Origin of the sequence: Roseovarius sp. D22-M7, assembly GCF_037083785.1 — a bacterium.
Lineage (GTDB): Bacteria > Pseudomonadota > Alphaproteobacteria > Rhodobacterales > Rhodobacteraceae > Roseovarius.
In genome coordinates this window covers 1-55,467 of the sequence record NZ_JBAPKY010000019.1, presented here as the reverse complement: position 1 = coordinate 55,467, position 55,467 = coordinate 1, and the positions used below count along the sequence as shown (strand labels likewise).

The following is a 55,467-nucleotide window of genomic DNA, read 5'->3' as shown; positions in this document are numbered from 1 at the left end:
CGCGCCGGCCTTCTTCAGCGCCTCGACGACGCGCGCCTCGGAAATCTCGGGATCGCCGAGGCTGACATTGTAGAGGATGCTGTCATGCAGCAGGACCGTCTCTTGCGGGACGTAGCCCACCATGCGCCGCCACGCCTTGACGTCGATCCGGTCGAACGGCACGCCGTCGATGCGGATCTCGCCGCCATCGGGCCGGATCAGGCCGATCACGAGGTCGATGATCGTGGTCTTGCCCGATCCCGACGGCCCGTTGATCGTGCTGATCCGGTGTGCCGGTATTTCAAGATCGAGGCCGGTGAAGACCGGGTTTCCATCGTAGAGGAAATCGACCTTGCGCAAGGATATGCCGGTGTCGAGCGCCGGCATCAGGTGCCCGCCCATGTGTTCGGTCTGCGCTTCGGCCGCCTCGCTCGTCTGCTTGAGAGACCAGTAGGCGCTCTCGTTCTGGGCCAGTTTCTGGTATTGCTTCTGCACCTTGCCGAGGAAGTTGAACGCCCGCCCCAGCGTCACCGCGAGGATCAGCACCGTCGCAAAGTCGATGGAGAGCACGCCGAGGGCCAGGTAAACGCCGAAGGCGATCAGCGTTATGAACATCAGGTCCTGACCGGAATTGAGCGCTGCCCCGGCCAGTACCTGGCGGCGCAGCGCCTTGTTGAGGCGGTGCGTCTCGTTGTTCAGAAGCTCGTCGACCAGGTCCTCGCGCGCCATCGCCTTGAGCGGCTTGACCGATTGCAGCATGTCGGTGAGGTGCGACATCAGAGAGATCATCAGCTGCGTCTGCTTGCGCCCCGCCTTGCGCGTCATGCGCACCAGGAAATGCGACGCCCAGATGATGATGCCGCCGCCGATCAGGCTGAGCAGCGTGGCTTGCCAAGAGACCGCGACCGCCACAGCGCCATAGACCACCGCCTGGATGAAGAAGGTGATTGCTGTCGCGCCCTGCATGTAGGCCGTCGAGGCGCGCTGCGATTCAGTCGCCAGCGCGTTGCTGAGCCGGCCCGCGGGCTGGTGCAGGAAGAATGACCAGCGGCTGCGCATCATGTTGCGCAGCACTTCCAGCCGCAAGTCCGTGGCCACCTGCGCGGCGGTGTAGCCCACCTGGCGCTGTGCGATCAGCAGCAGGACCGCCTTCAGCGCGGCCGACACCACGATCAGCACCAAAAGCGCCCCCAGCGTGACCGGGATCCCCAGCCATTCGAGCACCCCCAGCACCGCCTGTTCAAGCTCTCCGGGGGGCTCTGGCACCGCCTCGGCCTCGCCGGAATTCATCGCGATCTTGAGCATCGGCAGCAGCGCCGACACGCCAAGCCCTTCGGCCAGCCCCGACAGGAACAGCGCGAGGATCATCAGGAAACTGGCCAGCGGGTAGGCACGAAAGAGATGAAGCATCAAACGCATGGGCGGATCTTCCTGGCACCGGGGGCGGGCGCGCGCAGGGCGCCGCTGCCGAGGGGTATCGCCTCTTGGCGCGACAAGGTCAAACCGGCACTGCGGCGCGTTACTTCGCGGCGTGCGCGCGTGCGAGGGTCAGGGTCTCGACTGGCCCGGATCGCATGCCGCCTGCCGCCAGGTATCGCGGCGTCAGGGATATCTCCCATCCGGTCCCGGTCGGCGTGACGCGGTACAGGTTGTAGGCCGCCGCCTCGTGACGCATCGACGAGGCCGAGGGCACCCCGATCACCGGGGCGGGGCCGTCGCGTGTCTGCAGCGTCTGGTGGTGGCTCTTGTGGCTGTGGCCGTGCAGCACCAGCTCGACCCCCTCGCGCGCGAGGATCTCTGTCACCTCGGCCGTGTCGCGCAGGCGTTTGCGGCGGGTCACGGTGCCGTCGAGGGGCGGATGATGGATCAGCACGACCCGGCACAGCCCCTTGCCCCGGCTGTCGCTTAGGATTTCCGCGAGACGCGTGCGCTGCGCCGGCCCCACCGCGCCGACGGCCTGTCCCGGCGGCGAGGGGATGGCGCTCGACATCCCGATCAGCGCCAGCGGGCCGCGCAGTCGCAGAGTCGGAAAAGCCTGCGCAACCGCCGCGCCGGTATCGTCGTCACCCTGCCAATACGGCCGCCATTGCGCCGCGCCGCTGTCCCACGCGCCACGCACGAGGGCCTCGTGATTGCCGGGGATCACCGTCACGCGCGCGGGGTCGCCAAGCGTCTCGAGCCACGCGCGCGCGCCGCGATATTCGATGTCGAGCCCGAGATTGGTAAGATCGCCTGTCACCGCAATCAGGTCCGGTTCGTGGTCCAGCAGGTCTGCCACCAGTTGGTCCAGCCGCGCCTTCAGGTGATCGCGGCTGCGCTTGGTGTGCCATGACAGCAGGCTCAATAGCCGCTTGTTGAACACCGAGAAGGGAGACACGACAGTTGGCAAGGGCAAGTGCACATCCGACAGATGCGCCAGCAGGATGCCCTGCCGCTGCGACGACACGGGGGGCGAGCGCCCTAGCCCGCGCTCGCCGCGTGGGGCCGGGTTGCGTCCGCGCCGCCAAGGGCCGTCTCGAACGCCGCCACGATGCGGTCGATCTGCTCGAAACTGTGTCCGGCGCTCAGGCTGCAGCGCAGCAGCGATTCACCGTCCGGCGCGGCGGGCGGCACAACGAGGTTCACGTAGATCCCGCTGTCGAGCAGTTCGTTCCAGGTCCGGGCAGCATCCTCGTGCGAGGGCACGCGCACCGCGATCACCGGGCTCGGCGGCGAGGCCAGCCTGTAGCCCAGACCGCTCAGGCCGGCATGCAGTCGTTCTGCGTTCGCCCAGAGTTGTTCTTTCAGTTCCGGGCGGTCGCGCACGGCGCGCAGGGCGGCATGGGCGGCGGCGATATTGGCCGGGCTCGACGATGCGCTGAAGATATAGGGGCGGCTGCCATAGCGCAGAAGCTGCATCTCGGGGTGGCGGCTGACGCAGAAGCCCCCCAGCGACGCGAGGCTCTTGGAGAACGTGCCGGTGATGAAATCCACCTGGTCGAGGATGCCCGCCTCTTCGCAGAGGCCGCGCCCGGTCTCGCCATAGATGCCGAAGGAATGCGCCTCGTCGACCATCAGCCACGCGCCGTATTCCTTGGCCACCGCGCAGATATCGGCAAGCGGCGCAGTATCGCCGAGCATGCTGTAAAGCCCTTCGGCGACGACCAGCGCGCCCTTGGCGTCGGGGCCCAGCCGCCGCAGCCGCTTGCGCAGGTCCTCGGCATCGTTGTGCTTGAAGGCGAAGAAATCGGCGCCGCTGATACGGCACCCGTCATAGATGCAGGCATGGCTGTGCGAGTCGAGCACGACCTTGTCGCCGGGCCGCAACAGCCCCATCAGCAGGCCGAGATTGGTCTGGTAGCCGGTGGAGAACAGCATCGCCGAGGGCACGCCGTAGAAATCGGCAAACTCGCGTTCCAGCGCGGCATGGCTGAAAAAACTGCCATTGGCCATGCGCGACCCGGTGGTGCCGCTGCCCTGCTCGGTCATTGCGGTGCAGGCGGCGTCGATCAGGTCCGGGTCGAAGGTCAGCCCGAGGTAATTGTTGGTGCCCACCAGAATCGTCGGCTTGCCGGCGATCATCGCCTCGGTCGGCGACAGGATCTTTTCCATCACCACGCGGCTGGGATCGGCGGCAAGGCTGCCAAGCGAGTCGCGGATATGCGCCAGTTCGGTGAAGCGGTCTGAAATGCTCATGACGTGCTTTCTACGAGGGGTTTGATCTGGTCGACAAGGTCCTGAACCGTGCTGACATTGGCCATCATGTTGAGCGGCAGGCTGATGTCGTACGCGTCCTCTACCTCGACGAGGATCTCCATCATGCTGACCGAATCGAGGCTGAGATCCGCCGACAGATCGGTCTGCGCGGTCAGCGTGCCGCTTTTGGTCGGAAACCGCTCGAGAAACCCGAGGAGGGTTTCGAGGATCTCCTGTTCGCGATTTCCGGGCTCAGATGACATTGGACGGGGTTTCCTCGATTTTGCGGTGTGGGCGGCCCAGGAGGGGCAGCAGACCGTCGTAAAGCTGGTGGGCCGGATGCCATCCGGTGGCATGGCTGATGGCAGTATTGTCGCACACCCAGTCGGGGTGTCGCAGTTCGTTGACCTTTCCGGGCGTCAGCATCGGCTGGTACCGCAAGATGCGCGACGCGACAAGGTTCAGCGATGCCACGCCGCGCAGCGCGGCCCCTGGGATGCGCACCCGCCAGCCGCGCCCGCGGCCTGCGACGCGCTCCACGGTTTCGGCGATCCCGGCCCAGTCATAGCCGCCGGCGTGGCCGTCATGCAGCTCGAAGGTACCTTGCGCGTCGCTTTCCAGGAGCGTGATCGCCGCCGTTGCGAGGTCGTCGACATGCAACAGCGACGCCCGTGCCCCGGGGGCGCCGGGCAAGGGCACAAGGCCGCGCGCCATGAGCCTGAAAAGCGGCAGCAATTCGCGGTCGCCGCGGCCGTAGATCGCGGGCGGGCGCAACACTGCGCAGGACAGCCCCGTGTCGTCTGCGACCGAGGCAAGCCGCGCCTCGCCGGCGTGCTTGCTGGCCGCGTAGGGCGAAAGCTGCGGCTCGCGCGCGGCCAGCGACGAGATCAGAACGACGCGCGGGGTGACACATGCCGTCCGGGCGATGCGCGCGACCCGGGCGACGGCGTCGGCGTTGACGGGCAGAAAGTCCGCTTCGGATCGCCCGCGCACGAGGCCCGCGACATGCACCACGCCCGCGCAGCCCTCCATCAGCCGCGTCAGTGCTGCCTCATCCGCGAGGCCGCCTGTGACGACCTCTAGATCCGGGTGACGGATCGCCAGCGGTGTGCGATGCACCAGTGCGCGCATCCGATGCCCCGCGGCCAGCAACTGCGCCACCAGCGCCTGTCCGACAAACCCCGCCGCCCCGGTGACCGCGACAGGTGGTGTCATGCACTGTAACGCATTGGTACGTCGTCGCGCGGGTCGCGTACATTCTGTACGTTTTCCGGCAGGTTTTGTACGCTCGATCCGTGCTTGCGGGCGAGATGATCGAGGCGGGCGCGCGCCCGCGCCAGCTTGCCCGACGAGGTGCGCGGCAAGGTGCGCGTCGGCACGAGTTCGACGTGGCAGTCGATGCCGAATTCCGACCGGACCATCGCGGTGATGGTCTTGACGAGGCCGGCGCGCTTGATCTCGTTGCGCTCGCGGCATTGCACGACCAGCACCGCGGTTTCCTTGTGGGTGTCCTTCGCGGGCACCGAGAACGCGGCGACGTCATTGTAATGCACGCCGGGCTGGGTCTTGGCGACGTATTCCAGGTCCTGCGGCCAGATGTTGCGGCCGTGGATGATCATCATGTCCTTCTTGCGCCCGGTGACGAACAGGTGCCCGTCCACGAGGTAGCCGATATCGCCGGTGTCGAGCCAGCCATCGTCGCTGAGCGTTTCGCGGGTGGTTTCCGCGTCGTTGAAATAGGCGCTCATCACGCTGGGGCCGCGCAGGTGGATGACGCCGGCCTGACGGTCGGACAGCGGGCGGCCGCTCTCGTCGCGGATCGACACCTCGAAGCTCGGCAGAAGCTTGCCGCAATCGACATAGCGCGTCACGTGACGGTCTTCGCGGCGCGCGGCCTCGGGATCGACGGCTTTTGCGAAGCCCGCGCTCTGCATCTGCTCGGAATCCACGTGATCGACGACCAGCGGCGTGTCCAGCGGCGCGAAGCTGATCGCCAGCGAACATTCGGCCATGCCGTAGCATGGCAGGAACGCGTCGGGGCTGAAGCCAGCGGGGGCCAGCGCCTCGGCGAAGCGGTCCAGAGGTTCGGGGCTGATCATCTCGGCGCCGACGCAGGCGACGCGCAGCGCGCTGAGGTCCAGTTTCTCGGCGTCATGCGGGCGCACCCGCATCACCGACAGCTCGTAGGCGAAGGGCGGGGCCGAGGTGATGGTCGTGCTGTTGTTCGACATCATCTCGAGCCATTTGCGCGGGCGCATGGCGAAATCATGGGTGCCGAGAAAATCGACCGAACGCTGCGTGGCCATCGGCATGATGATGAACGCCACCAGACCCATGTCGTGAAAGAACGGCAGCCACGACCCGAAGCGGTCCTCATTCGTCAGCTTGAGCCCGTTGATCGCCATGTCGCGGACATTGGCCAGAACGGTCTTCTGGTCGATGACGACGCCGCGCGGGAAGCGCGTGCTGCCCGAGGTATACTGGATATAGGCAGTGCTGTCGGGGGTGACCCCGGGCAGCGTTGCCGGGCTTGGATCGAGCCGGTCGAAATCCTCGGGCGCACCGACGAGCGCCAGGTCGAGATCGGTCGTGGCCTCTTTCAGGAAATCCAGCCATTCGACCGGCGCCATCGCCGCGGAGGCCTCGCAATTCTGCAGAAGCTGGCGCAGCTGCGCGACATAGGTCGCGTGGCCGCCGATATGGACCGCGGCCGGCAGTGGCACGGGAACGAGGCCGGCATATTGGCACGCCCAGAAGAAGCGCACGAAATGCGGCGATGTCTCGGCCACCAATGCGACGCGGCCGCCCGGCGCGATGCCGAGACCCACCAGGCGGTGCGCCAGCTCGATCGCCTGCTCGCGAAGGTCGCGGTAGGAGGTCGTCGAATAAAGCGCGCCGCGCGCGTCGAAGAAATTCACCCCCGTCTCGCCCTCGGCCGCATAGTCGAGTGCGTCGCAAAGAGTTGAAAAGTCTGCCTTCCGCAAGGCGACATGGTGCGAACTGCTCGTCGCGTTCATGGGGATTTTCCTTGTTTAGGTTCCGAATTCATTCGGTTGTTTTATCGATCTGCATGTAGCATTTTCCGACAGTTATAGATACATGCGGCGGTTTTGTGTCAAGGTAGCGGCCCCCGCCCGTCGGGCCGTGTTGCTGCAATGACGCGCCGTTTTCCGGTGTCCTGATGCTGCGGTGCGGCGTGGTTTTGGCCGGCTGCGCGTGGCCGGGAATGAGGTTGGTCGCGCGGTGGTGCGGCGTCCGGTGCAACGGTGACATCGACACTGCCCGACCCTCGCCTCCGACGACGAAAGCGCCCCTTGGGCACCGTGCCTGCACCCGCGCGTGTCGAGGGATTAACGGCTGCGTATCCGGGCCGTTTCGGTCTGGATCGCATCATGAATGAATTTAAAATCAATGCCTTGTGGGTGGATGGTTTCGGGTTAAATGATGACGCTTTCTTCGCCTGGCCTTTCCCGCGTCTGCCTGCGCGTCTGTTGCTGATCCCGCAACGTTGCCCCGCGACGGCAGGGGCCGCCGCGCCCTGCGCGGCCGTTTCGGGACCGTCGCCGCGACGCGGATCGGGGCGGGGTGCAGCCGCACGAAACCGCGGTCCGCGAGGCGCCCGAAAGCGCCCTCGAAGACCCCGTACGGCCATCGGCGGCATCCTGCACTCGCTGTCACGAAACGTTTCCAAGCCGTAACACCAAGGGTGACGTCCGACCCTGTCGACGCCCGCCGGGCCGGCGCGCGGTATGGTTTACTTTCGTTAAACCTTTGGGGGTCTGATGGCCATCAAGCGGTCATGAGGCCCACACCGATACGGGATCAAGGAGAGCGAGGCGATGATACTGGATTTTCTCCGGCAAAGTGGCGCAGCACAGGGGAGCGCGGCGGCGCCGTCCATCCCCGAACAGAAGGCGAGCGCCACCGGCCGTGTCATGGCTTGGGGCAGCGCGGGCCGTGTGGCCTGGAGCCCGCGCGACACTGTCAGCCTTGCGCGCACCGGTTTCGCCGGCAACCCTGTAGGCTTTCGCTGCGTCAAGATGATCGCCGAGGCCGCGGCGGCGCTGCCGCTGGTACTGCAGGATTCTGCGCAGCGCTTCAGCGTGCATCCCGTCCTCGATCTTATCCGGACACCCAACCCGGCGCAGGGCCGCGCCGAGCTGTTCGAGGCGCTTTACGGCCAGCTTCTGCTGACCGGCAATGCCTACGTCGAGGCCGTGGGTGCCGGCGCGGGCGTCCCGGTGGAGCTGCACGTGCTGCGCTCTGACCGGATGAGCGTGGTGCCGGGCGCGGATGGCTGGCCGGTGGCCTATGACTATGCCGTCGCGGGGCGCAAGCACCGCTTCGACGTGGCCGAGGGCGTGCCGTGCATCTGCCATATCAAGAGCTTTCACCCGCAGGACGATCATTACGGCCTGTCGCCGCTGCAGGCGGCCGCGCAGGCGGTGGACGTGCACAATTCCGCGAGCCGCTGGTCGAAGGCGCTTCTGGACAATGCAGCCAGGCCCTCGGGTGCGATCGTCTACAAGGGCGCCGAGGGGCAGGGTGCGCTGACCACCGACCAGTATGACCGGCTGGTGGGCGAGATGGAGGCGCATCACCAGGGCGCGCGCAATGCCGGCCGGCCGATGCTGCTGGAAGGCGGGCTCGACTGGAAACCGATGGGGTTCAGCCCGTCGGACATGGAATTCCAGAAGACCAAGGAAAGTGCGGCGCGCGAAATCGCGCTCGCCTTCGGGGTGCCGCCGATGCTGCTGGGGATCCCCGGCGATGCGACCTTCGCCAATTACCAGGAGGCCAACCGCGCGTTCTACCGGCTGACGGTGCTGCCGCTGGCGCTGCGCGTCAGTGCAGCCGTGGCGGCGTGGCTGGCGCGGATGAGCGGCGAGGCGTTCGAGCTGCATCCCGACCTCGACCAGGTGCCGGCGCTGGCCGCCGAGCGCGACGCGCAATGGAGCCGCGTGGCCGGGGCTGATTTCCTGACACCGGCCGAGAAGCGCGACCTGCTGGGGCTGCCGGCGCTGCCCGAGGCGGATCTGGATGGCTGAGCAGGGCCCGCCGCCGCGCTACGGGTTCGAGCCCTTCGATTGCGCGCCTGCCCTGAGGCTCGAGGCGCATGAGCGGGTCTCGGAGCTGCAGATCAAGGCGACGCAGGAGCGGCTCGACCGGCTGGAAGCGGCGATCGAGCGATTGGAGCGGCGGTTGTGGCTGGCGGTCTACGGCGTGGTCGCGGCGATCCTGGTGCAGGCGTTTCAGCCGATCCTGGCAGCGCTGCCCTGAGATGGAAACGGAAAGGACAAGGCGTATGGAAATTGACACGGGACTGGAGCGCAAGTTCGCGCGGCTGGACGGCGCGGCGCTGAGCGTGAGCGAGGCGGGCCGGATCGAGGGCTATGCCAGCCTGTTCGATGCCCCCGACCAGGGCGGCGACGTGGTGGCCAAGGGCGCCTATGCCGCGAGCCTCAAGCGGCTGGCGGCCGAGGATCGCCGCGTCAAGATGCTGTGGCAGCACGACCCGGCGCAGCCCATCGGCATCTGGGACCAGGTGCGCGAGGATGCGCGTGGGCTCTATGTGACGGGGCGTCTGCTCGAAACCGTGGGGCGCGCCCGCGAAGCCTCGGCGCTGATCGCCGCGGGCGCCATCGACGGCCTCAGCATCGGCTACCGGACGCTGCGGGCGACGAAAAACGACAAGGGCCAGAGGCTCTTGCAGGAACTGGAGCTTTGGGAAGTGTCGCTGGTGACCTTCCCGATGCTGCCCAGTGCGCGGGTGGCCGCGAAGGGCGACAGCCCCGAGGCGGACGCTTTGCGCGAATTGGCGGCGGTCTTTGACGCCGCCCGCCGGGAGATAGCGCGGATGTAGCCCGCGCGACCAGACCAACCTGAAGGATGACCAAGATGACAACCCAAGCGCAGGCTCGGGCCGGGGAAGATCTGTCTCCGGCGGCAGAAATGAAAACCGCCGTGACGGGCTTCATGAACGAATTGAAGGACTTTCAGTCCGGGATCGACCGCAGGCTTCAACAGCAGGAAGAGAAGATGACCATGTTTGAACGCAAGACAATCGCCATGGCGCGCCCGCATCTGGCGGCCGCCGCGGACATCCACGCCCCGCACCGCAAGGCGTTCGACGCGTATTTGCGCGGCGGCGACGATGACGGGCTGCGCGGCCTGGAACTTGAGGGCAAGGCGCTCAACACCGCGGTGGCCGGCGATGGCGGCTACCTCGTGGATCCGCAGACCTCGGAGATGATCCACTCGGTCCTGAGCTCGACCGCCTCGATCCGCGCGGTGGCCAATGTGGTCGCAGTCGAGGCGACCAGTTTCGACGTGCTCGTCGATCACGCCGATGTCGGCCATGGCTGGGCCACCGAGACCGGCACGGTGACAGAGACCGATACACCCGTGATCGACCGCATCAGCATCCCGCTGCACGAGCTGAGCGCGCTGCCCAAGGCGTCTCAGCGTCTGCTGGACGACAGCGCGTTCGACGTCGAGGCGTGGCTTGCCGGCCGCATCGCCGACAAGTTCGCCCGTGCCGAGGCCGCGGCCTTTGTCGCCGGCGACGGCGTGGACAAGCCGCGCGGCTTTCTGGACCATCCGACGGTCGACAACGATGTCTGGACCTGGGGCAATATCGGCTACATCCCCACCGGCGCCAACGGCGACATCCCCGGTCCCGATCCGATCATCGACACGGTCTACGCGCTGGGCGCGCAGTACCGCGCCAATGCGACCTTCGTGATGAACTCGAAGACTGCCGGAACGATCCGCAAGATGAAGGATGCCGATGGCCGGTTCCTGTGGTCCGATGGTCTGGCGGCGGGCGAGCCGGCGCGTCTGCTGGGCTACCGCGTGCTGATCGCCGAGGACATGCCCGATATCGCCAGCGGGTCCGATGCCATCGCTTTCGGCGATTTCGGCGCGGGCTACACGGTGGCCGAGCGTCCCGATCTGCGGGTGCTGCGCGATCCCTACAGCGCCAAGCCGCATGTCCTGTTCTACGCGACCAAGCGGGTCGGCGGCGACGTGTCGGATTTCAAGGCGATCAAGCTGGTGCGGTTCGCCGTCGCGTAAGCGCCGGTGAGAGGGGCGGGGGTGTTTGGCCCTCGTCCCGGGGCGCGCGTGCAGCCCGCGAGAGGCGTTGTTCAGTCATCCCCCTCCGTCCGTGCAACGCCGGGTGGCGCGCGCCTCGACCACCGGAGGGGTCCGGGAGATTTGGAGAAGGTCCATGATGTTGATGGAAGAAACCGCGGTGCCCCTGGCCGCGCTGCCGCTGGCGGAATTCAAGGCGCATCTGCGGCTGGGGACGGGGTTTTCGGATGGCGACATCCAGGACCCGGTGCTGGAGAGTTTCCTGCGCGCCGCCCTTGCCGCGATCGAGGGGCGGACAGGAAAGGTCGTGCTGGAGCGCGATTTTTCCTGGGTGCTGAGTCGCTGGCGCGACGCCGAGGGCCAGGCGCTGCCGGTCGCGCCGGTGACCGAGATCCTCGCCCTGATCCTGCGCGACCGCAATGACGAGACCGAGATCGTCCCGCCCGCGCACTACCGTCTGGAGCGTGACGCGCATCGGCCCGTGCTGCGCCCGGCGGGCACCTTCCTGCCGTCGATCGCCTCGGGCGGCGTGGCAGAGATCGTGTTCCGCGCAGGATACGGCCCGGTATGGGGTGACGTGCCGCCGGACCTTGCGCAGGCGGTGCTGATGCTGGCGGCGCATTACTACGAGTACCGTCACGAGATGGGGCTGAGCGGCGGCTGCATGCCGTTCGGCGTCTCCAGCCTGATCGAGCGCTACCGGACGGTGCGGCTGCTCGGCGGGGGGGCGCGCTGATGGCGGCCCCGAGGCTCAACCGGCCGCTGGTGCTGGAGATCGCACAGCGCAGCCCCGACGGGGCCGGCGGGTTCACCGAGACATGGCTCGCGCGTGGCACGCTCTGGGCCGAGGTCGCGGCGCGCACCGGGCGCGAGACCGAAGCCGTGGCCCTCAGCGTCGGCCGCGCCGCGTTCCGGATCACCGTGCGCGCCGCCCCGCAGGGCAGCCCGCGCCGCCCGCAGGCCGGCCAGCGCCTGCGCGACGGGACGCGGATCTTTCGGATCCTGTCGGTGACCGAACAGGATCCGGCCGCGCGCTTCCTGACCTGCTGGGCCGAAGAAGAGGTGGTGACATGACCTACACCGTGGCCGCGAGCCTGCAAGAGGCGGTCTTCACGCGCCTGACATCGGACGTGGCGCTTGGCGCGCTGGTCGGGGCTGCGATCTTCGACGCGCTGCCCGGCGGGGCCGTGCCGCCGCTTTACGTCACGCTTGGTCCCGAAGAGGTGCGCGCGCGTGGCGACGGCAGCGCGGGCGGTGCCTGGCATCGCCTGACCGTGACCGTGGTCAGCGACGGGGCCGGGTTCCTGGAGGCCAAGCGCGTGGCCGCCGCGGTGAGCGATGCGCTGGACGGTGCGCAGATGAGCCTTGGCCACGGCAGCCTTGTGGGCGTGCAGTTCTGGCGTGCCCGCGCCCGACGCGAGACCGGCGGCGACCGTCGCCGGATCGACCTGATCTTTCGTGCGCGCGTCGATGACGGCGCCTAATCCCGACTTCATGGAGTGAGAGCAATGGCAGTGCAGAACGGCAAGGACCTGTTGATCAAGATCGATCTCAACGGCACCGGCAATTTCGAGACGGTGGCGGGGCTGCGCGCCACGCGCGTCAGCTTCAACGCCGAAAGCGTGGATGTCACAAGCCTTGATTCCGCCGGGGGCTGGCGCGAGTTGCTGGCCGGCGCGGGTGTCAAATCCGCCAATATCAGCGGATCCGGAATCTTTCGCGACGCGGCGAGCGACGCGCGCGCGCGGCAGATATTCTTTGACGGCGAGATGCCGGATTTCCAGGTGATTATCCCTGATTTCGGCACCATCGAGGGGCCGTTCCATGTCAGCGCGATCGAATATGGCGGCACGCATGACGGCGAGGCGACCTACGAGTTGTCGCTCGCCTCGGCCGGGCGCCTGATCTTCACGGCGCTGTGACCGGAATGGCCAATCCCTATGCAGGCGAGGTGGCGCTGGTGATCGACGGCGAGCGGCACGTGATGCGGCTGACCCTCGGGGCGCTCGCCGAGCTCGAGGCGACGCTGTCGCAGGGATCGCTGGTCGACCTGGTGGCGCGGTTCGAGGAGGGCGCGTTTTCCACCCGAGACGTGCTGGCGCTGATCGTGGCCGGGCTGCGCGGCGGGGGCTGGCGGGGCACGGCGGGGGATCTGCTGAGCGCCGAGATCGAGGGCGGACCGGTGGCGGCGGCCCGCGCCGCCGCCGAGGTGCTGGCACGGGCCTTTGCCCTGCCCGAGGCGGGCGCATGAGCGACCGCTTCGACTGGCCCGCATTGCTGCGCGCGGGGCTACAGGGCCTCGGGCTGAAACCGGCCGAGTTCTGGGCGCTGACCCCGGTGGAGCTGCGCCTGATGCTGGGCGAGCGCGAGGGCGTGCGGCCGATGGCCCGTGACGGGCTGGAGGCGCTGTTGCGCGCCTTTCCCGACGAACACGGCCCGACGAACATGGAGAGATGAGCGATGGAAGACCTGGAACGCGCCGACGAGCTTGAGGCGCAGATCACCGCACTGGATGACGCCATGGGGCAGGCCACCGGCATGGCCGCGGCCTTCAACGCCGAACTTGGCCGGGTGCGCGGCGGCTTCGCCACGGCCGGGCAGGACGTGCGCAGCCTCGAGCGCGGTCTGAGCCGCGGGCTGCGATCGGCGCTGCGCGGCGCGGTCGTCGAGGGCGACAGCCTGTCCGACAGCCTGCGGCGGATGGCGACGATCATGGTCAACTCGGCGTTCAACGACGCGACGCGCCCCGTGACCGATCAGCTTGGCGGGCTGATCTCGCAGGGGGTCGGTGGCCTTGTGCAGGGGCTGTTTCCCTTCGCCAAGGGCGCGCCGTTCTCGCAAGGCCGCGTTCAGCCCTTCGCCAATGGCGGCGTCGTCAGTGGCCCGGTCACGTTCCCGATGCGCGGCGGTACCGGCCTGATGGGCGAGGCCGGCCCCGAAGCGATCATGCCGCTCAGCCGCGGCCCGGACGGGCGGCTCGGGGTGCGCTCGCAGGGCGGTGGCGGTGTCAGCGTCGTGATGAATGTCAGCACCCCGGATGTCGAGGGCTTTCGCCGCAGCCAGGGCCAGATCGCCGCACAGCTCGGCCGCGTCATCGGACGCGGCGGGCGCAACCGCTGAAAGGAGCCCGGGACATGGGATTTCACGAGGTCAGATTTCCGGCGAGCCTGAGCTTCGGCTCGCTCGGCGGGCCGGAGCGGCTGACGGATATCGTCACGCTCGCCAACTGGTTCGAGGAGCGCAACACGCCCTGGTCGCAGGCGCGGCGGCGCTACGATGCGGGCGTCGCCCTGCGCAGTCTCGACGATATCGAGGCGCTGATCGCCTTCTTCGAGGCGCGGCGCGGCCAGCTTTACGGGTTCCGCTGGAAAGACTGGACCGATTACAAGTCGGGCCGCGCCAAGGCCGACCCCGATTACCGCGACCAGGACATCGCCGTTGGCGACGACGCCACGCTGAGCTTTCAACTGGTCAAGACGTACCGGTCGGGCGAGCAGGTGGCGGTGCGTCCCGTCGTGAAGCCCGTGCGCGGTACGGTGCGGGTCGGGCTGTCGAATGTCGAGATGCAAGAGGGCGTGCATTACAAGGTCGACGAGACCACCGGCCTCGTGACCTTCGTCGAGCCGCCGAACCGGGGTGTGGAGATCACCGCCGGGTACGAGTTCGACGTGCCGGTGCGCTTCGATACCGACCGCATCCAGACCAGCCTCGCCAGTTTCCAGGCCGGCGAGGTGCCCAACGTGCCGGTCGTGGAGATCCGGATATGAGCGGCCTGCTGACGCATCTGGAAACCGGCGCGACCACCACATGCCGGGCCTGGTCGCTGACCCGGCGCGACGGCGTGGTAATGGGGTTCACCGATCATGACCGGCTGTTGCGCTTCGACGGTGTCGATTTTCGCCCCGATACAGGTTTGACGGCGCTTGCCCTGCAGCAGACGACCGGTCTGTCGGTGGACAATACCGAGGCCCTCGGCGCGCTTTGCGACGCCGCGATCACCGAGGAGGATATCGAGGCGGGCCGCTATGACGGGGCGCAGCTGTGCGCCTGGCTGGTGAACTGGCAGGACGTGGACGCGCGCACGGTGCTTTTTCGCGGCACCATCGGCGAGTTGCGGCGGGCCGGTGGCGCGTTCGAGGCAGAACTGCGCGGGCTGACCGACGCACTCAACGTGCCGCTTGGCCGGGTCTACCAGAAGGCGTGCAGCGCGGTCCTGGGCGACCGCGCCTGCTCCTTCGATCTCGATACGCCGGGGTATGTGTCCGAGCGTGCGGCCGAGGAAGTCGTGGAGAACCGCGTCTTTCGGTTCGCCGAGATGGGCGGTTTTGCCGAGGACTGGTTTCGCAACGGCGTGGTCCGGGTGCAAGACGGGGCCGCCTCCGGGCTGGTCGGCCTGATCAAACGCGACCGTATGGATGGCGCGGGCCGGGTGATCGAGCTGTGGCATCCGCTGGGGGCAACGGTCGCGCCCGGCGATAGGCTGCGGATCCAGGCGGGCTGCGACAAGCGGATGGCGACCTGCCAGTTCAAGTTCGACAATCTGGCAAACTTCCAAGGATTTCCCGATATCCCGGGCGATGACTGGACGATCACTGATCCCACGAAATCGCAACGTCTCGATGGCGGGAGCCGCCGGCGATGAGCGCGCAGGGCGACCGCATCGTGACGGCGGCGCGGGGCTGGATCGGCACGCCTTATCGGCATCAGGCGGCCTGCCGGGGCGCAGGCTGCGATTGTCTGGGCCTTGTCCGCGGGGTCTGGCGCGAGGTCAGGGGGTCCGAGCCCGAGCGCCCGCCCGCCTATTCGATGGACTGGGCGGAACCCGCCCGGCAAGAGGTCCTGTGGAAGGCCGCGGCGCGGCATCTGGTCGGAAAGCCTGTGACTGACGAGGCGCGAGGCGACGTGATCCTGTTTCGGATGCGCGCGGGCTCGGTCGCCAAGCACCTGGGCATCGTGTCGGCCGCCGGCGAAGAGCCTACCTTCATTCACGCTTATTCGGGCCACGGCGTTGTCGAATGCGCGCTGAGCGCGCCCTGGCGGCGGCGCATCGTGGCGCGGTTCGCATTTCCCGAGGAGAGCTAAGTCATGGCAACCATTCTGTTATCGGCCGCAGGTGCCGCGGTCGGCGGGGCCGTGGGCGGCTCTGTCCTGGGCCTCTCGTCGGTGGTGATCGGACGCTTTGCCGGCGCCGTCATCGGCCGGTCGATCGACCAGCGCCTGCTGGGGCAGGGGTCCGAAGTGGTCGAGACCGGCCGCGTCAGCCGCCTGCGATTGACTGGCGCGGGCGAGGGCGACGCGATCCTGCAGGTCTACGGGCGCATGCGCGTCGGCGGCCAGGTGATCTGGGCCTCGGAATTCCGCGAGCGGGTGACCGTCACCGAAGGCCGCGGCGGCGGCAAGGGCAGCCCGCGCCCGGCGACACCCGACACGCGGCGGATCAGTTATTCGATCAGCCTCGCGCTTGCGCTTTGCGAGGGCGAGATCACACGCGTGGCGCGGGTCTGGGCGGATGGCACCGAGGTATCGCTTTCGGGGTTGGGCATCCGGGTCTATCCCGGCACGCGGGATCAGTTGCCTGATCCCCTGATCGAGGCCGTCGAGGGGGCGGGAAACGTACCTGCCTATCGTGGCACTGCCTATGTGGTGATCGAGGATCTCGACATCTCGCGCTTTGGAAATCGCGTGCCGCAGTTCAGTTTCGAGGTCTGCCGCCCGTCCCAGGACGATATCCCCGGGGCCGATCTCGATCCGGTTCGCGGCGTACGGGGAGTGGCGATGCTGCCGGGCAGCGGCGAATACGTGTTGGCCACCACGCCGGTCACCATGGATTTCGGCTTTGGCTCTAGCGGCATCTCCAATATCAACACGCCGTCGGAGCAGCCGGATTTCGTCACCTCGCTGGAGGCGCTGACGCAGGAATTGCCCGAATGCCGCGCGACCTCTCTGATCGTCGGCTGGTTCGGGACGGACCTGCGCTGTGCCGACTGCCGCATTCACCCGCGAGTCGAGCAAAAGCGGTTCGATGCCGGCAACATGCCATGGCAGGTCGCCGGTATTTCCCGCGCGCAGGCGGGCGAGGTTCCCAAGGATGCCGAGGGCCGCGAAGTCTATGGCGGCACGCCCGCCGATCAGGCGGTGATCGAGGCTATCCTCGCGCTTCAGGCGGCGGGGCAGGACGTGCTTTACTACCCGTTCATCCTGATGGAGCAGATGCAGGGCAATGACCTGCCCGATCCCTGGAGCGATGCGGCCGATCAGGCCGTTCTCCCGTGGCGCGGGCGCATCACGACCTCGAAGGCGCCGGAACAGCCGGGCAGCCCAGACGGCACGGCGGCGGCCGAGGCCGAGGTCGCGGCCTTCTTCGGCACCGCGAAGGCGTCGGATTTCACCGTCACGCCGATCGCCACGCAGCCCGTGGACCAGCCCGGCACGGGCGCGCTGGACCTGCTGAGTTTCGGCGGCTCGATCAAGCAGAGCCCGGTGGCCTATGACGGCCCGGACGAGTGGTCCTATCGCCGTTTCATCCTGCATCAGGCGGCGCTGTGTGCCGCCGTGGGCGGGGTCGAGGCGTTCTGCATCGGGTCTGAGATGCGCGGTCTCACGCAGATCCGCGGCGCGGGCAACAGCTTTCCGGCGGTCGCGCAGATGATCGACCTCGCGGCAGAGGTGCGCACGATCCTCGGCCTGGACGTCAAGATCAGCTATGCCGCTGACTGGTCGGAATATTTCGGCTATCAGCCCGGCGGCGGCGACCGGTTCTTTCACCTCGATCCGCTCTGGGCGGATGCGAATATCGATTTCATCGGGATCGACAATTACATGCCGCTGAGCGACTGGCGCGACGGGAATGACCATCTCGATTCGGGCCGGGCGCCGTCGATCCACGATCTGGGTTACCTGCAATCCAACATCGAGGGTGGCGAGGGCTATGACTGGTTCTATCCAACGGCGCAGGCGCGCGCGGCGCAACGCCGCGTGCCGATCACCGACGGGGCGCATGGCGAGCCGTGGGTCTTTCGCTACAAGGATCTGCGAAACTGGTGGCGGAACGCGCATTTCGAGCGGGTGGACGGCATGCGGCGCGCCGAGCCGACGGCGTGGGTGCCGCAATCCAAGCCGATCCGCTTTACCGAGTACGGCTGTGCGGCGGTCGACAAGGGCACCAACCAGCCCAACAAGTTCGTCGATCCGAAATCCTCGGAATCCAGCCTGCCGCATTTCTCGACCGGTCAGCGCGACCCGCTGATCCAGATGCAGTATCTGCGTGCCATGGCAGACTATTGGGGCGATCCCGCGCGCAATCCGATGTCGCAGGAATACGCGGGGCGGATGATCGACATGGATCATGCCTATGTCTGGGCGTGGGATGCGCGGCCCTATCCGTATTTTCCGGCCAACACCACGCTCTGGTCGGATGGCGAGAATTACGCGCGCGGGCACTGGATCACCGGCCGCGTGAGCGGGCGCCGGCTGGCCGACGTGATCGCCGAGATCTCTGGGCGCGCCGACTTGCACGACCTCGATACAGATGGCGCGCCGGGTTTCGTGCGCGGCTACCTCGTGGACCGGGTTGGCGAGGCGCGCGCCGCCCTGCAGCCGCTAATGCTGGCGCAGGGCGTGGACGCGATCGAGCGTTCGGGCGTCTTGCAATTCCGGCGCCGCGACGGGCAGGCGGATCAGGCGCTCGATCTGGCGACAGTGGTGCGCGACCCGGAACTGGGCGGCGTGATCGAACAGGCGCGCGGCTCGGACCTGGAGCTTGCGGGCCGCGTGCGGTTGCGGTTTCTCGAGGCCGACGGCGATTTCGAGGCGATCTCCGAAGAGGCGATCCTGCCTGACGAGGCAACGCATGCGGTCGCCATGTCCGAGATGCCGCTGGCGCTGACCCGGGCGGAGGGGCGGCAGCTTGTCGAACGCTGGCTGTCGGAGGCACGCGTCGCCGTCAACACCCTGCGCCTGACGCTGCCGCCGTCGCGGCTGGACATCGGCGCAGGCGATGTGATCGAACTGCCAAGGGATGCGGGCGGCGCGCGGTTCCGCATCGACCGCGTCGAGCAGATGGGCAACGCGCAGCGCGTCGATGCGGTGCGGATCGATCCCGAAAGCTATCGCCCGATCCTCGTGGAGGAGGCGCCCGCTCGGCTGCGTCCCTTCGTGGCGCCGGGTCCGGTGACGCCGCTTTTCCTCGATCTGCCGCTGATGAGCGGTGACGAGGTGCCGCACGCGCCGCATGTCGCGATCACCGCCGATCCCTGGCCGGGGACCGCGGCGATCTACTCCTCGGACGAGGATGCCGACTACCGGCTGAACACGCTGATCGCCGCGCGCAGCACGGTGGGGCTGACCGAGACGCCGCTTTTCCCTGCCCGCAGCGGTCTGGTGGATCGCGGCGACGGGCTGTTCGTGAAGATGCGATTTGGTACGCTGGAAAGCGTGAGCGAGGCCGCATTGCTGGGCGGCGCCAACCTGTGCGCGATCGGTGACGGCACACCCGGCGGGTGGGAGCTTTTTCAGTTCCGCGAGGCAGAGCTGGTGGCCCCCGACACCTACATCCTGCGCCACCGCTTGCGCGGTCAGTTGGGCACCGAGCACGCGGGGGCCACGGCATGGCCGGCCGGATCGATCCTCGTGCGTCTGGATGGCCTGCCGCAGCAGATCGAGCTCTCAGAGGCGCAGCGCGGTCAGGCGAGGCATTACCGGATCGGTCCGGGTGGCCGCGCCGTCGACGACCCTTCTTACCGCCACGCGGTGATCGCCTTCGAGGGTCTCGGACTGCGCCCCTATGCGCCGGTACATCTGCGCCTGGTAGAGACCGGCGGGGATCTGCGGATCACCTGGATCCGGCGCACGCGGATCGGCGGTGATCGCTGGGACACGCCCGAGGTACCGCTTGGCGAGGAACGCGAGAGCTATCTGGTGCGCGTAAGGCGCGGCGCGCAGGTGCTGCGCGAGGTGCTCGTCGACAGCCAAGGCTGGATCTATCCCGCCGCCGCGCGCGCCGCCGACGGGGCGGATGCGGGGAAGCGGATCGAGGTCGCGCAGATCTCGGCCGCGTTCGGGCCGGGCGTTTTCGCCGGGCGGGACCTGTAGGCTTCGTCGAAATCCGGGCCTGCCTGTTAGAAATGTAAAACGCCGTCCGGGGCTTGGTCCCGGACGGCGTTTCCCGTTCTCGATCGGAAGTATGCTCAGGCGGCGAGCGCACCCTTTGCCTGATCAACGATGGCCTCGAAGGCGGCGGGCTCTTGTACGGCCAGATCGGCCAGAACCTTGCGATCGACCTCGACCCCGGCCAGCGACAGACCATTGATGAAGCGCGAGTAGGTCAGCGTTTCATCATGTGCCCGCACGGCTGCGTTGATCCGCTGGATCCACAGGGCGCGGAAATTGCGCTTGCGGTTCTTGCGGTCGCGGGTGGCGTACTGGTTGGCCTTGTCGACGGCCTGCGCGGCCACCTTGAAGGTGTTCTTGCGGCGGCCGTAATAGCCTTTGGCGGCCGTCGTGACTTTCTTGTGCCGGGCGTGGGTGACCACACCCCCTTTGACGCGTGACATGTCTCAACTCCTCCCTGGGCTTAGCGTGCGTAGGGCATCATCGGCTTGATGATACCTTCGTCGGCTTTGCTGAGCGTGCTGGTGCCACGCGCGTTACGGATGAATTTGTTGGTGCGCTTGATCATGCCGTGCTGCTTGCCCGCCTGGGCCGCCACCACGCGGCCCGAGGCCGTCATCTTGAACCGCTTCTTGCAGCTCGACTTGGTCTTCATCTTGGGCATTTCCGGCTCCTTCATGGTCGGTTGGATCGCGGGCCTCGGCATGCCACATCGGGCCGGACCTGCGGAGATTGAGCACGCCTTATACGTCCTGCGCGGCGCGCATGCAAGGGGGCTGGGGCAATTGCGGGCCCGTCAGGTGATGTACCGGGCCATGACCGGGATCAGCACCCCCGGCACGTCCCAAAGGTTGTAGCCACCCGGCTTGATACTGACGGCCCAGACGATCAGCCTACCCGCACATATCGGCACGAATTACGCTGCCCGCGCTTGGCGCGCGTCCGAGAAGCCCGCCAGCAGTGACGGAACCGAGATCGCTGCCAGCACCGTTCCGATTGTCAGGGCGAGATCCGCGTCCATCGCATGCCCCGGATTGTTGCACTATCCAAGCATTACCCCGGATCGGTCGCGTAGATCAAACTTTCCTTGCAGGGGGCGACGCGCAGGATGTTCGTCGTGCCCGGGACGTTGAACGGGACCCCGGCGATCACCACGATCTGATCGGTTTCCTCGGCATAACCCTGCTCTCGCGCGGCTCCGACAGCGTCGATCACCGCCATCTTGAACCGGCTGAGTTCGCCGGTCATCACCGATTGCACGCCCCATGTCAGCGAGAGACGTCGCGCGGTGCCGCGCAGGCTGGTCATGCCGATGATCGGGACGCGCGGCCGCTCGCGCGCGGTGATCAGCGCTGTGGTGCCCGATTCGGTGTAGCAGCAGATCGCCTTGATATCGGTGGTCTCGGCGATCTCGCGAGCGGCGGCGACGATGGCATCGGCCACGCTCTGGCGGTCGGCGCGGCGGCTGGCCTCGATCACCTCGCGATAGGTGGGGTCGCTTTCCACCTCGCGCGCCACGTTGTCCATGGTGGTGACCGCCTCGACCGGGTAATCGCCGGCGGCGGATTCCGCCGACAGCATGATCGCGTCGGACCCCTCGTAGATCGCGGTGGCCACGTCGGACACCTCGGCGCGGGTCGGCATCGGCGATTCGATCATCGATTCGAGCATCTGCGTGGCGACGATAACCGGCTTGGCGACCGAGCGGCACTTGCGCACCAGCCGCTTCTGGATTGGCGGCACGTTCTGCACCGGCAATTCGACACCGAGATCGCCGCGCGCCACCATGATGCCGTCACTGACCGCGAGGATGTCGTCAAAGCAGTTCACCGCCGCGGGCTTCTCGATCTTCGACATGATCGCCGCGCGTCCCCGTGCAAGGGTGCGCCCCTCGTTCACGTCCTCGGGGCGCTGCACAAAGCTGAGTGCAAGCCAATCGACGCCGAGCTCGCAGACGAACTCGAGATCCTCGCGGTCCTTGTCCGAAAGCGCCGCGAACGGCAGCACCACGTCAGGCACGTTCACCCCCTTGTTGTTGGAGATGGTGCCACCGGCGATTACTTCGCAATTCGCGAAATCTTCCCCGCAATCTTGCACCCGTAAGCGGATCTTGCCGTCATTGACGAGCAGATCCGCGCCCGGTTTCAGCGCAGCGAATATTTCGTGGTGCGGCAGGCAGACACGGGACGTATCGCCCTCGGCCGGGTCGAGGTCGAGCCGGAAGGTCGCGCCCTCGACCAGCTCTTCCTCGCCGCGCGCGAAGGCGCCGACCCGCAGCTTGGGACCCTGAAGATCGGCGAGAATCGCGATCGGGCTATCAAGGTCCTCTTCGATCTGACGGATGATCCGGTGCCGCTCGGCAATGTCGGCATGTTTGCCGTGGCTCATGTTCAGGCGAAACACATCCGCGCCGGCCTCGTGCAGGGCGCGGATGGTGTCGTAATCCGAAGAGGCTGGGCCAAGCGTGGCCACGATCTTGACATTGCGGTGGCGTCTCATCTGTGCTCCTTCGTTTCGCGGTATGTGTTGTTAACGCTAACAGTAATCCCGGCCCGCGTATCGTGCAATTCACAATCCCACGCAACTGCCCTAGAGGGAAGACCAAAGGACATACGACCCCGATGATGTATCAGCCTTATGAAATCGAGGGCGCGGAGCGGCCGGCGCGATTTCTCGTGACATGCGATCACGCGGCCAATACCGTGCCGGACTTCGTCAACGGCGGTGGCCTCGGGCTCGCGGCGGCGGACATGGCGCGCCACATCGCCTATGACATCGGCGCGGCGGGGCTGGCGCGGGCCCTGGCCCGGGCGCTTGAGTGTCCGGCGATCCTGACTGATTTCTCGCGCCTGGTGATCGACCCCAATCGCGGCGAGGACGACCCGACGCTGGTGATGAAGCTATACGACGGCACGGTCATTCCCGCCAATCGCCATGTCGACGCCGACGATCTCGCGCGGCGGCTTAACCGGCTTTACCGACCCTATCACAGCGCGCTGGCAGAGCTGGCGGCGCGCCGCGAGGACACGGTGATCGTCTCGGTGCACAGTTTCACGCGGCAATTGCGCGGCCGTCCGCCACGGCCATGGCATATCGGACTGCTTTATGCCGCCGACACAAGGCTGGCCCTGCCATTGCTGGCGCGTCTGCGCCAAGAACCCGATCTCTGCATCGGCGAGAACCAGCCCTATGGCGGGCATCTGCCTAGCGATGCGATCGCGCGGCACGGCATCGCGTACGAGCGGCCCAATGTCCTGATCGAGATGCGCAACGACCTGATCGAGACGCCGCAGGCGCAGGCGGCCTGGGCCGCGCGGCTGGCGCCGATCCTGCAAGAGGTGGCAGACCGGGCCGGCGTCTGACGGGGGCTTGCGCACCGGGGCTCCGCGCCTCATCTTCAGAACAGATAAAGGAAAGAGATCATGGACGAGCACACCAGAACAGAGATCGAGGCGGCCGCGTTTCGTGCCCTGCGCGAACACCTGATGGACAAGCGCCCCGAGGTGCAGAACATCGACTTGATGAACCTCGCCGGCTTTTGCCGCAACTGCCTCAGCCGCTGGTACCAGGAGGCGGCGAACGCGCGCGGTATCGAGATGTCCAAGGACGAGGCGCGCGAAATATTCTACGGCATGCCCTACGACGACTGGAAGGCGCAGCAACAGAAAGCGGCCGACCCCGAGCAGCAGGCGGCCTTCCGCAAATCGTTTGCCGAGAACGTGGGCGAAGCCGACTAGAGCGTTCGCGCGATGCGACCGGCGGTCGCGGCAAGCGGCCGCCCCCGTTTCCCCTTGCGACGGCATCGCCTCGACATAAGGTGACGCCATGAACATCACCCTGCGACAACTTTCATATTTCAAGGCCTTGAGCGAGCAGCGCAATTTTGGCCGCGCGGCGCAAGCGGTGAACATCTCGCAGCCCGCGCTGTCGGTCCAGATCCGCGAGATGGAGGCGGCGCTTGGCGCGCAGCTGGTGGAACGGCGGGCGCGCGACATCGTGCTGACGCCGTTCGGCCGCCGCATCCTGGATCACGCGACGCGGGTGCTGACGGAAATGCAGTCTCTGTCCGAGGCCGCGCGCTGGCAGGATGGGCTGGCCGGTCGGCTGTCGCTGGGGATCATCCCGACGGTGGCGCCCTATATCCTGCCCGGTGTACTCGAGGCGCTGCGCAGCCGCGACATCTCGCTCGACGTGCGCGTCCGCGAGGCGCGCACCGATCAACTCGTGGCGGATGTGCAGGCAGGCCTGCTCGATGCGGCGGTGCTGGCGCTGCCGGTGCCCGGCGCGGGACTGCACGCGCAGGCCCTCTTCGCGGACCGGTTCCTCGTCGCGGGCACCACGACGCGGCTGGCCACGCTGGCCGACCGCGCAGACCGGCTGCGCCCGACCTCGCTGGCGCAGGATTCGCTTCTGCTGCTGGAGGACGGGCATTGCCTGACCGATCAGGCGCTCGAGGTCTGCGGGCGTGGACGCGGACATGCCCAGATCGACATGGGGGCCTCGTCGCTGGCCACGCTGTCGAGGCTTGTCGCGGCGGGGTTCGGGCTGACGCTGATGCCCGAGATCGCCGCGACGACCGAGGCGCGCGCGGCGCCGGGCCTTCAGGTGCAGCGTTTCGCGCCGCCCGAGCCCTACCGCGAGATCGCGCTCATCCGCCGCGAAAGCACTGAAACCGCGCTGTGGTTCGACGAGCTGTCCGACCTTTTGACGCAGGTGGGCACCGACCTGATCGACACGCTGTCCGCCGACGCCTCGCGGGACGCGCGCCCGTGATGCATCGAAGTGGCGGGTCCGGGTCCCGGTGCCGCGCGTGCGGGCTATCACTGGCAACCGGTCGCCCCTTGGACTATGTTCAGAGTGAAACGCAAAATCAGTCACGGAGGCCATTTCGTGCGCGACCTAAAACTGCCAGATCAACGTCACCCTGAAAAGGCGCATCGTCCGACCAACGCCCAACCCAAGAAACCCGACTGGATCCGCGTCAAGGCGCCGACGGGAAAGGGCTATTTCAAGACGAGCGAAATCATCCGCGAGCACAAGCTGGTGACGGTCTGCGAAGAGGCCGGTTGCCCCAATGCCGGCGAATGCTGGGCGCAGGGACACGCCACCATGATGATCATGGGCGAGATCTGCACGCGCGGCTGCACCTTCTGCAACGTGGCCACCGGCAAGCCGCAGACCCTCGACGCGTTCGAACCGGGGCGCGTCGCGGACGCGGTGCAGAAGCTGGGGCTCAATCACGTAGTGGTCACCTCGGTGGATCGCGACGATCTCGAAGATGGCGGGGCAGAGCATTTCGCCCAGACGATCCGGGCAATCCGGCACCGCGCGCCCGGCACCACGATCGAGATCCTCACGCCCGACTTCCTGCATTGCCCCGACGAGGTGCTCGAGGTCGTGGTGGCGGCCAAGCCGGACGTCTTCAATCACAACCTGGAGACGGTGCCGGGGCTTTATCCCGGGGTGCGGCCCGGCGCGCGGTATTTCCACTCGCTCCGGCTGTTGCAGCGTGTGAAGGAGATCGACCCGGCGACATTCACCAAATCGGGGATCATGGTCGGCCTCGGCGAGGACCGTTCGGCGGTGCATCAGGTGATGGACGACATGCGCGCGGCAGGCGTGGATTTCCTGACCATCGGGCAATACTTGCAGCCGACGCCGAAACACCACGCCGTGGACCGTTTCGTGCATCCCGACGAATTCGCGGCCTATGAAAAGGCAGCCTACGGCAAGGGCTTCCTGATGGTGTCGGCCACACCGCTGACGCGGTCAAGTTACCACGCCGGCGACGACTTCGCCCGACTGCAGGAAGCCCGCCGCGCGAGATATGCCTGAGGGTGTTTCAAGTGAATTTCTGGGTGCCGCGGCGGGAGTCCTCGGCACTCAGAAAGTCTCGGTCTGGGTACGTAACGCGTTAGCTTCCCCAGCTGCGGACCGGTCCGCAATCCATGTGGACGAAGTTGGAGCGCGAATAGCGTCCTACCCCGCCTGCGCGGCAGGCTAGCCCAGCGCGATAGATCTGGTTGACGCTGCGACTGCCCAGACGCAGATCCGCGGCCTCGCCCTTCAAATGACGCGAATTCTTCGCGACCCCACGCGAGCGGCTGCGCAGCATGGCGTTGGTCTTGGGGCTGCGATAGCCGCTGAGCAGCGTGTAAGGCTCGGTCGCATCCAGCAGATTATGGCTGGCCGCCATGATGTCGATGGTGCGGGGGTCGATCGTCCGCGCCTGTCCGGTACGCCAGTCCCGCATGAACAGCGTGATCTCGTTAAGAGCTTCGCGGATGTATTTGCCATCGATCCAGTAGATCGTGTCGATCCGCTCGCCGGTGCGTGGCGAGACCATGCGCAACCTGCGGATATCGCCCCCGCCTCGCAGGAAGCCTGCCGCATTGCCAAAGGTCGGTGCTGCCGAAACGGCCGTCGCCGCAAAGGCCATCAGAATTCCACGACGTGAAATTCCAGTCGAACTGAAGTCTTTCATGGTATGAAGCGCCTGTCCCGTCGCGTTACCTGCGACCGCTGTCTCGCGGCCTTGTGATTTGGCCCCCCAAAGGCATTTGCAATGTGACATATCGGGAATCATGAACCAAGCCCCCTTTTTGACCCTTTTCGGGCACCAAGATATTTCGGCAGAAATTCGCGCATTATCGGTTCTCCGTGGCTTTGCTGCACAAGATGTGCCGGTGGGCCCGCGCATTCACGCGGATTTGTCTAAGTTTGGCAGGAAATTCTTAGGGAAAAATTGATGCCGCCATGGTTTTTCGCGTTAATAAAGTGTTGAATGCATGTGATGATCTTGGAGAGATGACGATGCAGAACTTCCGTTTCGTGCTGGGTGCCCTGGCCGCAGTGGCACTGATCGTGGGGCTCGCCGCCAAGACCGATGCGGCCCCCGCGCAAGGTCAGGGCGCAGCCTTCCGCCAGGCGGTGGCAGAGGCCGCGTCTCAGGACCGCGATATCGCGGACTACTACCGTGACACGGAATATCGCCCGATCTGGACGGGCGAGGGCGATGTGGACCACGCGCGTCGCCAGGCGCTCGTAAAGGCGCTGTCGCATGCGGCGCGGCACGGCTTGCCAGAGGCGCGCTATGATCTCGAGGGGTTGATGACGCGGATGTCGCAGGTGCGGTCGTTGCGCGATCTGGGCGAGGTCGAGGTGGCGCTGACACGGGCCTATCTGGACTACGCCCGCGACATTGGGTCCGGCGTGCTGGTGCCAGGCCGCGTCGATTCCGGGATCAAGCGCAGGGTCACCCAGCGACCCGCGGCAGAGCATCTTGACGCGTTGCGCACGGGCGCGCCGCACCGCGTGCTGCGATCACTGCCCCCGCAGACCAATGAATACGCGCGCCTGATGAAGGAAAAGCTGCGCCTTGAACGGCTGATCGTGGCGGGCGGCTGGGGCCACGTCGTGCCCGCGCAAACCATCAAGCCCGGAGACCGCGGCGCGGCCGTGATCGCGCTGCGCGACCGGCTCTCGGCCATGGGCTATCTCGGGCGCAGCGCGAGCGGCGTCTATGACGACCGCTTGCAGGAGGCGGTGCGCGCCTTTCAGCGCGGGCACGGGCTGTCGACGGACGGCATTGCCGGACCCGCGACGATCGGCGCGCTCAACCGCCCCGCGCGTGCCCGGCTCGAATCCGTGATCGTGGCGATGGAGCGCGAACGCTGGCTGCCGCGGGATCGGGGCCGGCGCCACATCCTTGTCAATCTCGCCGATTTCAGCGCGCGCATCCTCGACGACGACACCGTGACCTTCCGAACCCGCGCGGTGATCGGCAAGAACAGCAGCGGCCGCCGCAGCCCGGAATTTTCCGACGAGATGGACCACATGGTGATCAATCCCACCTGGCACGTGCCGCGGTCGATCACCGTCAAGGAGTACCTTCCGAAATTGCAGCGGAACCCGAACGCGGTGTCGCATCTCAAGCTCTACACGCGGGACGGGCGCGAGGTGAACCGGGCGGTGGTCGATTTCACGGCCTACAACGCGGGAAACTTTCCGCTGGTGATGAAGCAGCCGCCCTCGACGCGAAACGCGCTTGGGCTGGTGAAATTCATGTTTCCCAACAAGTACAACATCTACCTGCATGATACGCCCGAAAAGGCCCTGTTCGGGCGGGAAACTAGGGCGTTCAGCCATGGTTGCATACGCCTGCAGGACCCGTTCGAGTTTGCCTACGAGCTTTTGTCGCGGCAAGAGGCGGATCCAAGGGACTTCTTTCATTCGGTACTGAACACCGGCCGCGAGAGCTACGTGCGCCTCGACGACCCGGTGCCCGTGCATATCGTCTACCGCACCGCCGTCACTCAGGCGCGGGGGGCGACCGAGTATCGCGACGATGTCTACGGGCGGGACGCGCGCATCTGGGATGCGCTCAAAAGGGCCGGGGTGTCACGTGACCAGGTCCGCAGCTGACACCGCCCCACTTTCTGACCGATGCGTGGCGCGCTGCCCGCGCATCGCGTGATCTTGCCAGGAAACAGCGCCGGGCGGTAGTGTACCCCCGGGTGGAGAAACCTTTCGACGGCGACCCGTTCTCCCGAGGTACCAAGGCTTTAGCGGCATTTGAAAATTGTGCGACCATGTGTCGAAGTTTCAAGAAACCGTTACGGGGCTGACGCAAAAGGCCTGCAACGCCGCGTGCGCGGTGAGCAAGACAGCATGAGAAAGACCGCACCATGAGCAGTACCAAGGACCGGGTGATCGAAATCATCGCTGAACAGGCGGTGCTGGAGCCGTCGGATGTCACCCTCGACAGCACCCTGGAGGATCTGGGGATCGACAGCCTCGGGCTTGTCGAAAGCATCTTCGCGATCGAGGAAGAGTTCGACATCTCGGTGCCCTTCAACGCCAACGAGCCATCGAAAAGCGATTTCGACATCTCTTCGGTGCGTTCCATCGTGGCGGGAATAGATCGCCTGATCGCGGAGCAGTCTTGAAGCGCGTCGTCATCACCGGGGCCGGTACGATCAATGCCTTGGGCGCGGATGTGCCCGCCACGCTCGAGGCGATGCGCGAAGGGCGCTGCGGCATCGACGACCTGGAGTTTCCGGATGTCGACCGCCTGTCGATCCGGATAGGTGCGCAGGTCAAGGATTACGCTGCGGAGGCGCAGTTCAACCGCCAGCAGCTGGCGCTTTACGACCGTTTCACCCAATTCACCCTGATCGCCGCCCGCGAGGCCATCGCGCAGTCGGGGCTGGACTTCACCGGCGAACTCGCGGCGCGCGCCGGCGTGATCCTGGGCAATTCCGGCGGTGGCATGACCACGCTCGACGAGAATTACCGTTCGGTCTACGAGGAGGGCAAGAACCGCGTGCATCCCTTCGTGGTGCCAAAGCTGATGAACAACGCCGCCGCGTCGCACCTGTCGATGTCGTTCAACCTCAAGGGCCCCACGTTCACCGTCTCGACCGCCTGCGCCTCGTCCAACCACGCCATGGCGCAGGCCTTTCAGATGGTGCATGGCGGGATCACCCCGGTGATGGTCACCGGCGGGTCGGAATCGATGCTGTGTTTCGGGGGCGTCAAGGCGTGGGAAGGGCTGCGCGTGATGTCGCGCGATGCCTGCCGCCCGTTCTCGGCCAATCGCAATGGGATGGTGCAGGGCGAAGGCGCCGCGATCTTCGTGTTCGAGGAGTTCGAGCATGCTCGCCGGCGCGGCGCCGACATCCTCGCCGAGGTCGCCGGCTTCGCCATGACCTCGGACGCGTCCGACATCGTCATGCCGTCCAAGCAGGGCGCGGCGCGCGCCATCGCGGGCGCCTTGCGTGACGCCCGCATCGACCAGGCCGAGGTCGGCTATATCAACGCGCATGGCACCGGCACCTCGGCCAACGACAAGACCGAATGCGCCGCCGTCGCCGACGTGTTCGGATCGCATGCGGACCGGCTGATGATCTCGTCGACGAAATCCATGCACGCGCATCTGATCGGCGGTACGGGGGCGGTGGAATTGCTGGCCTGCATCATGGCGCTGCGCGACGGGGTGATCGCACCCACCATCGGCTACGAGGAGCCGGACCCGGAATGCGCGCTCGACGTGGTGCCGAACGAGGCGCGCGAGGCGCGGGTCGAGGTGGCGCTGTCGAACGCGTTCGCCTTCGGCGGGCTCAACGCGGTTCTGGCGCTGCGCCGCTTCGCCTGACACTAAGCGGTCCCGCGGCCAGGCTATTGCCACGGGACCGTGCCGTCTCAGTTCGTTAGTTCAGAGGCGGCCTCGTAGGCTGCGGTGAACCCGGCAAGCGACGCGTCGATTTGCACCGTCTGGTCCGGCGCCTGCGCCGGCACGATTTCCAGCGTCGCCGTCACCCCGCGCTTGAGCGCGTCGACATCCGCCTGGGTCAGCCCGATACGGGCGAAACACCCGCCCATCGTGCAGAACGAATAGGCATAGCTCTTGGCCTTGCCGCCATCGACCGACAGCTTGATTTCCTCGGTCAGCAGCGTGCCGAGCGGTGCGGCGATGGTCGCCCCGGCCACCACGTTGCCGGCATTGGACAGCTTGTAGAGGCTGAATTCGGCCACCGGGTTGCCGCCTTCCTCGGTCAGAAGCTGGTACATCTGGCACAGGTCCTCCTCGGTCCCGGTGCGGAAACATTTGATCTGCCAGTCTTCGTAGGTCTCCTTGATGTAGGATTCCTCTTCGTCCTGCTGCACCTCCCGGCCTGTATCGAGGCCCTGGACCGGGTCGGGGCGCGCCCCCTCGTCCTGGGCCGCCTCGTCCGGGGCCGTTTCGGCCGCGTCTTCGGTCTCTGCCGCGCCGTCTGTTTGGGGCGTCGCCTCTTGTGCGCCGGCGGCTGTGGCGAACGCGAAAAGCGCGGCGACGGACAGGCTGGAAAGGGTGTTGGACATTGGTTCCTCATCACGGGTTCTGTTAATGCTATGGAGCATTTATCATGGCTCTGTCCGACTGTCAGGCGCAAATCTCGGCCTGCCGGGCCGGTGGGGCTGAGGTTGCCGAGATGTCGACGAGACAAAAAGAAAGAGGCCATGCGGCCCCTTTCCTCTGCTCCCTGTCGGACTGGCCGACTTATCGATTGACGTGACGATAGAACACCGGATGCAGGCGCGTCAACAAAGGCCCGGGCTCAATCGACGCGAAAAAAGACCGCACCGTTGCCGGCGCGGCCAGTCTTACAGGGAGGAAATGCCCGGAACCCAAGGACGCAGGCCGCGGACACGATCTCACCATGCATCGAAAGGGTTAAGATTTTCTTCTCCATCCGTGACGATGCCCGGAATCTCATATCGATGTCGCGGCCAGCTCGATGCGCAAGGCGTCCTGCATCGCTTCGGCATGGTGCAGTCTGGCCTGTTTCATGTCGCGATGCTCCACCCGGATCAGCGCCTCGATCCCGAGAAAGAACGGCAGCGTGCGGCGCCTCTCGGTCTCGGTCAGCGCAAAGGTTTCGACAAAGGCCGTGATGCCGTCGGCATCCACGCCGAACGCGCGTTTCGACGACGGGATCATGCCGCGGCGGCCCATATGCACCAGGAAGCGCGCGATATCCTTGCAGACGGGCAGGCGCGCCGATCCGCCCAGATCGATGCCGGTGAGCCGGTCCGCCGCGCGCATCAGGTTGTTGGGATGAAAATCGCCGTGGCAGATCGCCATGCGCCAGTCCACGCCGTCGAGGCGCGCGGCAAGCCGGCGCAGATGGACGAGGATCTGGGTCTCGATCTCCTGCAGGCGGGCGTGCGGCTGGGTCTGCGCGGCGCGCTCGGCCCGGGCCAGCCAGCCCGCCGGGTTGGCCTTGTGCCAGCTTTCGGTGACATCGCTGTAGCGCCGCAACCAGGTCGCGGCCTCGGGCAGATGCGCGGCGCGGCTTTCCGGCGGGCTTTGCCACAGATGCGCCAGCAGGGGCGTGCCCGGCACCCGCTCCACCGCCATCAGCCCGATCTCGGGCAGGTGCAGGTAGGGTTCGGGGACGCGGTAACGCCTGTACTGCATATGTGGCCAGATCCGCGTGGCCTCGCGCCATTCGCGCGCCAGCAGATCGGAGGCGTGCGGCGGCGCCAGCCGGAACACCGCCGGGCGGCCCTGCCAGTGCCCGGCCAGCACCGCCCGCTTGCCCCGCACGTGGCGCATCACCGCGTCGATCCCGGCGTCGTCCAGCGCGGGCACCGCGGCGCGCGCCGTGTCAAGCCACGCCTGCAGCGCGTCGTAATCGGGCGTGTCCGCCGCGAGGGGGAAATGGAAACCGGACATGGTATGCCCTATGTCCGCGAGGCTGCAAATCGCGTCAACCGAATTGAACCTCGCCGGCGCCCTGTCTATGCTGGCCGAGCAATTCAGCAACAGGACCGCATGATGCCCGATACACCCGTGAGCGAACTGACCTTTGAGCAGGCGATGCAGGAACTCGAACAGGTCGTTGGCCGGCTGGAGCGGGGCGACGTGGCGCTCGACGAGTCGATCGCGCTTTACGCGCGCGGGGCGGAACTGAAGAAACGCTGCGAGACCAAGCTCAAGGAAGCCGAGGAGAAGGTCGCGGCGATCACGCTCGACAGTGAAGGCCAGCCCACCGGCACCCAGCCCGTCTCGAGCGACTGACGCGATGCAGGACCGTCTCGCCGCCGACGCAGGCCGCATCGAGGCCCATCTCGATCGCGTGTTCGGCGCCTATCCCGTGGGCCCGGTGACCGAGGGGATGCGCTACGCCACGCGCGGCGGCAAGCGCATCCGCGGCTTTCTGGTGATGGAAAGCGCGCGCCTTCACGGCATATCCGGCGAGGCGGCCATCTGGCCCGCCTGCGCGATCGAGGCGCTGCACGCCTACAGCCTCGTGCATGACGATCTGCCGGCGATGGACGATGACGACATCCGGCGCGGGCAGCCCACCGTGCATGTCCGCTGGGACGAGGCGACGGCGATCCTCGTAGGCGACGCGCTGCAATCGCTGGCCTTCGAGATGACCAGCGATCCGCAAAGCGGGCTGAGCGACGCGGCACGGGCCGAGCTTGTCCACACCCTCGCCCGGGCCGCGGGCGGGCAGGGCATGGTGCTGGGTCAGGCGCGCGACATCGCCGCCGAGAACGCCACGACGCCGCTGACGCTCGACGAGATCACGGTGCTGCAATCGGGCAAGACCGGCGCGCTGATCGAATGGGCGGCGACCGCCGGCGCGCGCATGGCCGGGGCCGATTCCGCGCCGCTTCGGGCCTATGCAACTGCGCTTGGCCAGGCGTTCCAGATCCAGGACGACCTGATCGACGTGACGGGCAGCGCGGCCGCGGTCGGCAAGGCCGTGGGCAAGGACGCGGCGGCCGGAAAGGCCACCTTCGTGTCGCTTCTTGGGCTCGAGGGCGCGAAAACCCGGGCCGCGACCCTTGTTGATACGGCTTGTGACGCTCTATCTTGTTATCAAGACAATGCCGCGAACTTACGCGATCTTGCCCGTTTCGTGATCTCGCGCCAGACCTAGCCAGCATCCCCGAAGGAGGGGCGACGCCATGCCAGACCGTCCGCACACACCGCTGCTCGATCAGGTCAGCAGTCCCGCCGACCTCAAGCGGCTGAGCGACGGCCAGTTGGACGCGCTTGCCCACGAGTTGCGGACCGCGACCATCTCGGCCGTGTCGCAAACCGGCGGGCATCTGGGGGCGGGCCTCGGCGTGGTGGAGCTGACCGTGGCCCTGCATCACGTTTTCGACGCGCCGCGCGACAAGATCATCTGGGACGTGTCGCATCAAAGCTACCCGCACAAGATCCTCACCGGGCGGCGCGACCGGATGCCGACGATCCGCCAGAAGGGTGGGCTGTCGGGTTTCACCAAACGGTCCGAATCGCCCTATGATCCGTTCGGGGCCGCGCATTCGTCGACGTCGATCAGCGCAGCGCTCGGCTTTGCGGTGGCGCGCGATCTGGGCGGGGCGTGCCCCACAGGGCATGGCGACGCGATCGCGGTGATCGGCGACGGCGCGATGAGCGCCGGCATGGCCTTTGAGGCGATGAATAACGCGGGCCACCTCGGCAAGCGCCTGATCGTCATTCTCAACGATAACGAGATGTCCATCGCACCGCCCGTGGGTGCGCTTTCCGCTTACCTGTCAAGGCTTTACGCGGGCGAGCCGTTCCAGGAATTCAAGGCCGCCGCGAAGGGCGCGATCTCGCTTCTGCCGCTACCGTTTCAGGACGGGGCGCGGCGCGCCAAGGACATGCTGAAAGGGCTGACCGTCGGCGGCACGCTGTTCGAGGAGTTGGGCTTTTCCTATGTCGGCCCCATCGACGGGCATGACATGGACCAGCTTCTGCCGGTGCTGCGCACCGTCAAGGCGCGCGCGACGGGGCCAATCCTGATCCACGTGCTGACCAAGAAGGGCAAGGGCTATGCCCCTGCCGAGCATGCCAGCGATGGCGGCCATGCCACCGCGAAATTCGATCTGGTCACCGGCGAGCAGAAAAAGGCCAAGTCCAACGCGCCGAGCTACACCAAGGTCTTTGCCGGCGCGCTGCTCGATCAGGCCTCGCGCGACGACCGCATCTGCGCGATCACCGCGGCGATGCCTGACGGGACGGGCCTCGATCTCTTCGGCGAGCGGCACCCGTCGCGCTGTTTCGACGTCGGCATCGCCGAGCAGCACGCGGTGACCTTTTCCGCCGGTCTGGCGGCGGGCGGGATGAAGCCCTTCTGCGCGCTGTATTCCACGTTCCTGCAGCGCGGCTTCGACCAGGTGGTGCATGACGTTGCGATCCAGCGCTTGCCGGTGCGCTTCGCCATCGACCGTGCGGGGCTGGTCGGGGCCGACGGGGCCACCCATGCTGGCAGCTTCGACATCGCTTTTCTGTCTAATCTTCCGGGGTTTACGGTGATGGCCGCCGCCGACGAGGCCGAGCTTGTGCACATGGTCGCCACTGCCGCGGCGCATGATGAGGGGCCCATCGCCTTTCGCTACCCGCGCGGCGAGGGGGCGGGGGTCACTATGCCGGAACGCGGCGTGCCGCTGGAGATCGGCAAGGGCCGGATCGTGCAGGAAGGATCGCGCGTCGCGATCCTGTCCTATGGCACAAGGCTGGCAGAGGTCATGAAGGCCTCGGAAGCCTTGCGGGCGCGCGGGATCACGCCGACGGTGGCCGATGCGCGCTTTGCCAAGCCGCTGGATGAAGCGCTGATCCTCGATCTCGTGGCGCGGCATGAGGCGCTGATCACCATCGAGGAGGGCGCGATCGGCGGATTTGGCAGCCATGTCAGCCACTTGCTGGCCGAGAACGAGGTCTTCGACAAGGGCTTCCGGTTCCGGTCGATGGTGCTGCCGGACATCTTCATCGACCAGGCGAGCCCTGCCGACATGTATGCCGCCGCGCGCTTGGGTGCCGCCGATATCGAAGCGCGAGTTCTCGATATCCTCGACATCGCGCAGGTGCGGGACAAGCGCGCCTGAATATGCTAACCTTCTGACAAAAGGAGAGATTTCCATGATACGCCTTGTCGTTGCGCTGCTCCTGACCCTTGCGCTGACACCGGCACAGGCGCTGGAAACCAGCGCGGGATCGGTCAATGTCACGCGCATGGTGTCGGGGCTGCAGGAACCCTGGGCGCTTGGCTTTCTGCCCGGTGGCGGCATGCTGATCACCGAGCGCGGCGGGCGGCTGCTGCATGTCGCGGACGGGGCGGCGCGCGAGATTTCCGGGCTGCCGGAGGTGGCAACGGTGGGTCAGGGCGGCTTGCTCGACCTGCTGATCCCGCGGGATTTTGTACAGGATCGTACGCTTTTCTTCACATTCTCCAAGCCGCAATCAGGCGGTGCGGGCACAGCGATCTATCGCGCGACACTCGATCCCGGCGCGGACCGGCTGACCGACGGGCAGGTGATCTTCGAGATGCAGCCGGGATCTTCGGGGGGCCGGCATTTCGGATCTCGAATCGTCGAGGGGACGGACGGATATCTTTACGCCACTATCGGTGAGCGCGGCGATCGCCCCTCTGCGCAGGACCTGTCGCGCGAGAACGGGTCGGTGATCCGCATCGCCCGCGACGGGTCGGTGCCCGGGGACAACCCGTTCATCGACCGGGACGGCGCGCAGTCCGAGATCTGGTCCTACGGGCACCGGAACCCGCAGGGCGCGGCACTTGATGCCGATGGCAACCTGTGGGTCAACGAGCATGGCGCGCGCGGCGGCGACGAGGTGAACCGGGTTCGGCGCGGCGCCAATTACGGCTGGCCGGTGATTTCTTACGGCACGCATTATTCCGGCGCGAAGATCGGCGTCGGGACCCACAAGGAAGGGATGGAGCAGCCCGCGCATTACTGGGATCCGTCGATCGCGCCCTCGGGGATGATGATCTACACGGGCGAGATGTTTTCCGACTGGCATGGCGACATGTTCGTGGGTTCGCTGAAGTTCGACATGATCTCGCGGCTGACCCGTTCTGAAGCGGGCGAGGACGTGACCGAGGCCGAGCGCCTGTCCTCGCCCGAGACGGCGCGCGTGCGCGACATCATGGAGGGGCCCGATGGCGCGATCTGGTTTCTCAGCGTGGGGCGGGGTGCGGCCTACCGGATGACCCCGGACTGAGGACTGATCCGGGCAAGGCCCGACAGGGCGCCTTACCCGAGCGCGTATCCCGCGCCGCGCACCGTGCGCAGCGGATCCTCGCCGCCGTGCTGGCAGAGCGCCTTGCGCAGCCGCCCGATATGCACGTCCACGGTGCGCGTATCGACATAGATGTCGCGCCCCCAGACCCGGTCGAGCAATTGTTCCCGGGACCAGACGCGGCCGGGCTTTTCCATGAAGGTCGACAGCAGCCGGAATTCGGTCGGCCCCAGCTTCAGCGGCTTGTCGGCGCGGGTGACGCGGTGGGTTTCGGCGTCAAGCACGATGTCGCGGTATTCCAGCCGTTCGCCCATGGTGGCGGGCCGTGCGCGGCGCAGTTGCGCGCGCACCCGCGCCATCAGTTCCACCATCGAATAGGGCTTGATCACGTAATCGTCGGCGCCGGTTTCCAGCCCTCGCACGCGGTCAACCTCTTCGGAGCGGGCCGAAAGCATGATGATCGGGATGCCGCGCGTGGCCGACCGCGTCTTGAGCTGGCGGCACACCTCGATCCCCGAGACATTGGGCATCATCCAGTCGAGCACGATGATGTCGGGGGGCATTTCCGCGACCATCATCAGCGCCTCTTCGCCATTGTCGGCGGTCAGGACGCGAAACCCATCGGCCTCGAGGTTGTAGCCGAGAACCTCGCGCTGCGCGGGCTCGTCCTCGACAAGTAGCACGGTGGGTTGTTCTGTTGACATCATGGCGGTCTCCGGGTCAGGCCTGAACATGGCGGGACAGGGCCGGGTCGGTGGCGGTGCGGTCGGCCTTGCGGCGCTGCGCGCCCGGCCACTCGCCCGAGGCGAGATATACCACCTGTTCGGCGATCAGGGTGACAAGATCACCCATCCGTTCGGTGTTCTTGGCGATGAAATGCAGATGCATGCAGGGCGTGATGTTGCGCGGATCCTCCATCATGAAGGTCAGGAATTCGCGGAAGATCGCGTTGTACATCTGGTCGACATCCTCGTCGCGGTCGATCACCGCCCGGGCGAGATCGGCGTCGCGCTGGATATAGGCGTCGAGCACGTCCTTCAGCATCGCGCCCACCTCGCGCGCCATGCGGCGCAGCGCCGCGGTCGCGCCGTCGACCTGTGTCATGTCGGCCAGCACCGGGGTGCGCTTGGCGACGTTGCGGGCATGGTCGCCAATCCGGTCGAGGCTGGCCGAGATGCGGATCGCCGTCAGCACCAGCCGCAGGTCCGAGGTCACCGGGGCGCGCAGGGCGATGATCTGCGTCGCCTCGTCGGTGATCGTCTCTTCCAGCGTGTCGATGGCGGCATCGCGCAGGCGCACGTCCTCGGCCAGTTCCTCGTCGCGGGTTTCCAGCGAGCAGGCGGCATCGGCGATGGCGCGTTCGACCATGCCGCCCATCTTCATGATCCGCGCCTGAAGCGCCTCGAGATCCCGCTCGAAGACCGGATCGTTGTACCTCTGCTCCGACATGGCCTGATCCTGCTCGTGACACACTGCCCGGATTATATACTGCCCGGAATTTCCTTTGCCATCGATGCGCGCAAGGCGACGGTGACCGATCCGGGTCGAGTTCAAAGGACGATAGGCGCGTTCGACGAAAGATTTGCGACGATTTCATGACGGTTGCGTGACACCTTGCGGGCGGGCGGTTGCCTTGCGAAACTCCGACGCCGTCACAGCTGCGTCACGCCGACCAGAGCGGCAGGATCACGGTGAACTCGCTGCCCGCGCCGGGGGTCGAGGCGATGCGCAGCCGGCCGCGATGGCGGTTTACGATGTGCTTGACGATGGCAAGCCCCAGCCCCGTGCCGCCCATCTGGCGCGAGCGGTGCGTGTCGACGCGGTAGAAGCGTTCGGTCAGCCGCGGGACATGCAGCGGGTCGATGCCCGGCCCGGTATCGGCCACCCGCACCACCCCGGCCGGCAGGCGCAGGGCCGGATCCTTGGGGTGACGGTCGAGGGTGATGGTGACGCGGTTGCCGGTGCCGCCATACTTGATGGCGTTCTCGATGAGATTGGTGAAGACCTGCTGCAACTGGTCGGCGTCGCCGGGCACGGCCGTGTCCTCGATCGGTTCGAAGACCAGCTCCGCGCCGCTGTCGCGGGCCAGCGGGCGCAGCATGTAGACGACGGACCCCAGCACCTCCGACAGGTTGATCGCCTCGCGCGGGCGCACGCGTTCCTCGCCCTCCACCCGGCTCAGCGACAGCAGGTCGCGCACCAGGCGTTCCATGCGCGACGCCTCGACCTGCATGATCCCCAGAAACCGGTCGATCGCCGCCTCGTCGTGGCGGGCGGGGCCCTGCAGCGTCTCGATGAAACCCAGCAGGGCGGTCAGGGGGGTGCGCAATTCGTGGCTGACATTGGCGACAAAATCGCGGCGCATCTGGGCGGCCTGCTCGCGTTCGGTCATGTCCTCGAAACAGACCAGCACGCCGCTGGTCTCGTCGGTCTCGACATGCGCGACATGCACCTTGTAGGTGCTCTCGCGGCCCGCGTCCGAGGTGTGGTAGGTGGTCTTGCGGGGGGTGTGATCGCGCAAGGTCGCCTCGATCGCCTCGAGCATGTCAGGCTGGCGCAGCGCGGTCAGGAAGTGCCGCCCCTCGATGGCGTGGCCCAGCATCTCGCGGGCGGCGGCATTGACGCCCGCGATCCGCTCGCCCGGGCCGATGAGCAGCGCCGCGAAGGGCAGCCCGGCGAGAAAGGACGCAAGGCCCCGCATCGCGCCTCAGACCCTTTTCAGACCGTCGCGGAAGCGGCGCATGTTCTGCTGGTAGTGCAGCGCGCTTGCGCGCAGCGCCGCGATCGCTTCCGGGTCCAGTGCGCGGACAACCTTGCCTGGCGCGCCCATCACCAGGCTGCCATCGGGGATTTCCTTGCCCTCGGTGATCAGCGCGCCCGCACCGATCAGGCAGTCGCGCCCGATCCGCGCGCCGTTGAGCACCGTGGCGCCCATGCCGATCAGGGTGTTCTCGCCCAATGTGCAGCCATGCAGCATCGCCTTGTGTCCGATGGTGCAGCCCGCTCCGATGGTCAGCGGATAGCCCATGTCGGTATGCATCACGGTGTGGTCCTGCACGTTGCTGCCGGCGCCGACATGGATCACCTCGTTGTCGCCGCGCAGGGTGCAGCCGAACCAGATCGACGCGGTGGTCTCCAGCACCACGCGGCCGATCAGGTTGGCATCGGGGGCGATCCAGGTATCGTCGGCGATCTGCGGCGCGTGGCCGTCAAGCGTGTAGAGGGTCATGGCGTCTCCTCGAACTCGGTTTGCAACTTGCGCACGTGGTCGGTCAGCCAGGGCTGCTGGCTGCGGCGCAGGCGGGTGGCCTCGACGATGATGCGCAGCCGCGCCTCGGTGGCGTCGAGATCGTCGTTGACCAGCACGAAATCGTAGCCGTCCCAATGACTGATCTCGTCCCAGCTTTTCTGCATGCGGCGGGCGATCACCTCGGGGCTGTCCTGCCCGCGGTTTTCCAGCCGGCGGTGCAATTCGCGGATCGAGGGCGGCAGCAGGAAGATCGACAGCGTGTGCCCGCCCAGTTCCGAGTTGCGGATCTGCTGCGCGCCCTGCCAGTCGATGTCGAACAGCACGTCGCGCCCGGCGTCGATCGCGTCCCGCACCGGGCCCTTGGGCGAGCCGTAGAAGTTGCCGAAGACATGCGCATGTTCCAGCATCCCGCCCGCGCCGACCTCGCGCTTGAAGGCCTCCTCGGTCATGAAGTGATAGTCGCGCCCGTCGACCTCGCCGGCGCGCGGCGTGCGGGTGGTGGCCGAGACCGAGAATTCCAGCGTCGGATCCCAGTCGCGCAATCGCCGCGACAGCGTGGATTTGCCCGCGCCCGAGGGCGATGACAGGATGATCAGAAGGCCCCGGCGCATGCTCATCTCGTGACCTGCCCTTTCATCTTTCCAGAAATACTCGGATCTTCGCGGGCCACGGGCGCGACCGGCGACGCTCTGTCTCCCCGTCTCGTAATGCGCCGGCGCGCGGCTGGCAAGGTTCCGCAACGCGGACGCCCGCATCACCACCCAGGTGCCGGGACGTCGTGCCGGAGTTAACCAGTGCTTAAAATTTGACGCGTTTTTCCGGACAATTTGTGGCAATCTGAATGTAACGCACGGGGTGGCAGCACCGGTTTAAGGGCGCCCCCGCAGAACATGCGCATATGACGATCACGAGGAGAGGGACATGAGGCAAGACGATCTGACACTGCAGGACGCCGAGGCCGATGCCGCAGCGCACCTGAACGCGCATCTGCGGGCCTTTCGCGCGCATTGGGACGAGGCGCGGCGCGGCGACGACGTGCCCTACCGCGCGCATATCGATCCGCGCCGGATCGCGCCGCTGCTGCCCAACGCCTTCGTGGCCGAGCGGATCGCGCCGGGTGTCACGCGGCTGCGAATCGCCGGGCTGCACCTGAGCGAGCTGATGGGCATGGAGGTGCGCGGCATGCCGCTGTGCAGTCTCATCGCGCCGGCCGCGCGCGAGGCCTTTGCGCTGCACCTGGTGGATCTCTTCGATCGGCCCGCGACGCTGCGGATGGAATTGCTCGGCAAGGGCGGCCTAGGCCGGCCCGAATTGCGCGGCACGCTGCTGATGCTGCCGCTGCGCAGCGATCTCGGCGATGTCTCGCGCGCGCTCGGGTGCCTTGTGACCACCGGCGCCACCGCGCCGGGCCGCACGCCGCGCCGGTTCGAGATCGTCAATACGCGGATCAGCGCTGTGGATGGTGCAGGCGACACCGGCGCGTTCCGTGTCGTGGCGGGCGGCGCGCGCTTGCGGGCGCCCGACCGATCGGCGGGTCGGGCGCATCTGCGTGTGGTGACGTGACGCGAGGCCTCAGACGGCCTGCGCGCGGTGCCTGTCATCGCGCTGCGCGCGCAGCTCCTCGGCCACGAGGAACGCCAGTTCCAGTGACTGGCTGGCGTTGAGGCGCGGATCGCAGGCGGTGTGGTAGCGGTCCGACAGGTTGTCCTCGGACAGCGCGCGCATGCCGCCGGTACATTCGGTCACGTCCTGTCCGGTCATCTCGAAATGCACGCCGCCGGGGATCGTGCCCTCGGCGCGGTGCACGGCGAAGAACTCCTGCACCTCGCGCAGCACCGCGTCAAACGGCCGGGTCTTGTAGCCGGTCGCGGACTTGATCGTGTTGCCGTGCATCGGGTCGCAGACCCACAGCACCTTCGCGCCTTCCTCCTCAACGGTGCGGATCAGGCGGGGCAGGTTGTCGCCGACCTTGCCCGCGCCGAACCGCGCGATCAGCGTCAGGCGCCCGGGCTCGTTTGCGGGGTTGAGCGTCGCCATCAGACGCTTGAGATCGTCGGCGGTCATGCTCGGCCCGCATTTAAGGCCGATCGGGTTCTGCACCCCGCGCAGGAATTCCACATGCGCGCCGTCGGGCTGGCGCGTGCGGTCGCCGATCCACAGCATGTGCCCCGATCCGGCCAGCCACTTGCCCGAGGTCGAATCGAGCCGCGTCAGCGCCTCTTCGTATTCCAGCAGCAGCCCCTCGTGCGAGGTGTAGAAATCGACCGATCGCAGGGTGTGCGCGCTGTCGCTGTCGATGCCGGCCGCGGTCATGAAATCCAGCGCGTCGGTGATGTGGCGGGCCATCTCGCGGTATTTCTCGGCCTTCGAGCTTTCGGTGAAGCCGAGGGTCCATTGATGCACCTGGTGGACATCCGCGTAGCCGCCCGTCGAGAAGGCGCGCAGCAGGTTCAGCGTCGCCGCCGCCTGCGTGTAGGCCTGCAGCATCCGCGTCGGGTCGGGCACGCGGGCCTCGGGCGTGAAGGGCATGTCGTTGATGATGTCGCCGCGATAGCTGGGCAGTTCCACGCCGTCCACGGTCTCGGTCGGGGCCGAGCGCGGCTTGGCGAACTGTCCGGCCATGCGGCCGACCTTCACCACCGGCACCTTGGCGCCGTAGGTCAGCACCACGGCCATCTGCAGCATCACCTTGAAGGTGTCGCGAATCGCGTCGGCGCTGAACTGGTCGAACGCCTCGGCGCAGTCGCCGCCCTGCAACAGGAACGCCTCGCCGCGGGCCGCGGCCCCCAGCTGTGATTTCAGCCGCCGTGCCTCGCCTGCGAAGACCAGCGGCGGATAGGCGGCGAGACGCTGCTCGACCTCGCCGAGCGCAGCGGCATCGGTATAGTCCGGCATCTGCACCCGGGGTTTCGCGCGCCAGCCGGTTCTTTGCCAATCGGTCATCGTCAGCCTCCGCTTCGTGGCATGTCAGCCCGAACTTATACGCAAGACGCGCCAAAGTGACCAGACGCAACTTGCAGGAAACGTTCGGTCTTGTGACGTCTCCGCTTGTCAAGCGCGACATTTTCGTGACAGACGGAATCAGGGGGCGATGGATGGAAGGCAGGGAGGTCATGAAGCCGAAGACCGCCAGGATAGAGGTCGACGCACCCAAGGCGCCCCGGCGCTTCGTGTTCGTGCTGCTCGAGAATTTCACGCTGCTGAGCTTCGCCGCCGCGGTCGAATGTCTGCGCATCGCCAACCGCATGGCCGGTCACGAGCTATACAGCTGGGTGCTGACCGGCGATGCCGAGGACGTGGTGACCTCGTCGGCGGGCGTGCGGTTCCACCTCGATTTCCCGCTTGGCGAATTGACCCGCGACGACGTGGTCCTGCTGTGCGGCGGCATGAACGTGCAGGCCACCGCGACCAAGCGCATGCTCAACTGGCTGCGCCGCGAGGCGCGCCGGGGGCTGCGCATGGGCGGGCTGTGTACGGCATCGTATGTGCTGGCCAAGGCGGGGTTGCTGGACGGCAAGCGCGCGACGATCCACTGGGAGAATCATGACGCCTTCCTCGAGGAGTTCGAGGAGGTCGACCTGACGAAATCGGTCTTCGTGGTCGACGGCAACCGCGTCAGCACCGCCGGGGGCACGTCCTCGATCGACCTGATGCTCAGCCTCATCGCCGACGATTACGGCGAGAAGCTGGCCAATGCGGTGGCCGACCAGCAGATCTATTCGGCGATCCGCACCGACCAGGACACGCAGCGGCTGTCGGTGCCCACGCGCATCGGCGTGCGCCACCCCAAGCTGAGCCAGGTCATCCAGATGATGGAGGCCAATATCGAGGACCCGATCAGCCCGTCGATCCTCGCGCGTGACGTCGGCATGTCCACTCGCCAGCTCGAACGGCTGTTCCGCCGCTATCTCAGCCGCAGCCCCAAGCGCTATTACATGGAATTGCGGCTGCAGAAGGCGCGCAACCTGCTGATGCAGACCGACATGACGGTGATCAACGTGGCGCTCGCCTGCGGCTTTGCCTCGCCGTCGCATTTCTCGAAATGCTACCGCGCGCATTACGACACCACCCCCTACCGAGAGCGCGGCGCGCATACCTCGCGGCTGTCGGTTTAGCGCAGCCCGCGCCGGGCGATGTCCGCGGCCAGATCCCGCACGACGGCGGCGCGGGCGCGGGCGAGGTCCTCGGGGGTGGCCTCGGGCGGGATGCGCACGGCAAGGTCGAAGAGATGCGCGTGGTCGCGGCCGGTCTCGGCGGTCACGAAATACTGCCCCGACAGCTCGAAGGTGTCATCGGCGCGCGCCAGCATGTCCTCGATCCGCACCTCGACCTCTGCCGCGGCAGGCTCGAGGAACGGCCAAGGCTCGGACGCGACGCGAGCGCCGGTGATCCGCTTGAGATGGCGCACCAGTTCCAGTGTCATCGCCCGGCTCGGGTCGTCGGCCCAGAGGATGCCGGGGGTCTCGCGCAGGCGTCCGGTCGCGTCGGCGCTGAAGATCGTCTCGCTCGACGCGTAGCTGGGCAGGGTGACGTTGCGCAGGGCAACCGTCGGATGGGCGATGCGCTGCTTGCCGGCGATCTCGGCGTGGGGCACCGCGATGCGTTCCTCGGGGATCGTGGCGCAGGCCGCGAAGAACGGCAGCGCCAGAAGGGCGATCAGGGGAAGGGATCTGGGCATGGGTCAGCGTCCTCGCAGAAGGGATGAAGGGTTGCGTTCGAGGGCCCGCGCCAGCGAGGCGGCGGCCTTGGCCGCGGCCTCGACCTCGCGCAGGGCGGTGCGGGCATCGCGCCCGAGCGCGCCCGAGGCCTGGTAGCCTTCGAGCGTCGTGTTGGCGCGCGCGAGCACGCCGCGGATATCGGCGATGAGCCCGGGCAGGTCGGTGCCGGCCGCGGCAAAGGTGTCGGCGGCGGTGCGCGCGGAATCGAGCGCCGCGACCGCGTTCTCGACCACGCCGCCATCGCGGAGTTGTTCCAGCACCAGCGTCAGCTCGCCAAGCGTCGCGTTGAGCTGACGCGGCAGGGCGCGCGTGTCCTCCTGCGCCAGCAGCGTGCCGGTGCTTTCGAGGAACTCGGCCAGGTCGGCGGCCAGCACGTCGAGATCCACCTCGCCGGCATTCGCGGCGATCTCGTCAAGCCGCGCGACGAGGTCGGGCACGCCTGCTGCGGCGGTATCGACCCCGCGCGCGGCCGCTGCCGTGTCGTCGAGCAGCGCCGCGAGCCGGGTGGTCAGCGCGTCCTCGTTGATCTGGGCGATCAGCGTCTCGAGTTCCGCCAGCGTCGCGTCGAGCCGTGGCGGCAGCGCCTGCGCGTCCGACAGCAGGGTGTTGACGCTGCCCGGCACCGCGCGGATCTCGTCGCTGGCGATCAGGGTGTTGGCGTTCTGCATCAGGGAGATTGCCTGTGCCATGACCTCTTCCACGGGCAGCGCGTTGATCCGCTCGAACACCCCCGAGGCGGTGGCCGAGACATCGGCGATCTCGCTTTCGGTGGTGGGAATGACCGGCGGCGCGCCGGCCGGTTCCAGCAACTCTTCAGCGGGGGCGTCGGTTACCTCGACCAGTTCGATCTTCAGCCCGCCGGTGAGGATCGACGCGGTGGCGAGCCGGGCGCGCAGGCCCTCGCGCACGCGCCTCCGCAGGAAGTCGAGCGCGGCTTCGGCCCCGCCCGTGTCGTCGAGGCCAAGCCGGCCGGGCCGGATGGCGAGCGTCACGGCGAGCCGGACGCGGTTGTCGCCGGCCGGCGCCGCGTCGACCATGCCGCCAAGCGCCTCGACCTCGCCGATGCGCAGCCCGTTCAGCTCGACCGGGGCGCCGGCCGCAAGGCCCGCGATATTGCCGTCGAAGAGCACCGACACGGCCAGCGTCTCTCCGCCCTCGCCGGCAAAGACGCTGGCGCGCGCGGCATTCTCTTCGGCATAGACGGTGTACTGCGCGCCCGGCTCTGCCGGGCTGCCGCCCGACAGCATCGTGTCGAAGGTGATCCCGCCCGAGACCAGCGAGGCGATCGACGAGAAGTTGACCGAGGCCCCGCCCGCGCCGATCGACAGCGAGAAGCCGGAGGTGTCCCAGAACCGCGTCGCGCTGTCGATCAGCCGATCATGCGGCGAAAAGATCACCGCGTCGGCCTCTGATGTCGTGCCGTCCTCGGAAATCACCGGTTTGCCGACGCGTCCGACCTGCACGCCGCGATAGAGGATCGGGGTGTTCTCGGTCAGTGCCGCGCCGTCGGAGGCCCGCATCGTCAGGCGCAGACCCGACTGTCCCACGCGTTCCAGCGGCGCGTCGGCAAGGCCGTCGAAGCGGGTCACCGTCCCACTGGGCTGGTCGTTCCAGAGCCCTTCGATATAGACCCCCGACAAGACCGTCCCGAGGCCGGAGACACCTTGCGTGGTCACCTGCGGGCGCACCACCCAGAATTGCGCGTCCTCGTCGACATAAGGCGCCACGTCCTTGTCGAGCCGCACCGCGACCAGCACCTGTCCGAGGCCTTCGGCGAAACTCACCTCCTCGACCAGCCCGACGCGGACGTCGCGAAACCGGACCTCGGTGCTGCCGGCGCGGATGCCGCTGGCATTGTCGAAGCCGATCTCGATCAGCGGGCCACGCTCGGCATAGCTTTGCCAGGCGATGGCGATCACCGCGGCCAGCGCCAGAAGCGGCACCACCCAGACGATCGAGATCCGGTCGCGCATCGGGCGGCGGGCCGGTTTCACGGCCGGTTCGGGCGGGGTGCTGTCGGTGTCGGTCACGCGGGGCGCTCCTTTGATGGGTCGTCTTGTGTCGCGTCGGGTTGATCCGTCTCGGGCGCGCTGTCCCAGATCAGGCGGCTGTCGAAGCTTTGCGCCGACAGCATCGTGAAGATCACCGATAGCGCGAAAAACAGGCTGGCCCAACCCGGCGTGATTGTAGCGAGCGCCTGTAATTGCACCAGCGAGGAAAGGATGGCCACCACGAACACGTCGATCATCGACCAGCGACCGATATATTCCACCACTTCGTAAAGAAGGTGCCGCCGGTGGTCGGAGATCTGCGGCCCGTGCCGCACGCCGATGGCGAGGCCCGCGACGATCACGAACTTGCCCACCGGGATGAGGACGCTGGCGATCAGGATGATGATCGCCACCCCGAGATTGCCGTGGCTGGCAAGGTCGATCGCGCCGCCGACGATGGTGTCGCTCTGGCTGCTGACCAGCGTACGGGTTTCCAGCATCGGGTAGAGATTGGCGGGGATGTAGCAGCCCAGCCCCACCAGCCACCACGCCCAGACCTTCTGCAGCGACAGCGGATCACGCGACTGTAATGGGCTGCCGCAGCGCGGACAGGTCCGCGTGCCGGCGGGCGAGGGGCGCATGCAGCGCGTGCAGCCGACGAGGCCGCGCGCGCGCGCCGTCGTCAGTCCTTCAGGGAGGTCCATATCGAATACCTGCACATCAATCGGTCGCTGGCCACCACCAGCACAACGAGGATCGCGAACATCCATGCCGCCGGCCCGAAGAGGACCTCGGCCAGATCGCTGAGCTTGACGAGCGCCACCGCGCAGCCGAGCGCGAAGATCTCGGCCATCGACCACGGGATCAGCGCCTCTGACAGTCGGAAGGCGCTTTTGGCGTAGGGGGCGGGGGGCCGGTCGCGGATGATCGGGGTCAGCACGTAGAGCAGCAGGATCAGCCGCAGCGCCGGGATGACGATGATGAAGAACAGCACCGCCACCGCGAGGATCGACAGGCTGCCTGTGAACGCGAAGGCGGTGTCGAGGATCGACGCCTCGTGCCGGACGCCCGCCGCGCCGATCGTCAGGAACGGAAAGACAGAGGCCGCGCCGATCAGGATCAGCACGGTCAGCGCCAGCGCCACAAGCTGCTTGCCGGCCTTGCGCCGCGGCGCCACCAGGGTCGTGCCGCAGCGTTGGCACACCGCCTTTTCGCGCGACGCGATCCGCGGCGCGCTGTAGACGAGATCGCAGGTCGGGCAGACGATCATGTCGTCGAGGGGCATCGCTTCGGTCATTGTGATAGGGTCATTGCAGCCCTGCACCGGGTTTGCAAGGTTTCCCGGGCGCTGTCATGCCGCAGCCCCCGGCAGGAAGCGCACCAGCGCGTAACCCGCCAGCCCGATATGCCCCAGCGTCACCAGCACCGATGCGCCGTGCAGCCATTTGAACCGGGTCTTGGCGCCGGTATCGGTGGCGCGGTTGATCGCGGGCATCAGGATCTGCCGGTTGGGAATGGTGGTCAGCGCGATCACCGCCAGCAGCGTCGCGGCGACACGGTCATACGGCCAGACCAACGCCGCGCCAAGCGCTGCACAGCCCAGCACGAAGAGGTAGAAATGGGGGAACGCCCGGCGGATGGTCGCGCCCGCCGTCTCGGGCGGAAGGGCTGCGAAGAGGACGGCGGCGAAGCCGAAGGAGTAAAGCACCATCCCGCCGAACAGGAGGGCCGTGGTCAGAAGCGCGAGCGTCAGCATGGGTCGCCTTTCGTGTCGGGGTCGGGTTTGCGGGCAACGCCCATATACTGGATCGTGGTCAGCGGCAGGCGGCCGAAGGTCAGATCGCCGCGCCGGGTCATGCCGCGCGGCCCCAGCCCGGTGAAGGTGCCCGGTTCCAGCCCCGCCTCGGTCAGCGCCGCGCGCATCTCTGCCGGCTTGATGAACAGCGCGGGGTCATGCGTGCCGCGCGGCAGCAGGCGGAGGATGTCCTCGGCGATGGTGATGGTGACGAGGCGCGCGAGAATGTTCCGGTTGATCGTGTCGAAGAGGAACAGCCCGCCGGGGCGCAGCACGCGCGCGGCCTCGGCCAGCACCATCGCGAGGTCCTGCACGTGCTCCAGCACGTCGACGCACACCACGGCGTCGAACGCTGCATCCTCGTAGGGCAGCGCCTCGCCAACGCCGATATCGTAGGTGATGGCGTGGCCCTGTGATACGGCATGCGCGCGCGCCGCGTCGATCGCCTGATCAGCGGGGTCGATGCCGGTGACCTGCGCGCCGCGCGCGGCCAGCGCCTCGGCCATGAAGCCGCCGGCGCAGCCGAGATCGAGCACCGCCTTGCCCCGCCAGTCGATCTGTTCGTCCATCCACGAGAGCCGCCCCGGCACGAGGTTCTTGAGGGTGCGCACCCAGCGGATGTCGTCAGACCACCACCGGTCGGCGGCGCTGTCGTAGATCGTCAGGTCATTGCGCATCGCGGCGTCTCCGGGTGGGCAGGACGTACGGCACGCGGGCGCGGTAGCGTGCGAAGCGATCCCCGTAGCGCGCGGCAAAGCGGCGTTCCTTGAGGCGCGGGGCGGCAAGGCAGTAGGCGGTGTAGCAGGTGGCGAGCACCAGTTGATCGGGCGTCCAGACCGGCACCGTCCACAAGGTCAGCGCGAAGGCCACGTAGATCGGCTGGCGGATCACCGCGAAGAGACCGCGCGTCGGCATGTCGGGAAACTTGGGCCGGATCCGCGCCATCAGCGACATCCAGCCAAGCGCGCCCGACTGCACCTCTGCCCCGGCATCGAAGCTGGCCTTCAGCAACAGCAGCCACGAGGCGGCATAGGCGGTGCAGATCGCCCAGAACGCCGCCCCCTCGGCACGCCACCACACGATGCCCGACGGTGTCCAGAGCGTGAAGAGCGCCAGCAATTGCAGCGAGGCGATCGCCGCGTAGGTGGTCGTGGCCAGCGTGCCGCCATGAGGGCCGGGGACGAGCCTTGCGAGCAAACGGCCGCCCGGTCCGGTCAGCAACGCCGAATGCACCAGCGGGAACTGTACGGTCAGCGCGGCATTGGCCAGCGCCGCCCATGGCCATGGCACGCGGCCGAAGCTTTCGCTGAGTCCGAAGAACATCGCGACGATCATCGCCAGCACCCCCGCCGCGAAGGCGAGGTGACACGCCGCCCCGATGCCGAGCGCCAGTGCGATGCGCGCCACCCCGGGTGGCGGGCGCAGTGCCGCGCCGATGAGGCGCGCGAGGTTCATGATGCGCGGATCATCCCGCATCGTTTCTCTCCAGGATGTCGCGGGCGATGGCGGTGCCGCTTTGCCACGCCGCTTCGACCCGGGGGCCGAGGCACCAGTCGCCGCCAAGGTAGAGCCGCGCGTCGTCGCTGCGGAGGAAATCTCGGTTCAGCGCGGTGGCCACGTGGGCATAGCGCCAGCGATGCGCAGCGGCGTAAAGCGCGTTGTCCGGGTCGGTGCCGATCGCTGCGCAAAGCAGCGGCAGCATGCGCGCCGCGATGTCCTCGGGGGCGTCATCGACATGGCGCAGGCTCCATCCCGGGGCGGCCTGTGCGATCCATGTCGTGACATGGTCTGCGCGCCCCGGCTTCGTGCTGTCTTGCGCGATCCAGGCCAGCGTGCTGTCGGGATCAACCCGGCTGATGAAGGGGCGGGGGGCGTTGCGCGGAAAGGCTGCCATGAGGGTCAGGCAGGGATCCATGGTCACGTCCTTCAGCGGCGTGACGAGCGGATGATCCGCGCCGATCAGCCCCGCGACCTGCGGCGCGGGGATGGTCAGCACGACGCGCGCGGCCTCGAACATCTCCGTGTCGGTGGTGATCCGCCAACCGTCCGGGATGGGGTGCAGGGCCGCCGCGTTGGTACCCTGCCGGGTCTCGATGCCTTGGGCGAGGGCGCGCGGCAGGCCGGACATGCCGGGCAGTCCGACATGATGCGGGCGGGCGGCGCCGTCATGCCATTCGGCGGACGCGTCGGGCAGTCCGTCCAGCATCGCCGCGACGTCGGGCGCGGTGGCGCCGATGTACTGCGCGCCGTGGTCGAATGTGGCGTCCTTGCCGTCCAGCGTCACCCGCCGGGTCGCCATGCGCCCGCCGAGGCCGCGCCCCTTGTCGAGGACCAGCACCTCGCGGCCGGCATCGGAGAGGGCGCGCGCGCAGCTGATGCCTGTCATGCCGCCGCCGACGACGACCGTGTCGATCATGACAGCCCCGCGCGGTGCAGGATCTGCGGGATCTTCTTCTTGACCTTGAAGAAGCCGGCGGTGGCGTGCGGCCAGATCAACGCGTCCCAGTCGCGGCGCAATTCGCAAAGCGCTATGCCCTGCGCATGGAGCGCGGTCTCGGCCTCGTTCAGCCAGTCGCGCAAGGGGCCGGTGGGCACGTAGGGCGTCACGATCTGGGCAGCACCCGCGCGCGCCGCCCATGTGGCCAGATCGCCGGGCACGCCGGCGCGCAACTCGCTGGCCTCGCGGCGTATCCGACGCGCCGCATCGGCAAGTGCGCCGCCCTCGAACCCTGTGACCTCTGCCGACACCTCGCGCGGCGAGCGCAGGTGGCTGGCCCGCAGCGTGGCCACGGCCCGGATATCGAGGGTGCCGAGGTCGAAATCCTCGGGACGGCAATCCTCCTCGGTGAGGAGCAGGGCGGTCGGCAGGTGTGGGTCGGGCGCGCGCGGCTCGCGCAGCGGCAGGACGTCGGGCAGGCCCTCGGGCTCTTCCGCCTCAAGACCCCGCACGTCCTCGGCCAGATCCTGCGTGCGCGGGGCGAAGCGCTGGCCGGTGAACCTGGCGATGTTCCACGCCTGCGCCTTGTAGGGTTTGCCGCGCGTATGCAGCCCGGCGACCCACCGCCAGCCAAGCGTGTTCGAGGCCGGATCCCCGTCAAGCAGGTGGCGGTAGAAGAAATCCGCGCCCACCCGCCACGGCAGTTCCAGCGTGAAGATCCAGATCGAGGCGAACCACATGCGGGCGTGGTTGTGCAGGTAGCCGGTCTCGATCAATTCCTGCGCCCAGGCGTCGACGCAGCCGATCCCGGTCTGGCCGGTTTCGGCGTTTTCCACGTCGCGGCGCAGGCGGCGGTCTGTGTCGAGGGTGGCCAGATCGCGGATCAGCCCGTCGCGGTAGCTGTCCCAGACCTGTGGGCGACGTTCCAGCCAGCCCTTGAAATAGCCGCGCCAAATGACCTCCTGAACGAACTTTTCGGCGCCGTCATGCCCGTGCGCGCCGAGGGCGGCGGCGACCGCGTCACGCTCGACCACGAGGCGGCGGCGGATATAGGGCGACAGTTGCGACACGTCGCGATGCGCGCCCGGCCCACGATCGAAATTGCGCCCCTTGGCGTAGCGCGTGCCCATCCGGGCGGTGAAGTCGCGCAGCCTGTCCTCGCCGGCGGCGCGGGTCGCCTGTTGATCCAGCACGTGTCTCTCCTGTTTCCGCGATCTTCGGCAGCTAGGTAATCCGGCGCTGCGCGACATCAAACACCGGACGCCGCGGCCGGGCCGCGTTCCCGAATCACCGGCACGCCGGCGGCGTGCGAACGGTGAGATGGCGCAGGGGACGCCTGTCCGTCGCCTGCTGCGCGCGGGGGAGGGGCCTGTGTAGGCTGAAAGCCGGCGGCTGCCGCGCAAGGGCAGGGTATTGGCAGGTTGACAACCCCGGGGACTGGGCATATTGAGCCGTTTATCGAAGTCGCCGGGGTTCTCCCCGCCGCCGCAAGCATAACTCAGTGGACAAGATCCGGGTGCTTTGCCCCGATCCTCTGGAAACCCACCGCGTCGGACCCGGCATCACAGGGCCCGAGTGCGGTTTTTGCGTATTGCGGACGCGCTTTACGTGACTGTTTAACCGCGCAGGACAGGCCTGTGCAGACACATGTGTTGAGAGACGGGGAAAGAACCGGAATGCCAACGATCCAACAGCTGATCCGCAAGCCGCGGCAGCCGAAAGTAAGATCCACGAAGTCGCAGCACCTGCAGGGTTGCCCGCAGAAGCGCGGCGTCTGCACGCGCGTCTACACCACCACGCCGAAGAAGCCGAACTCGGCCATGCGGAAGGTCGCCAAGGTGCGCCTGACCAATGGCTTCGAGGTGATCAGCTACATTCCCGGCGAAAAGCACAACCTTCAGGAACACTCGGTCGTGCTGATCCGTGGCGGCCGCGTGAAGGACCTTCCCGGCGTGCGGTATCACATCCTGCGCGGCGTGCTCGACACGCAAGGCGTGAAGGATCGCAAGCAGCGCCGGTCGAAATACGGCGCCAAGCGTCCGAAATAAGGGTTTCGGGCGTCCCGGCCGGTGTCGGGGCCTCGCCCGCAGAGGAACAAGAGGAAGACAAGATGTCCCGTCGTCACGCCGCTGAAAAACGCGAGATCCTGCCCGACGCCAAGTTCGGCGACAGGGTGCTGACCAAGTTCATGAACAACATGATGGTGGATGGCAAGAAATCCGCCGCCGAGAGAATCGTCTACAGCGCGCTCGGGCGTGTCGAGGACAAGATCAAGCGCGCGCCGATCGAGGTGTTCCACGAGGCGCTCGACAATATCAAACCGTCGGTCGAGGTGCGCTCGCGCCGCGTCGGCGGGGCCACCTACCAGGTGCCCGTCGAGGTCCGCCCCGAGCGCCGCGAGGCGCTGGCGATCCGCTGGCTGATCACCGCGTCGCGCAGCCGCAACGAGAACACCATGGAAGAGCGCCTTGCCGGCGAACTGATGGACGCGGTCCAGAGCCGCGGTTCGGCGGTGAAGAAGCGCGAAGACACCCACAAGATGGCCGAGGCGAACAAGGCCTTCAGCCACTACCGCTGGTAAACTGAGAGGCACCTGCATCATGGCACGCGATTATCCGCTCGAACGCTACCGCAACTTCGGCATCATGGCCCATATCGACGCGGGAAAGACCACCTGCTCGGAACGGATCCTGTTCTACACCGGTAAGTCCCACAACCTGGGCGAGGTGCATGACGGCGCGGCCACCATGGACTGGATGGAGCAGGAGCAGGAACGCGGGATCACCATCACGTCGGCGGCGACCACGACCTTCTGGCAGCGTCAGGACGACCCCACCAAGGAGGGCACGTCCGACACCAAGTACCGGATGAACATCATCGACACGCCGGGTCACGTCGATTTCACCATCGAGGTGGAACGCTCGCTTGCCGTGCTCGACGGGGCGATCTGTGTCCTCGACGCCAATGCCGGCGTCGAGCCGCAGACCGAGACCGTGTGGCGCCAGGCCGACCGTTACAAGGTTCCGCGCATCGTGTTCGTCAACAAGATGGACAAGATCGGCGCCGATTTCTACAATTGCGTCAAGATGATCGAGGATCGCACCGGCGCCCGCGCCGTGCCGATCGCGCTGCCGATCGGGGCCGAGAACGAGCTCGAGGGTCTCGTCGACCTCGTGACCATGGAAGAATGGGTCTACAACTCCGAGGACATGGGCGCGACGTGGAACCGCGTGCCGATCCGCGAAAGCCTGCAGGACATCGCCGACGAGTGGCGCGCCAAGCTGATCGAGAATGCCGTCGAGATGGACGACGACGCGATGATGGCGTATCTCGAAGGTGAAGAGCCCGACATCCCCACTCTGCGCACCCTGATCCGCAAGGGCTGCCTGTCGCTGAGCTTCGTGCCGGTTCTGGGCGGTTCTGCCTTCAAGAACAAGGGCGTGCAGCCGCTGTTGAACGCCGTGGTCGATTACCTGCCGAGCCCGCTCGACGTGGTCGATTACATGGGCTTCGCCCCCGATGACGAGACCGAGACGCGCAACATGCCGCGCCGCGCGGACGATTCCATGCCGTTCTCGGGCCTCGCCTTCAAGATCATGAACGACCCGTTCGTGGGCTCGCTGACCTTCACGCGGATCTACTCTGGCAAGATGAACAAGGGCGACACCGTCCAGAACTCGACCAAGGGCAAGAAAGAGCGCATCGGCCGAATGATGATGATGCACTCCAACGACCGGACCGAGATCGACGAGGCGTTTTCCGGCGACATCATCGCGCTTGCGGGCCTCAAGGACACCACCACGGGCGACACGCTGTGCGATCCCAAGGCGCAGGTCGTGCTCGAAACCATGACTTTCCCCGATCCGGTGATCGAGATCGCGGTCGAGCCCAAGACCAAGGGCGACCAGGAAAAGATGTCGGCCGGTCTGGCACGGCTCGCCGCAGAGGACCCGTCCTTCCGCGTCGAGACCGATATCGAGAGCGGCCAGACGATCATGAAGGGCATGGGCGAGTTGCATCTCGACATCCTGGTCGATCGGCTGAAGCGCGAGTTCAAGGTGGACGCCAATATCGGCGCGCCGCAGGTCGCTTACCGCGAGACAATCGGTCACGAGATCGAGCATACCTACACCCACAAGAAACAGTCGGGTGGGTCGGGCCAGTTCGCCGAGGTCAAGATGATCCTGTCGCCGACCGATCCGGGCGAGGGTTTCAGCTTCGAAAGCCGCATCGTCGGCGGCTCGGTGCCCAAGGAATACATCCCGGGCGTCGAGAAGGGCATCCGGTCCGTCATGGACAGCGGTCCCCTGGCCGGCTTCCCGGTCATCGACTTCAAGGTCGCGCTGATCGACGGCAAGTACCACGACGTCGACTCGAGCGTGATGGCGTTCGAGATCGCCGCGCGGATGTGCATGCGCGAAGGTCTGCGGCGCGCCGGCGCCAAGCTGCTGGAACCGATCATGAAGGTCGAGGTCGTCACGCCGGATGAATATACCGGTAACGTCATCGGCGATCTCACGTCGCGTCGCGGGCAGGTTTCGGGGCAGGAGCCGCGTGGCAACGCGATCTCGATCCTCGCGAACGTGCCGCTCGCCAACATGTTCGGCTATATCAACACGCTGCGGTCGATGACCTCGGGGCGGGCACAGTTCACGATGCAGTTCTCGCATTACGACCCGGTGCCGCGCAACGTCTCCGAAGAGATCCAGTCGAAATTCGCATAAAAGCCGCTGCGCGGTGACCCCGCAGCGCCCTGTAGAAACAAAGGAGCCACACCCATGGCGAAGCAAAAGTTTGACCGTTCGAAGCCGCATGTGAACATCGGGACGATCGGGCATGTCGACCACGGCAAGACGACGCTGACGGCGGCGAT

The 55,467-nt window shown here is 67.0% G+C and carries 59 protein-coding genes (1 of these 59 only partly in view); 32 read left to right on the top strand and 27 right to left on the bottom strand.

Going from position 1 to position 55,467, the window contains the following annotated elements; genetic code table 11:
* From V8324_RS10550 to V8324_RS10525, 6 genes are all read right to left on the bottom strand, one after another.
* A protein-coding gene (locus V8324_RS10550; RefSeq protein ID WP_336419897.1) for an ABC transporter ATP-binding protein crosses the window boundary here: on the bottom strand, positions 1–1,398 show its 5' portion. It extends 306 nt beyond the left edge of the window; the window shows 1,398 of its 1,704 coding nt (coding positions 1–1,398); the start codon lies at positions 1,396–1,398; its stop codon lies beyond the left edge, outside the window.
* A gap of 100 nt (positions 1,399–1,498) precedes the next feature.
* A complete protein-coding gene (locus tag V8324_RS10545; RefSeq protein WP_336419896.1) occupies positions 1,499–2,425 on the bottom strand; it encodes a metallophosphoesterase family protein in 927 nt (308 codons plus the stop codon).
* Between the two features lie 14 nt (positions 2,426–2,439).
* Complete coding sequence (gene spt, locus V8324_RS10540; protein WP_336419895.1) at positions 2,440–3,654, bottom strand: serine palmitoyltransferase; 1,215 nt, start codon at positions 3,652–3,654, stop codon at positions 2,440–2,442.
* Complete coding sequence (locus V8324_RS10535; RefSeq protein WP_336419894.1) at positions 3,651–3,917, bottom strand: acyl carrier protein; 267 nt, start codon at positions 3,915–3,917, stop codon at positions 3,651–3,653. Before V8324_RS10535 ends, spt begins: the two co-directional genes overlap by 4 nt.
* A complete protein-coding gene (locus V8324_RS10530; protein WP_336419893.1) occupies positions 3,907–4,869 on the bottom strand; it encodes an NAD-dependent epimerase/dehydratase family protein in 963 nt (320 codons plus the stop codon). The genes V8324_RS10535 and V8324_RS10530 overlap by 11 nt, the downstream gene beginning before the upstream one ends.
* The gene (locus tag V8324_RS10525) at positions 4,866–6,671 is read right to left on the bottom strand and encodes a fatty acyl-AMP ligase (protein WP_336419892.1); all 1,806 of its coding nucleotides are present in this window, start codon (positions 6,669–6,671) and stop codon (positions 4,866–4,868) included. Before V8324_RS10525 ends, V8324_RS10530 begins: the two co-directional genes overlap by 4 nt.
* An 822-nt stretch (positions 6,672–7,493) precedes the next feature.
* Here V8324_RS10525 and V8324_RS10520 point away from each other — a divergent pair.
* The 15 genes from V8324_RS10520 to V8324_RS10450 all read left to right on the top strand — a co-directional run bounded on the left by V8324_RS10520 (position 7,494) and on the right by V8324_RS10450 (position 19,839).
* The gene (locus tag V8324_RS10520) at positions 7,494–8,702 is read left to right on the top strand and encodes a phage portal protein (protein WP_336419891.1); all 1,209 of its coding nucleotides are present in this window, start codon (positions 7,494–7,496) and stop codon (positions 8,700–8,702) included.
* The gene (locus V8324_RS10515; RefSeq protein WP_336419890.1) at positions 8,695–8,934 is read left to right on the top strand and encodes a GTA head formation protein, RCAP_rcc01685 family; all 240 of its coding nucleotides are present in this window, start codon (positions 8,695–8,697) and stop codon (positions 8,932–8,934) included. Before V8324_RS10520 ends, V8324_RS10515 begins: the two co-directional genes overlap by 8 nt.
* A 25-nt stretch (positions 8,935–8,959) precedes the next feature.
* Positions 8,960–9,517, top strand: coding sequence for an HK97 family phage prohead protease (locus V8324_RS10510; RefSeq protein ID WP_336419889.1), 558 nt, complete (start codon positions 8,960–8,962; stop codon positions 9,515–9,517).
* Between the two features lie 26 nt (positions 9,518–9,543).
* On the top strand, positions 9,544–10,731 hold the full coding sequence (locus tag V8324_RS10505; RefSeq protein ID WP_336419888.1) for a phage major capsid protein: 1,188 nt from the start codon (positions 9,544–9,546) through the stop codon (positions 10,729–10,731).
* Between the two features lie 154 nt (positions 10,732–10,885).
* Complete coding sequence (locus V8324_RS10500) at positions 10,886–11,485, top strand: head-tail connector protein (RefSeq protein WP_336419887.1); 600 nt, start codon at positions 10,886–10,888, stop codon at positions 11,483–11,485.
* Complete coding sequence (locus V8324_RS10495) at positions 11,485–11,823, top strand: head-tail adaptor protein (protein ID WP_336419886.1); 339 nt, start codon at positions 11,485–11,487, stop codon at positions 11,821–11,823. Before V8324_RS10500 ends, V8324_RS10495 begins: the two co-directional genes overlap by 1 nt.
* Positions 11,820–12,233 carry a DUF3168 domain-containing protein gene (locus V8324_RS10490; protein WP_336419885.1) on the top strand — a complete coding sequence of 138 codons (414 nt, stop codon included), beginning with the start codon at positions 11,820–11,822 and terminating at the stop codon, positions 12,231–12,233. Before V8324_RS10495 ends, V8324_RS10490 begins: the two co-directional genes overlap by 4 nt.
* A 24-nt stretch (positions 12,234–12,257) precedes the next feature.
* Entirely contained in the window at positions 12,258–12,671 is a 414-nt protein-coding gene (locus V8324_RS10485) for a phage major tail protein, TP901-1 family (protein WP_336419884.1), read from the top strand.
* Between the two features lie 5 nt (positions 12,672–12,676).
* A complete protein-coding gene (locus V8324_RS10480; protein WP_336419883.1) occupies positions 12,677–13,000 on the top strand; it encodes a gene transfer agent family protein in 324 nt (107 codons plus the stop codon).
* Positions 12,997–13,206, top strand: coding sequence for a rcc01693 family protein (locus V8324_RS10475; RefSeq protein ID WP_336419882.1), 210 nt, complete (start codon positions 12,997–12,999; stop codon positions 13,204–13,206). The genes V8324_RS10480 and V8324_RS10475 overlap by 4 nt, the downstream gene beginning before the upstream one ends.
* A gap of 3 nt (positions 13,207–13,209) precedes the next feature.
* Positions 13,210–13,869 carry a phage tail tape measure protein gene (locus V8324_RS10470; protein ID WP_336419881.1) on the top strand — a complete coding sequence of 220 codons (660 nt, stop codon included), beginning with the start codon at positions 13,210–13,212 and terminating at the stop codon, positions 13,867–13,869.
* A gap of 14 nt (positions 13,870–13,883) precedes the next feature.
* Positions 13,884–14,516, top strand: coding sequence for a DUF2460 domain-containing protein (locus V8324_RS10465; protein ID WP_336419880.1), 633 nt, complete (start codon positions 13,884–13,886; stop codon positions 14,514–14,516).
* A complete protein-coding gene (locus tag V8324_RS10460; protein ID WP_336419879.1) occupies positions 14,513–15,391 on the top strand; it encodes a DUF2163 domain-containing protein in 879 nt (292 codons plus the stop codon). Before V8324_RS10465 ends, V8324_RS10460 begins: the two co-directional genes overlap by 4 nt.
* On the top strand, positions 15,388–15,831 hold the full coding sequence (locus V8324_RS10455; protein ID WP_336419878.1) for an NlpC/P60 family protein: 444 nt from the start codon (positions 15,388–15,390) through the stop codon (positions 15,829–15,831). The genes V8324_RS10460 and V8324_RS10455 overlap by 4 nt, the downstream gene beginning before the upstream one ends.
* 3 nt (positions 15,832–15,834) lie before the next feature.
* Positions 15,835–19,839, top strand: a complete 4,005-nt coding sequence (locus tag V8324_RS10450; RefSeq protein WP_336419877.1) for a baseplate multidomain protein megatron — start codon at positions 15,835–15,837, stop codon at positions 19,837–19,839.
* A 95-nt stretch (positions 19,840–19,934) separates the two neighbouring features.
* On the opposite strand, the gene rplT is transcribed toward V8324_RS10450, so the two are convergent.
* From rplT to pyk, 3 genes are all read right to left on the bottom strand, one after another.
* Positions 19,935–20,300, bottom strand: a complete 366-nt coding sequence (gene rplT / locus V8324_RS10445) for a 50S ribosomal protein L20 (protein WP_336419876.1) — start codon at positions 20,298–20,300, stop codon at positions 19,935–19,937.
* A 20-nt stretch (positions 20,301–20,320) separates the two neighbouring features.
* The gene (gene rpmI, locus V8324_RS10440) at positions 20,321–20,521 is read right to left on the bottom strand and encodes a 50S ribosomal protein L35 (protein WP_336419875.1); all 201 of its coding nucleotides are present in this window, start codon (positions 20,519–20,521) and stop codon (positions 20,321–20,323) included.
* Between the two features lie 389 nt (positions 20,522–20,910).
* The gene (pyk, locus tag V8324_RS10435) at positions 20,911–22,356 is read right to left on the bottom strand and encodes a pyruvate kinase (protein ID WP_336419874.1); all 1,446 of its coding nucleotides are present in this window, start codon (positions 22,354–22,356) and stop codon (positions 20,911–20,913) included.
* A 122-nt stretch (positions 22,357–22,478) separates the two neighbouring features.
* On the opposite strand from pyk, the gene V8324_RS10430 reads away from it, so the two are divergent.
* The 4 genes from V8324_RS10430 (at position 22,479) to lipA (ending at position 25,692) form a co-directional block, all read left to right on the top strand.
* On the top strand, positions 22,479–23,219 hold the full coding sequence (locus tag V8324_RS10430) for an N-formylglutamate amidohydrolase (protein ID WP_336419873.1): 741 nt from the start codon (positions 22,479–22,481) through the stop codon (positions 23,217–23,219).
* A 60-nt stretch (positions 23,220–23,279) separates the two neighbouring features.
* Complete coding sequence (locus V8324_RS10425; protein ID WP_336419872.1) at positions 23,280–23,594, top strand: DUF1244 domain-containing protein; 315 nt, start codon at positions 23,280–23,282, stop codon at positions 23,592–23,594.
* 88 nt (positions 23,595–23,682) lie between these two features.
* Positions 23,683–24,630 (top strand): hydrogen peroxide-inducible genes activator, encoded by a 948-nt coding sequence (locus V8324_RS10420; RefSeq protein ID WP_336419871.1) that lies wholly within the window; start codon positions 23,683–23,685, stop codon positions 24,628–24,630.
* A 117-nt stretch (positions 24,631–24,747) separates the two neighbouring features.
* Positions 24,748–25,692 carry a lipoyl synthase gene (lipA, locus tag V8324_RS10415; RefSeq protein ID WP_336419870.1) on the top strand — a complete coding sequence of 315 codons (945 nt, stop codon included), beginning with the start codon at positions 24,748–24,750 and terminating at the stop codon, positions 25,690–25,692.
* 79 nt (positions 25,693–25,771) lie between these two features.
* Here the strand turns inward: lipA and V8324_RS10410 are convergent, their stop codons facing one another.
* Positions 25,772–26,341 (bottom strand): YcbK family protein, encoded by a 570-nt coding sequence (locus V8324_RS10410; protein WP_336419869.1) that lies wholly within the window; start codon positions 26,339–26,341, stop codon positions 25,772–25,774.
* A 323-nt stretch (positions 26,342–26,664) separates the two neighbouring features.
* Here V8324_RS10410 and V8324_RS10405 point away from each other — a divergent pair, with 323 nt between their 5' ends.
* The 3 genes from V8324_RS10405 to V8324_RS10395 all read left to right on the top strand — a co-directional run bounded on the left by V8324_RS10405 (position 26,665) and on the right by V8324_RS10395 (position 30,013).
* Positions 26,665–28,281, top strand: coding sequence for a L,D-transpeptidase family protein (locus V8324_RS10405; protein WP_336419868.1), 1,617 nt, complete (start codon positions 26,665–26,667; stop codon positions 28,279–28,281).
* A 263-nt stretch (positions 28,282–28,544) separates the two neighbouring features.
* Positions 28,545–28,805 carry an acyl carrier protein gene (locus V8324_RS10400; protein ID WP_336419867.1) on the top strand — a complete coding sequence of 87 codons (261 nt, stop codon included), beginning with the start codon at positions 28,545–28,547 and terminating at the stop codon, positions 28,803–28,805.
* Positions 28,802–30,013, top strand: coding sequence for a beta-ketoacyl-[acyl-carrier-protein] synthase family protein (locus V8324_RS10395; protein WP_336419866.1), 1,212 nt, complete (start codon positions 28,802–28,804; stop codon positions 30,011–30,013). The genes V8324_RS10400 and V8324_RS10395 overlap by 4 nt, the downstream gene beginning before the upstream one ends.
* A 47-nt stretch (positions 30,014–30,060) precedes the next feature.
* On the opposite strand, the gene V8324_RS10390 is transcribed toward V8324_RS10395, so the two are convergent.
* Complete coding sequence (locus V8324_RS10390) at positions 30,061–30,720, bottom strand: invasion associated locus B family protein (RefSeq protein WP_336419865.1); 660 nt, start codon at positions 30,718–30,720, stop codon at positions 30,061–30,063.
* Between the two features lie 391 nt (positions 30,721–31,111).
* Positions 31,112–32,077: a phosphotransferase gene (locus tag V8324_RS10385; protein WP_336419864.1), complete on the bottom strand. Its 966-nt coding sequence runs from the start codon at positions 32,075–32,077 to the stop codon at positions 31,112–31,114.
* A gap of 102 nt (positions 32,078–32,179) precedes the next feature.
* On the opposite strand from V8324_RS10385, the gene V8324_RS10380 reads away from it, so the two are divergent.
* From V8324_RS10380 to V8324_RS10365, 4 genes are read left to right on the top strand one after another with little or no spacing between them, the layout of a single operon-like run.
* The gene (locus tag V8324_RS10380; RefSeq protein WP_336419863.1) at positions 32,180–32,422 is read left to right on the top strand and encodes an exodeoxyribonuclease VII small subunit; all 243 of its coding nucleotides are present in this window, start codon (positions 32,180–32,182) and stop codon (positions 32,420–32,422) included.
* A 4-nt stretch (positions 32,423–32,426) separates the two neighbouring features.
* Complete coding sequence (locus tag V8324_RS10375) at positions 32,427–33,293, top strand: polyprenyl synthetase family protein (protein ID WP_336419862.1); 867 nt, start codon at positions 32,427–32,429, stop codon at positions 33,291–33,293.
* A 28-nt stretch (positions 33,294–33,321) separates the two neighbouring features.
* Entirely contained in the window at positions 33,322–35,250 is a 1,929-nt protein-coding gene (gene dxs / locus V8324_RS10370) for a 1-deoxy-D-xylulose-5-phosphate synthase (RefSeq protein WP_336419861.1), read from the top strand.
* A gap of 34 nt (positions 35,251–35,284) precedes the next feature.
* Positions 35,285–36,385 (top strand): PQQ-dependent sugar dehydrogenase, encoded by a 1,101-nt coding sequence (locus tag V8324_RS10365; protein ID WP_336419860.1) that lies wholly within the window; start codon positions 35,285–35,287, stop codon positions 36,383–36,385.
* A 32-nt stretch (positions 36,386–36,417) separates the two neighbouring features.
* Here V8324_RS10365 and phoB read toward each other — a convergent pair whose 3' ends face one another.
* From phoB to gmk, 5 genes are all read right to left on the bottom strand, one after another.
* The gene (phoB, locus tag V8324_RS10360; protein ID WP_336419915.1) at positions 36,418–37,107 is read right to left on the bottom strand and encodes a phosphate regulon transcriptional regulator PhoB; all 690 of its coding nucleotides are present in this window, start codon (positions 37,105–37,107) and stop codon (positions 36,418–36,420) included.
* Between the two features lie 16 nt (positions 37,108–37,123).
* Positions 37,124–37,852 (bottom strand): phosphate signaling complex protein PhoU, encoded by a 729-nt coding sequence (gene phoU, locus V8324_RS10355; protein WP_336419859.1) that lies wholly within the window; start codon positions 37,850–37,852, stop codon positions 37,124–37,126.
* A 214-nt stretch (positions 37,853–38,066) separates the two neighbouring features.
* Positions 38,067–39,104, bottom strand: a complete 1,038-nt coding sequence (locus tag V8324_RS10350) for an ATP-binding protein (protein WP_336419858.1) — start codon at positions 39,102–39,104, stop codon at positions 38,067–38,069.
* Between the two features lie 6 nt (positions 39,105–39,110).
* Complete coding sequence (locus V8324_RS10345) at positions 39,111–39,632, bottom strand: gamma carbonic anhydrase family protein (protein ID WP_336419857.1); 522 nt, start codon at positions 39,630–39,632, stop codon at positions 39,111–39,113.
* Positions 39,629–40,270, bottom strand: a complete 642-nt coding sequence (gene gmk, locus V8324_RS10340) for a guanylate kinase (protein WP_336419856.1) — start codon at positions 40,268–40,270, stop codon at positions 39,629–39,631. Before gmk ends, V8324_RS10345 begins: the two co-directional genes overlap by 4 nt.
* Before the next feature lie 304 nt (positions 40,271–40,574).
* Between gmk and V8324_RS10335 the strand changes: the two genes are divergently transcribed.
* Positions 40,575–41,216, top strand: coding sequence for a PAS domain-containing protein (locus V8324_RS10335; protein WP_336419855.1), 642 nt, complete (start codon positions 40,575–40,577; stop codon positions 41,214–41,216).
* Between the two features lie 9 nt (positions 41,217–41,225).
* On the opposite strand, the gene V8324_RS10330 is transcribed toward V8324_RS10335, so the two are convergent.
* Entirely contained in the window at positions 41,226–42,596 is a 1,371-nt protein-coding gene (locus V8324_RS10330) for a class II 3-deoxy-7-phosphoheptulonate synthase (protein WP_336419854.1), read from the bottom strand.
* A gap of 170 nt (positions 42,597–42,766) precedes the next feature.
* Between V8324_RS10330 and V8324_RS10325 the strand changes: the two genes are divergently transcribed.
* On the top strand, positions 42,767–43,768 hold the full coding sequence (locus V8324_RS10325) for a GlxA family transcriptional regulator (protein ID WP_336419853.1): 1,002 nt from the start codon (positions 42,767–42,769) through the stop codon (positions 43,766–43,768).
* On the opposite strand, the gene V8324_RS10320 is transcribed toward V8324_RS10325, so the two are convergent.
* From V8324_RS10320 to V8324_RS10280, 9 genes are read right to left on the bottom strand one after another with little or no spacing between them, the layout of a single operon-like run.
* A complete protein-coding gene (locus V8324_RS10320) occupies positions 43,765–44,331 on the bottom strand; it encodes a PqiC family protein (RefSeq protein WP_336419852.1) in 567 nt (188 codons plus the stop codon). The genes V8324_RS10325 and V8324_RS10320 overlap by 4 nt on opposite strands.
* A 3-nt stretch (positions 44,332–44,334) precedes the next feature.
* Entirely contained in the window at positions 44,335–46,401 is a 2,067-nt protein-coding gene (locus V8324_RS10315) for a PqiB family protein (protein WP_336419851.1), read from the bottom strand.
* Positions 46,398–47,066 carry a paraquat-inducible protein A gene (locus V8324_RS10310; protein WP_336419850.1) on the bottom strand — a complete coding sequence of 223 codons (669 nt, stop codon included), beginning with the start codon at positions 47,064–47,066 and terminating at the stop codon, positions 46,398–46,400. The genes V8324_RS10315 and V8324_RS10310 overlap by 4 nt, the downstream gene beginning before the upstream one ends.
* Positions 47,045–47,659: a paraquat-inducible protein A gene (locus V8324_RS10305; protein ID WP_336419849.1), complete on the bottom strand. Its 615-nt coding sequence runs from the start codon at positions 47,657–47,659 to the stop codon at positions 47,045–47,047. The genes V8324_RS10310 and V8324_RS10305 overlap by 22 nt, the downstream gene beginning before the upstream one ends.
* 54 nt (positions 47,660–47,713) lie before the next feature.
* The gene (locus V8324_RS10300) at positions 47,714–48,118 is read right to left on the bottom strand and encodes a DUF4149 domain-containing protein (protein ID WP_336419848.1); all 405 of its coding nucleotides are present in this window, start codon (positions 48,116–48,118) and stop codon (positions 47,714–47,716) included.
* Positions 48,112–48,834, bottom strand: a complete 723-nt coding sequence (gene ubiG, locus V8324_RS10295; protein WP_336419847.1) for a bifunctional 2-polyprenyl-6-hydroxyphenol methylase/3-demethylubiquinol 3-O-methyltransferase UbiG — start codon at positions 48,832–48,834, stop codon at positions 48,112–48,114. Before ubiG ends, V8324_RS10300 begins: the two co-directional genes overlap by 7 nt.
* Complete coding sequence (locus V8324_RS10290) at positions 48,824–49,633, bottom strand: methyltransferase family protein (protein ID WP_336419846.1); 810 nt, start codon at positions 49,631–49,633, stop codon at positions 48,824–48,826. Before V8324_RS10290 ends, ubiG begins: the two co-directional genes overlap by 11 nt.
* Entirely contained in the window at positions 49,623–50,573 is a 951-nt protein-coding gene (locus tag V8324_RS10285; RefSeq protein WP_336419845.1) for an NAD(P)/FAD-dependent oxidoreductase, read from the bottom strand. Before V8324_RS10285 ends, V8324_RS10290 begins: the two co-directional genes overlap by 11 nt.
* Positions 50,570–51,787 carry an FAD-binding domain-containing protein gene (locus V8324_RS10280; RefSeq protein WP_336419844.1) on the bottom strand — a complete coding sequence of 406 codons (1,218 nt, stop codon included), beginning with the start codon at positions 51,785–51,787 and terminating at the stop codon, positions 50,570–50,572. The genes V8324_RS10285 and V8324_RS10280 overlap by 4 nt, the downstream gene beginning before the upstream one ends.
* 483 nt (positions 51,788–52,270) lie before the next feature.
* Here V8324_RS10280 and rpsL point away from each other — a divergent pair, with 483 nt between their 5' ends.
* From rpsL to V8324_RS10260, 4 genes are all read left to right on the top strand, one after another.
* Positions 52,271–52,642 carry a 30S ribosomal protein S12 gene (gene rpsL / locus V8324_RS10275; protein WP_336419843.1) on the top strand — a complete coding sequence of 124 codons (372 nt, stop codon included), beginning with the start codon at positions 52,271–52,273 and terminating at the stop codon, positions 52,640–52,642.
* A gap of 62 nt (positions 52,643–52,704) precedes the next feature.
* Positions 52,705–53,175 (top strand): 30S ribosomal protein S7, encoded by a 471-nt coding sequence (rpsG, locus tag V8324_RS10270; protein ID WP_336419842.1) that lies wholly within the window; start codon positions 52,705–52,707, stop codon positions 53,173–53,175.
* Between the two features lie 19 nt (positions 53,176–53,194).
* Positions 53,195–55,318 carry an elongation factor G gene (fusA, locus tag V8324_RS10265; protein WP_336419841.1) on the top strand — a complete coding sequence of 708 codons (2,124 nt, stop codon included), beginning with the start codon at positions 53,195–53,197 and terminating at the stop codon, positions 55,316–55,318.
* A gap of 54 nt (positions 55,319–55,372) precedes the next feature.
* Positions 55,373–55,467, top strand: a 95-nt coding sequence (locus V8324_RS10260; protein WP_336419914.1) for a GTP-binding protein, incomplete at its 3' end; no start/stop codon positions are given.

Coding starts and splice junctions, on each gene's coding strand:
- spt (WP_336419895.1), bottom strand. CDS start 3,654: ATGAGCATTTCAGACCGCTTCACCGAACTGGCGCATATCCGCGACTCG.
- V8324_RS10535 (WP_336419894.1), bottom strand. CDS start 3,917: ATGTCATCTGAGCCCGGAAATCGCGAACAGGAGATCCTCGAAACCCTC.
- V8324_RS10530 (WP_336419893.1), bottom strand. CDS start 4,869: ATGACACCACCTGTCGCGGTCACCGGGGCGGCGGGGTTTGTCGGACAG.
- V8324_RS10525 (WP_336419892.1), bottom strand. CDS start 6,671: ATGAACGCGACGAGCAGTTCGCACCATGTCGCCTTGCGGAAGGCAGAC.
- V8324_RS10520 (WP_336419891.1), top strand. CDS start 7,494: ATGATACTGGATTTTCTCCGGCAAAGTGGCGCAGCACAGGGGAGCGCG.
- V8324_RS10515 (WP_336419890.1), top strand. CDS start 8,695: ATGGCTGAGCAGGGCCCGCCGCCGCGCTACGGGTTCGAGCCCTTCGAT.
- V8324_RS10510 (WP_336419889.1), top strand. CDS start 8,960: ATGGAAATTGACACGGGACTGGAGCGCAAGTTCGCGCGGCTGGACGGC.
- V8324_RS10505 (WP_336419888.1), top strand. CDS start 9,544: ATGACCAAGATGACAACCCAAGCGCAGGCTCGGGCCGGGGAAGATCTG.
- V8324_RS10500 (WP_336419887.1), top strand. CDS start 10,886: ATGATGTTGATGGAAGAAACCGCGGTGCCCCTGGCCGCGCTGCCGCTG.
- V8324_RS10495 (WP_336419886.1), top strand. CDS start 11,485: ATGGCGGCCCCGAGGCTCAACCGGCCGCTGGTGCTGGAGATCGCACAG.
- V8324_RS10490 (WP_336419885.1), top strand. CDS start 11,820: ATGACCTACACCGTGGCCGCGAGCCTGCAAGAGGCGGTCTTCACGCGC.
- V8324_RS10485 (WP_336419884.1), top strand. CDS start 12,258: ATGGCAGTGCAGAACGGCAAGGACCTGTTGATCAAGATCGATCTCAAC.
- V8324_RS10480 (WP_336419883.1), top strand. CDS start 12,677: ATGGCCAATCCCTATGCAGGCGAGGTGGCGCTGGTGATCGACGGCGAG.
- V8324_RS10475 (WP_336419882.1), top strand. CDS start 12,997: ATGAGCGACCGCTTCGACTGGCCCGCATTGCTGCGCGCGGGGCTACAG.
- V8324_RS10470 (WP_336419881.1), top strand. CDS start 13,210: ATGGAAGACCTGGAACGCGCCGACGAGCTTGAGGCGCAGATCACCGCA.
- V8324_RS10465 (WP_336419880.1), top strand. CDS start 13,884: ATGGGATTTCACGAGGTCAGATTTCCGGCGAGCCTGAGCTTCGGCTCG.
- V8324_RS10460 (WP_336419879.1), top strand. CDS start 14,513: ATGAGCGGCCTGCTGACGCATCTGGAAACCGGCGCGACCACCACATGC.
- V8324_RS10455 (WP_336419878.1), top strand. CDS start 15,388: ATGAGCGCGCAGGGCGACCGCATCGTGACGGCGGCGCGGGGCTGGATC.
- V8324_RS10450 (WP_336419877.1), top strand. CDS start 15,835: ATGGCAACCATTCTGTTATCGGCCGCAGGTGCCGCGGTCGGCGGGGCC.
- rplT (WP_336419876.1), bottom strand. CDS start 20,300: ATGTCACGCGTCAAAGGGGGTGTGGTCACCCACGCCCGGCACAAGAAA.
- rpmI (WP_336419875.1), bottom strand. CDS start 20,521: ATGCCCAAGATGAAGACCAAGTCGAGCTGCAAGAAGCGGTTCAAGATG.
- pyk (WP_336419874.1), bottom strand. CDS start 22,356: ATGAGACGCCACCGCAATGTCAAGATCGTGGCCACGCTTGGCCCAGCC.
- V8324_RS10430 (WP_336419873.1), top strand. CDS start 22,479: ATGATGTATCAGCCTTATGAAATCGAGGGCGCGGAGCGGCCGGCGCGA.
- V8324_RS10425 (WP_336419872.1), top strand. CDS start 23,280: ATGGACGAGCACACCAGAACAGAGATCGAGGCGGCCGCGTTTCGTGCC.
- V8324_RS10420 (WP_336419871.1), top strand. CDS start 23,683: ATGAACATCACCCTGCGACAACTTTCATATTTCAAGGCCTTGAGCGAG.
- V8324_RS10410 (WP_336419869.1), bottom strand. CDS start 26,341: ATGAAAGACTTCAGTTCGACTGGAATTTCACGTCGTGGAATTCTGATG.
- V8324_RS10405 (WP_336419868.1), top strand. CDS start 26,665: ATGACGATGCAGAACTTCCGTTTCGTGCTGGGTGCCCTGGCCGCAGTG.
- V8324_RS10400 (WP_336419867.1), top strand. CDS start 28,545: ATGAGCAGTACCAAGGACCGGGTGATCGAAATCATCGCTGAACAGGCG.
- V8324_RS10390 (WP_336419865.1), bottom strand. CDS start 30,720: ATGTCCAACACCCTTTCCAGCCTGTCCGTCGCCGCGCTTTTCGCGTTC.
- V8324_RS10385 (WP_336419864.1), bottom strand. CDS start 32,077: ATGTCCGGTTTCCATTTCCCCCTCGCGGCGGACACGCCCGATTACGAC.
- V8324_RS10380 (WP_336419863.1), top strand. CDS start 32,180: ATGCCCGATACACCCGTGAGCGAACTGACCTTTGAGCAGGCGATGCAG.
- V8324_RS10375 (WP_336419862.1), top strand. CDS start 32,427: ATGCAGGACCGTCTCGCCGCCGACGCAGGCCGCATCGAGGCCCATCTC.
- dxs (WP_336419861.1), top strand. CDS start 33,322: ATGCCAGACCGTCCGCACACACCGCTGCTCGATCAGGTCAGCAGTCCC.
- V8324_RS10365 (WP_336419860.1), top strand. CDS start 35,285: ATGATACGCCTTGTCGTTGCGCTGCTCCTGACCCTTGCGCTGACACCG.
- phoB (WP_336419915.1), bottom strand. CDS start 37,107: ATGTCAACAGAACAACCCACCGTGCTACTTGTCGAGGACGAGCCCGCG.
- phoU (WP_336419859.1), bottom strand. CDS start 37,852: ATGTCGGAGCAGAGGTACAACGATCCGGTCTTCGAGCGGGATCTCGAG.
- V8324_RS10350 (WP_336419858.1), bottom strand. CDS start 39,104: ATGCGGGGCCTTGCGTCCTTTCTCGCCGGGCTGCCCTTCGCGGCGCTG.
- V8324_RS10345 (WP_336419857.1), bottom strand. CDS start 39,632: ATGACCCTCTACACGCTTGACGGCCACGCGCCGCAGATCGCCGACGAT.
- gmk (WP_336419856.1), bottom strand. CDS start 40,270: ATGAGCATGCGCCGGGGCCTTCTGATCATCCTGTCATCGCCCTCGGGC.
- V8324_RS10335 (WP_336419855.1), top strand. CDS start 40,575: ATGAGGCAAGACGATCTGACACTGCAGGACGCCGAGGCCGATGCCGCA.
- V8324_RS10330 (WP_336419854.1), bottom strand. CDS start 42,596: ATGACCGATTGGCAAAGAACCGGCTGGCGCGCGAAACCCCGGGTGCAG.
- V8324_RS10325 (WP_336419853.1), top strand. CDS start 42,767: ATGAAGCCGAAGACCGCCAGGATAGAGGTCGACGCACCCAAGGCGCCC.
- V8324_RS10320 (WP_336419852.1), bottom strand. CDS start 44,331: ATGCCCAGATCCCTTCCCCTGATCGCCCTTCTGGCGCTGCCGTTCTTC.
- V8324_RS10310 (WP_336419850.1), bottom strand. CDS start 47,066: ATGGACCTCCCTGAAGGACTGACGACGGCGCGCGCGCGCGGCCTCGTC.
- V8324_RS10305 (WP_336419849.1), bottom strand. CDS start 47,659: ATGACCGAAGCGATGCCCCTCGACGACATGATCGTCTGCCCGACCTGC.
- V8324_RS10300 (WP_336419848.1), bottom strand. CDS start 48,118: ATGCTGACGCTCGCGCTTCTGACCACGGCCCTCCTGTTCGGCGGGATG.
- ubiG (WP_336419847.1), bottom strand. CDS start 48,834: ATGCGCAATGACCTGACGATCTACGACAGCGCCGCCGACCGGTGGTGG.
- V8324_RS10290 (WP_336419846.1), bottom strand. CDS start 49,633: ATGCGGGATGATCCGCGCATCATGAACCTCGCGCGCCTCATCGGCGCG.
- V8324_RS10285 (WP_336419845.1), bottom strand. CDS start 50,573: ATGATCGACACGGTCGTCGTCGGCGGCGGCATGACAGGCATCAGCTGC.
- rpsL (WP_336419843.1), top strand. CDS start 52,271: ATGCCAACGATCCAACAGCTGATCCGCAAGCCGCGGCAGCCGAAAGTA.
- rpsG (WP_336419842.1), top strand. CDS start 52,705: ATGTCCCGTCGTCACGCCGCTGAAAAACGCGAGATCCTGCCCGACGCC.
- fusA (WP_336419841.1), top strand. CDS start 53,195: ATGGCACGCGATTATCCGCTCGAACGCTACCGCAACTTCGGCATCATG.